At 57.3% G+C, this 56,850-nt stretch carries 56 protein-coding genes (2 of these 56 cut by a window edge); 22 read left to right on the top strand and 34 right to left on the bottom strand.

Annotation, left to right across the window (positions count from 1 at the left end; genetic code table 11):
• The 3 genes from Q0816_RS02975 to Q0816_RS02965 form a co-directional block, all read right to left on the bottom strand.
• Positions 1-217, bottom strand: partial view of a hypothetical protein gene (locus Q0816_RS02975; RefSeq protein WP_298847565.1) — the 5' portion only. Its footprint begins 116 nt before the window's first position; 217 of the gene's 333 nt are visible here — the first part of the coding sequence; it begins with the start codon at positions 215-217; its stop codon lies off the left edge, out of view.
• Between the two features lie 11 nt (positions 218-228).
• Complete coding sequence (locus Q0816_RS02970) at positions 229-789, bottom strand: hypothetical protein (RefSeq protein ID WP_298847563.1); 561 nt, start codon at positions 787-789, stop codon at positions 229-231.
• Between the two features lie 173 nt (positions 790-962).
• Positions 963-1,295 carry a hypothetical protein gene (locus Q0816_RS02965; protein WP_298847561.1) on the bottom strand — a complete coding sequence of 111 codons (333 nt, stop codon included), beginning with the start codon at positions 1,293-1,295 and terminating at the stop codon, positions 963-965.
• 88 nt (positions 1,296-1,383) lie between these two features.
• Between Q0816_RS02965 and purB the strand changes: the two genes are divergently transcribed.
• The 4 genes from purB (at position 1,384) to Q0816_RS02945 (ending at position 5,841) form a co-directional block, all read left to right on the top strand.
• Entirely contained in the window at positions 1,384-2,688 is a 1,305-nt protein-coding gene (gene purB / locus Q0816_RS02960) for an adenylosuccinate lyase (protein WP_298847559.1), read from the top strand.
• Positions 2,689-3,066: 378 nt separating this feature from the next.
• A complete protein-coding gene (locus tag Q0816_RS02955; RefSeq protein WP_298847558.1) occupies positions 3,067-3,609 on the top strand; it encodes a tetratricopeptide repeat protein in 543 nt (180 codons plus the stop codon).
• Between the two features lie 69 nt (positions 3,610-3,678).
• The gene (locus Q0816_RS02950) at positions 3,679-4,779 is read left to right on the top strand and encodes a FliG C-terminal domain-containing protein (RefSeq protein ID WP_298847556.1); all 1,101 of its coding nucleotides are present in this window, start codon (positions 3,679-3,681) and stop codon (positions 4,777-4,779) included.
• 138 nt (positions 4,780-4,917) lie between these two features.
• Positions 4,918-5,841 (top strand): lysophospholipid acyltransferase family protein, encoded by a 924-nt coding sequence (locus Q0816_RS02945; RefSeq protein WP_298847554.1) that lies wholly within the window; start codon positions 4,918-4,920, stop codon positions 5,839-5,841.
• Here Q0816_RS02945 and Q0816_RS02940 read toward each other — a convergent pair whose 3' ends face one another.
• The gene (locus tag Q0816_RS02940; protein WP_298847553.1) at positions 5,842-6,543 is read right to left on the bottom strand and encodes a thioredoxin family protein; all 702 of its coding nucleotides are present in this window, start codon (positions 6,541-6,543) and stop codon (positions 5,842-5,844) included. It lies immediately after the preceding gene.
• 226 nt (positions 6,544-6,769) lie between these two features.
• On the opposite strand from Q0816_RS02940, the gene acnA reads away from it, so the two are divergent.
• The 3 genes from acnA (at position 6,770) to Q0816_RS02925 (ending at position 11,924) form a co-directional block, all read left to right on the top strand.
• Positions 6,770-9,460 carry an aconitate hydratase AcnA gene (gene acnA / locus Q0816_RS02935; RefSeq protein ID WP_298847552.1) on the top strand — a complete coding sequence of 897 codons (2,691 nt, stop codon included), beginning with the start codon at positions 6,770-6,772 and terminating at the stop codon, positions 9,458-9,460.
• A gap of 120 nt (positions 9,461-9,580) precedes the next feature.
• Positions 9,581-11,083, top strand: a complete 1,503-nt coding sequence (locus tag Q0816_RS02930; RefSeq protein WP_298847550.1) for a BCCT family transporter — start codon at positions 9,581-9,583, stop codon at positions 11,081-11,083.
• Between the two features lie 139 nt (positions 11,084-11,222).
• Positions 11,223-11,924 (top strand): SDR family NAD(P)-dependent oxidoreductase, encoded by a 702-nt coding sequence (locus Q0816_RS02925; protein WP_298847548.1) that lies wholly within the window; start codon positions 11,223-11,225, stop codon positions 11,922-11,924.
• Positions 11,925-11,954: 30 nt separating this feature from the next.
• Here Q0816_RS02925 and Q0816_RS02920 read toward each other — a convergent pair whose 3' ends face one another.
• From Q0816_RS02920 to yajC, 10 genes are all read right to left on the bottom strand, one after another.
• Positions 11,955-12,494 carry a DsbE family thiol:disulfide interchange protein gene (locus Q0816_RS02920; protein ID WP_298847547.1) on the bottom strand — a complete coding sequence of 180 codons (540 nt, stop codon included), beginning with the start codon at positions 12,492-12,494 and terminating at the stop codon, positions 11,955-11,957.
• Positions 12,487-12,645 carry a heme exporter protein CcmD gene (gene ccmD, locus Q0816_RS02915; RefSeq protein ID WP_298847545.1) on the bottom strand — a complete coding sequence of 53 codons (159 nt, stop codon included), beginning with the start codon at positions 12,643-12,645 and terminating at the stop codon, positions 12,487-12,489. The genes Q0816_RS02920 and ccmD overlap by 8 nt, the downstream gene beginning before the upstream one ends.
• Entirely contained in the window at positions 12,642-13,415 is a 774-nt protein-coding gene (locus tag Q0816_RS02910; RefSeq protein WP_298847543.1) for a heme ABC transporter permease, read from the bottom strand. Before Q0816_RS02910 ends, ccmD begins: the two co-directional genes overlap by 4 nt.
• Positions 13,416-13,476: 61 nt before the next feature.
• Complete coding sequence (gene ccmB / locus Q0816_RS02905; RefSeq protein WP_298847542.1) at positions 13,477-14,133, bottom strand: heme exporter protein CcmB; 657 nt, start codon at positions 14,131-14,133, stop codon at positions 13,477-13,479.
• Positions 14,130-14,744 (bottom strand): heme ABC exporter ATP-binding protein CcmA, encoded by a 615-nt coding sequence (gene ccmA, locus Q0816_RS02900; RefSeq protein ID WP_298847540.1) that lies wholly within the window; start codon positions 14,742-14,744, stop codon positions 14,130-14,132. Before ccmA ends, ccmB begins: the two co-directional genes overlap by 4 nt.
• Before the next feature lie 144 nt (positions 14,745-14,888).
• Positions 14,889-15,242 (bottom strand): Mth938-like domain-containing protein, encoded by a 354-nt coding sequence (locus Q0816_RS02895; RefSeq protein WP_298847539.1) that lies wholly within the window; start codon positions 15,240-15,242, stop codon positions 14,889-14,891.
• A 12-nt stretch (positions 15,243-15,254) separates the two neighbouring features.
• Positions 15,255-16,007, bottom strand: a complete 753-nt coding sequence (locus Q0816_RS02890) for a sulfite exporter TauE/SafE family protein (RefSeq protein ID WP_298847538.1) — start codon at positions 16,005-16,007, stop codon at positions 15,255-15,257.
• Positions 16,000-16,968, bottom strand: a complete 969-nt coding sequence (gene secF, locus Q0816_RS02885) for a protein translocase subunit SecF (protein ID WP_298847537.1) — start codon at positions 16,966-16,968, stop codon at positions 16,000-16,002. The genes Q0816_RS02890 and secF overlap by 8 nt, the downstream gene beginning before the upstream one ends.
• Position 16,969: 1 nt before the next feature.
• On the bottom strand, positions 16,970-18,631 hold the full coding sequence (secD, locus tag Q0816_RS02880; protein ID WP_298847535.1) for a protein translocase subunit SecD: 1,662 nt from the start codon (positions 18,629-18,631) through the stop codon (positions 16,970-16,972).
• Between the two features lie 33 nt (positions 18,632-18,664).
• Positions 18,665-18,952: a preprotein translocase subunit YajC gene (yajC, locus tag Q0816_RS02875; protein ID WP_298847534.1), complete on the bottom strand. Its 288-nt coding sequence runs from the start codon at positions 18,950-18,952 to the stop codon at positions 18,665-18,667.
• Positions 18,953-19,153: 201 nt separating this feature from the next.
• Here yajC and Q0816_RS02870 point away from each other — a divergent pair, with 201 nt between their 5' ends.
• On the top strand, positions 19,154-20,818 hold the full coding sequence (locus tag Q0816_RS02870) for a mechanosensitive ion channel domain-containing protein (protein ID WP_298847532.1): 1,665 nt from the start codon (positions 19,154-19,156) through the stop codon (positions 20,816-20,818).
• 72 nt (positions 20,819-20,890) lie between these two features.
• On the top strand, positions 20,891-22,183 hold the full coding sequence (gene serS / locus Q0816_RS02865) for a serine--tRNA ligase (RefSeq protein WP_298847531.1): 1,293 nt from the start codon (positions 20,891-20,893) through the stop codon (positions 22,181-22,183).
• 58 nt (positions 22,184-22,241) lie between these two features.
• Here the strand turns inward: serS and Q0816_RS02860 are convergent, their stop codons facing one another.
• Positions 22,242-22,823 (bottom strand): helix-hairpin-helix domain-containing protein, encoded by a 582-nt coding sequence (locus Q0816_RS02860; protein WP_298847529.1) that lies wholly within the window; start codon positions 22,821-22,823, stop codon positions 22,242-22,244.
• 92 nt (positions 22,824-22,915) lie between these two features.
• Positions 22,916-23,899, bottom strand: coding sequence for a fatty acid desaturase (locus tag Q0816_RS02855; protein WP_298847528.1), 984 nt, complete (start codon positions 23,897-23,899; stop codon positions 22,916-22,918).
• Between the two features lie 503 nt (positions 23,900-24,402).
• Between Q0816_RS02855 and Q0816_RS02850 the strand changes: the two genes are divergently transcribed.
• The 3 genes from Q0816_RS02850 to Q0816_RS02840 are packed head-to-tail and all read left to right on the top strand — an operon-like array spanning position 24,403 to position 25,617.
• Complete coding sequence (locus Q0816_RS02850; RefSeq protein ID WP_298847526.1) at positions 24,403-24,738, top strand: hypothetical protein; 336 nt, start codon at positions 24,403-24,405, stop codon at positions 24,736-24,738.
• A complete protein-coding gene (locus Q0816_RS02845) occupies positions 24,714-25,172 on the top strand; it encodes a hypothetical protein (RefSeq protein ID WP_298847524.1) in 459 nt (152 codons plus the stop codon). Before Q0816_RS02850 ends, Q0816_RS02845 begins: the two co-directional genes overlap by 25 nt.
• A complete protein-coding gene (locus Q0816_RS02840; protein ID WP_298847522.1) occupies positions 25,165-25,617 on the top strand; it encodes a hypothetical protein in 453 nt (150 codons plus the stop codon). The genes Q0816_RS02845 and Q0816_RS02840 overlap by 8 nt, the downstream gene beginning before the upstream one ends.
• Before the next feature lie 27 nt (positions 25,618-25,644).
• On the opposite strand, the gene der is transcribed toward Q0816_RS02840, so the two are convergent.
• The 3 genes from der to Q0816_RS02825 are packed head-to-tail and all read right to left on the bottom strand — an operon-like array spanning position 25,645 to position 29,195.
• Positions 25,645-27,108: a ribosome biogenesis GTPase Der gene (gene der / locus Q0816_RS02835; RefSeq protein WP_298847520.1), complete on the bottom strand. Its 1,464-nt coding sequence runs from the start codon at positions 27,106-27,108 to the stop codon at positions 25,645-25,647.
• 48 nt (positions 27,109-27,156) lie between these two features.
• Complete coding sequence (locus tag Q0816_RS02830; protein WP_298847519.1) at positions 27,157-28,479, bottom strand: PQQ-like beta-propeller repeat protein; 1,323 nt, start codon at positions 28,477-28,479, stop codon at positions 27,157-27,159.
• Positions 28,480-28,523: 44 nt separating this feature from the next.
• A complete protein-coding gene (locus Q0816_RS02825) occupies positions 28,524-29,195 on the bottom strand; it encodes a hypothetical protein (RefSeq protein WP_298847517.1) in 672 nt (223 codons plus the stop codon).
• Positions 29,196-29,420: 225 nt separating this feature from the next.
• On the opposite strand from Q0816_RS02825, the gene Q0816_RS02820 reads away from it, so the two are divergent.
• Together Q0816_RS02820 and Q0816_RS02815 are read left to right on the top strand one after the other, a co-directional pair.
• Positions 29,421-30,647, top strand: coding sequence for an efflux RND transporter periplasmic adaptor subunit (locus tag Q0816_RS02820; protein WP_298847516.1), 1,227 nt, complete (start codon positions 29,421-29,423; stop codon positions 30,645-30,647).
• Entirely contained in the window at positions 30,644-34,432 is a 3,789-nt protein-coding gene (locus Q0816_RS02815; RefSeq protein WP_298847514.1) for an efflux RND transporter permease subunit, read from the top strand. Before Q0816_RS02820 ends, Q0816_RS02815 begins: the two co-directional genes overlap by 4 nt.
• Positions 34,433-34,477: 45 nt before the next feature.
• Here Q0816_RS02815 and Q0816_RS02810 read toward each other — a convergent pair whose 3' ends face one another.
• The 3 genes from Q0816_RS02810 to Q0816_RS02800 are packed head-to-tail and all read right to left on the bottom strand — an operon-like array spanning position 34,478 to position 38,211.
• Entirely contained in the window at positions 34,478-34,876 is a 399-nt protein-coding gene (locus Q0816_RS02810) for a DUF2147 domain-containing protein (protein WP_298847512.1), read from the bottom strand.
• A 58-nt stretch (positions 34,877-34,934) separates the two neighbouring features.
• A complete protein-coding gene (locus tag Q0816_RS02805; RefSeq protein ID WP_298847510.1) occupies positions 34,935-36,758 on the bottom strand; it encodes an ABC transporter ATP-binding protein/permease in 1,824 nt (607 codons plus the stop codon).
• 58 nt (positions 36,759-36,816) lie between these two features.
• Entirely contained in the window at positions 36,817-38,211 is a 1,395-nt protein-coding gene (locus Q0816_RS02800; RefSeq protein WP_298847507.1) for a LysM peptidoglycan-binding domain-containing protein, read from the bottom strand.
• 127 nt (positions 38,212-38,338) lie between these two features.
• On the opposite strand from Q0816_RS02800, the gene Q0816_RS02795 reads away from it, so the two are divergent.
• Positions 38,339-38,890: a TIGR00730 family Rossman fold protein gene (locus Q0816_RS02795; RefSeq protein WP_298847506.1), complete on the top strand. Its 552-nt coding sequence runs from the start codon at positions 38,339-38,341 to the stop codon at positions 38,888-38,890.
• Between the two features lie 43 nt (positions 38,891-38,933).
• Here the strand turns inward: Q0816_RS02795 and Q0816_RS02790 are convergent, their stop codons facing one another.
• The 3 genes from Q0816_RS02790 to Q0816_RS02780 form a co-directional block, all read right to left on the bottom strand.
• Positions 38,934-39,395: a host attachment family protein gene (locus Q0816_RS02790; RefSeq protein WP_298847505.1), complete on the bottom strand. Its 462-nt coding sequence runs from the start codon at positions 39,393-39,395 to the stop codon at positions 38,934-38,936.
• A gap of 219 nt (positions 39,396-39,614) precedes the next feature.
• Positions 39,615-40,493 (bottom strand): metallophosphoesterase, encoded by an 879-nt coding sequence (locus Q0816_RS02785; RefSeq protein WP_298847502.1) that lies wholly within the window; start codon positions 40,491-40,493, stop codon positions 39,615-39,617.
• Positions 40,494-40,497: 4 nt separating this feature from the next.
• Positions 40,498-41,097, bottom strand: a complete 600-nt coding sequence (locus Q0816_RS02780; RefSeq protein WP_298847501.1) for a superoxide dismutase — start codon at positions 41,095-41,097, stop codon at positions 40,498-40,500.
• A gap of 100 nt (positions 41,098-41,197) precedes the next feature.
• Between Q0816_RS02780 and Q0816_RS02775 the strand changes: the two genes are divergently transcribed.
• Entirely contained in the window at positions 41,198-41,959 is a 762-nt protein-coding gene (locus Q0816_RS02775; RefSeq protein ID WP_298847499.1) for an FkbM family methyltransferase, read from the top strand.
• A gap of 183 nt (positions 41,960-42,142) precedes the next feature.
• Complete coding sequence (locus Q0816_RS02770) at positions 42,143-42,454, top strand: hypothetical protein (protein WP_298847496.1); 312 nt, start codon at positions 42,143-42,145, stop codon at positions 42,452-42,454.
• 37 nt (positions 42,455-42,491) lie between these two features.
• Here the strand turns inward: Q0816_RS02770 and Q0816_RS02765 are convergent, their stop codons facing one another.
• The 4 genes from Q0816_RS02765 to Q0816_RS02750 all read right to left on the bottom strand — a co-directional run bounded on the left by Q0816_RS02765 (position 42,492) and on the right by Q0816_RS02750 (position 47,784).
• Complete coding sequence (locus Q0816_RS02765) at positions 42,492-43,058, bottom strand: sarcosine oxidase subunit gamma (RefSeq protein ID WP_298847493.1); 567 nt, start codon at positions 43,056-43,058, stop codon at positions 42,492-42,494.
• The gene (locus Q0816_RS02760) at positions 43,051-46,065 is read right to left on the bottom strand and encodes a sarcosine oxidase subunit alpha family protein (protein ID WP_298847490.1); all 3,015 of its coding nucleotides are present in this window, start codon (positions 46,063-46,065) and stop codon (positions 43,051-43,053) included. Before Q0816_RS02760 ends, Q0816_RS02765 begins: the two co-directional genes overlap by 8 nt.
• A gap of 67 nt (positions 46,066-46,132) precedes the next feature.
• Entirely contained in the window at positions 46,133-46,462 is a 330-nt protein-coding gene (locus tag Q0816_RS02755; RefSeq protein ID WP_298847487.1) for a sarcosine oxidase subunit delta, read from the bottom strand.
• 77 nt (positions 46,463-46,539) lie between these two features.
• Positions 46,540-47,784 carry a sarcosine oxidase subunit beta family protein gene (locus tag Q0816_RS02750; RefSeq protein ID WP_298847484.1) on the bottom strand — a complete coding sequence of 415 codons (1,245 nt, stop codon included), beginning with the start codon at positions 47,782-47,784 and terminating at the stop codon, positions 46,540-46,542.
• 176 nt (positions 47,785-47,960) lie between these two features.
• On the opposite strand from Q0816_RS02750, the gene ccmI reads away from it, so the two are divergent.
• Genes ccmI through Q0816_RS02735 form a run of 3 tightly spaced genes read left to right on the top strand, consistent with a single transcriptional unit; the run spans position 47,961 to position 49,893 of the window.
• Positions 47,961-49,181, top strand: a complete 1,221-nt coding sequence (gene ccmI / locus Q0816_RS02745) for a c-type cytochrome biogenesis protein CcmI (protein ID WP_298847481.1) — start codon at positions 47,961-47,963, stop codon at positions 49,179-49,181.
• Entirely contained in the window at positions 49,178-49,642 is a 465-nt protein-coding gene (gene ruvX, locus Q0816_RS02740; RefSeq protein ID WP_298847478.1) for a Holliday junction resolvase RuvX, read from the top strand. Before ccmI ends, ruvX begins: the two co-directional genes overlap by 4 nt.
• Before the next feature lie 17 nt (positions 49,643-49,659).
• Positions 49,660-49,893: a DUF1289 domain-containing protein gene (locus tag Q0816_RS02735; protein WP_298847475.1), complete on the top strand. Its 234-nt coding sequence runs from the start codon at positions 49,660-49,662 to the stop codon at positions 49,891-49,893.
• A 638-nt stretch (positions 49,894-50,531) separates the two neighbouring features.
• Here the strand turns inward: Q0816_RS02735 and Q0816_RS02730 are convergent.
• The 5 genes from Q0816_RS02730 to Q0816_RS02710 form a co-directional block, all read right to left on the bottom strand.
• Complete coding sequence (locus tag Q0816_RS02730; protein ID WP_298847472.1) at positions 50,532-51,260, bottom strand: STAS/SEC14 domain-containing protein; 729 nt, start codon at positions 51,258-51,260, stop codon at positions 50,532-50,534.
• A 36-nt stretch (positions 51,261-51,296) separates the two neighbouring features.
• Positions 51,297-52,079 carry a hypothetical protein gene (locus Q0816_RS02725; RefSeq protein WP_298847467.1) on the bottom strand — a complete coding sequence of 261 codons (783 nt, stop codon included), beginning with the start codon at positions 52,077-52,079 and terminating at the stop codon, positions 51,297-51,299.
• Complete coding sequence (locus tag Q0816_RS02720; protein ID WP_298847464.1) at positions 52,076-52,900, bottom strand: sulfite exporter TauE/SafE family protein; 825 nt, start codon at positions 52,898-52,900, stop codon at positions 52,076-52,078. The genes Q0816_RS02725 and Q0816_RS02720 overlap by 4 nt, the downstream gene beginning before the upstream one ends.
• Before the next feature lie 15 nt (positions 52,901-52,915).
• Positions 52,916-53,911 carry a tRNA dihydrouridine(20/20a) synthase DusA gene (dusA, locus tag Q0816_RS02715; RefSeq protein ID WP_298847462.1) on the bottom strand — a complete coding sequence of 332 codons (996 nt, stop codon included), beginning with the start codon at positions 53,909-53,911 and terminating at the stop codon, positions 52,916-52,918.
• A 125-nt stretch (positions 53,912-54,036) separates the two neighbouring features.
• Positions 54,037-54,660 (bottom strand): TetR/AcrR family transcriptional regulator, encoded by a 624-nt coding sequence (locus Q0816_RS02710; RefSeq protein WP_298847459.1) that lies wholly within the window; start codon positions 54,658-54,660, stop codon positions 54,037-54,039.
• Positions 54,661-54,801: 141 nt separating this feature from the next.
• Between Q0816_RS02710 and Q0816_RS02705 the strand changes: the two genes are divergently transcribed.
• Together Q0816_RS02705 and Q0816_RS02700 are read left to right on the top strand one after the other, a co-directional pair.
• Positions 54,802-55,266: a (2Fe-2S)-binding protein gene (locus Q0816_RS02705; protein ID WP_298847456.1), complete on the top strand. Its 465-nt coding sequence runs from the start codon at positions 54,802-54,804 to the stop codon at positions 55,264-55,266.
• A gap of 3 nt (positions 55,267-55,269) precedes the next feature.
• Positions 55,270-56,850: the 5' portion of a xanthine dehydrogenase family protein molybdopterin-binding subunit gene (locus tag Q0816_RS02700; RefSeq protein ID WP_298847453.1), read on the top strand. It continues 606 nt past the right edge of the window; the window shows 1,581 of its 2,187 coding nt (coding positions 1-1,581); it begins with the start codon at positions 55,270-55,272; the stop codon falls past the right edge of the window.

Raw genomic sequence — 56,850 nt, 5'->3', positions numbered from 1 at the left:
CTGGCCGATCAGGTCGGTTCGGTCGGTTCGGTCGGTTGACATCAACATCTACATCCACGTCGTGGTAATAATCGTTCCAGAGCATCGAGTCATAAAACGGGTCGTAGCCATACCCATACCCTACCCCTACCGAGACGCCGTCACAGGCTGACAGTGTAAAAGTCGCGGCCCCCAACCCCAGCACGAGGGAAATCCGCTTGATCTGTCTAAGGCTCATCGCACCCTCCCTCACTGAAGTGACCGGAACGACGCGAATACGGCGTTCAGATCTTCTGCATAGTCCGGATTTGCCCCGTCGCGCAGAATAGCAACGGCAATCGCAACACGGCCTCGGGGCAAATCAATGACGGTGGCCGTAAAGCTCACCCCTTTGCCATCCCGGCGTCCGGTTCCCCGGAAAACACGGGCCGGCAATCCTCCGATACGGGTGTCGCTGGTGCTGGCGATAGTCGGGTCCGCGACCAGAAACTTGTCGATATCTTGCAGATACCGGATACCGTCCTTAATGGTCGCTACCCCTGCCGGAGAGACAAAGCCCATCCAAACCGTGTCATCAGTTACTGGACGCAGCCCCATGACCCGTGCGACTGCGCGCGGATCTTGCGACTCGGTATCTTCGATCTCACGCGGGCCGCCGGTGCGCAGCAGCCAGAAATCGGGTACGTCAAAACGAAACAGCGCGCGCCCATCTTCGGTGTATGTCACCGGGGTGTCCGCCAGTGCAGAATGTGCCGCGCCCAGCCAGACAGCGGCGCAAGCAGCAAGTATTGGACCTGATAAAAAACGCATATCTTAATAACCTGATAATTCCTTCACCCGCAGCTTGAACCGTGAGTACGCGCCTTGTCCAGCACTGCGTTGCAAAGACCGAAAAATAGGCGTTCTCATTTCTGAGAAGTTCAAGCATGTCAATTGACTATAGCCGGTGTTTTAAGCAGCGTCGCCAAAGGTTCACCAGATGTTTATTGGGCATAGACCCCATCGGTATGGCCGCCCGCATCATCAACGAAGCGGACCGTGTCACCATTCTGCAAAACGTCGTAGCAAGCCCACAGATCAGAGGGTGGCCAAGTAGAACAATATTGATCTTGCTGGACAGCCCAGCGCCCCGCGCTTGGTCTGCCCGAGAAATACTGTGTGATCATGCTGGCATCAAAAGTCTGCCAGGCCCCTCCGCCGTATTCCAGTTTCTTGCCGGTCAACGCGGCAAGGATCCCCTCGCCGGATAGTTTCTGGAAGCCGTCTGCGGTTAAAATTCCCGGCCAAAGGGCGAAAATCAGGGCAAACCGTCTCATACCTGCTCTCACATCTTGTTCCCTCGCGCACACGGGGCTAAACCCCGCGCCAACGCCTCATCCCAATCACAAAAAGGTGCTGCCGCCAATGATTCCCCGTTATTCCCGCCCCGAGATGGTCGCCATCTGGTCGCCTCAGACCAAGTTCCGCATCTGGTACGAGATCGAGGCGCATGCCTGCGACGCCATGGCCGATCTGGGCGTGATCCCGCGCGAGAATGCGGAAGCTGTGTGGAAGGCCAAAGACGTGGAATTCGACGTAGCACGCATTGACGAGATTGAGGCTGTGACCAAGCACGACGTCATCGCCTTCCTAACCCATCTGGCAGAACATGTAGGCAGCGAAGAGGCACGGTTTGTGCATCAAGGCATGACCAGCTCGGACGTGCTGGATACTTGTTTCAACGTGCAACTGACGCGCGCTGCCGACCTTTTGGTCGCCGATCTCGAAGATCTTCTGGCCGCGCTCAAGCGCCGCGCGACTGAACACAAGGACACTGTTCGCATCGGCCGCAGCCACGGCATCCACGCCGAGCCCACCACCATGGGCCTGACCTTCGCGCGGTTCTACGCCGAGATGGACCGCAACCTGTCGCGGATGCGCGACGCAAGGGCTGAAATCGCAACCGGTGCGATCAGCGGCGCGGTCGGTACATTTGCCAATATCGACCCACGCGTCGAGGAACACGTCTGCGACCAGCTGGGCCTGGTGCCCGAACCTATCAGCACCCAAGTTATCCCGCGCGACCGCCACGCGGCGTTCTTCGCCACGCTGGGCGTCATCGCCAGCAGCATCGAAAACATCGCCATCGAAATCCGCCACATGCAGCGGACAGAGGTACTTGAGGGAGCCGAGTTTTTCTCGATGGGTCAAAAAGGCTCCTCGGCGATGCCGCACAAGAAGAACCCGGTGCTGACGGAAAACCTGACTGGTCTGGCGCGTATGGTGCGCGCGGCCGTGATACCGGCGATGGAGAACGTTGCGCTGTGGCACGAGCGCGATATCTCGCATTCCTCGGTGGAACGCATGATCGGGCCGGATGCCACAATCACACTGGATTTTGCGCTTTCTCGACTGACAGGCGTGATCGACAAGATGTTGATCTTCCCCGATAACATGCTTGAGAACATGAACAAATTCCCCGGCCTTGTCATGAGCCAGCGCGTTCTTCTGGCGTTGACCCAGGCAGGTGTCAGCCGCGAGGACGCTTATGCCATGGTACAGCGCAATGCGCTGAAGGTCTGGGAACACCGTACCGATTTCAAGGAAGAGTTGTTGGCGGACGCCGATGTGACTGCCGCACTCAGCCCAGAAGAGATCGAAGAAAAGTTCGACCTCGGCTATCACACCAAGCATGTCGACACTATCTTTGCCCGGGTGTTCGGCGAATAATACTTCGAATTCAACATGGAGGCTTGGGTCCGTTCTGTCACAGGCAGAGCGGGCCCGGTTTTTTTGCCAGATCAGCAAAAATACGTTACTCTCATGGTGCATATTCCGTGAAAGGAAACACGATGACCCGAACCGTTCTGGGCGCATTGGCCCTTGTTTTCGTAGCTTCTGCAGGTCTTGCGTGCAGTGGGCATTCCAAGCAGACACAGTCCTGCGCACCCGGCACATCCTGGGACTTAGAAACGCAAAGCTGCACGAAATCCGTCAACAGCTGACAAATTTCTTTCCTGCTTGTGAATAAAAGCGACCGTTCCACTGTTAGCTTTTTTGTAGATCACACTATGATTTTAAGAGCAGCCCCGAGAACGGAGTAGGAATATGCGCTTTTTGTTAGCTTCTGCCCTTGCTTTGCAAACCTTTGCCTTTGCCCCAGCGGTCCATGCCGCAGGCGGAGACAGCAGCAGCCCCCCCAAACCAACAAATACGACCAAGAAGTGCCTGTTTGGTCGGGTCTACGACGAAGCCAGAGGCCGGTGCGTCAAACCCAACAAGACCAACCTGACCGATGATCAACTGTATGATGCGGTCCGCGAATTGGCTTATGACGGTCAATACGGGCACGCGCAGGTCATCCTGCGGATCATGGATCCGGACGATGACCGTGTGCTGACCTATTGGGGCTTTACCTATCGCAAGATGGGCGAGTTGGAGCTGGCAAACGTCTTTTACCAGAACGCCATCAACGCTAATCCCGACAATCTTCTGGCACGCAGCTACATGGCACAGGGTTTTGTGACCGAAGGCAGAACTGATCTGGCAATCGAGCAATGGCGCGAAATCAAAACCCGTGGCGGCGAAGGGTCTTGGGCCGAGGCGTCTCTGCGTGAGGCTATCCGGACAGGGCTGACATATAACTACTAAGCTTCAGGGTAAATTAACCCGGCTCCCTTTAATCTGCCCGTAGTTCGGAAATTTTGGCACCACGGGCAGATGCAGGACACAAACGCATTGATACAAATGGCAGATGGGGCGTCATCCCCGCTTGTCGCAGGAGATGACAGCATATCGCGACTGGTCCCCCGTGATTTGACCAACAGGCAAAAAGCGGCAGTTGTTGTGCGCCTTTTGTTAAACGAAGGCGCTGAACTGCCGCTGGAGGAACTGCCAGACGACCTGCAGGAAACCTTGACCCATCAACTTGGGCAAATGGGCCTTGTAGATCGCGTTACATTGGGCGCGGTTGCACAGGAATTCAGCGATGCTCTGGACAATGTCGGGCTGGCTTTTCCACATGGGCTTGCCGGGGCATTGGACGCGGTGAACGGTAAAATCGCGCCTACAACAGCAGCACGCTTGCGCAAGGTTGCAGGGGTGCGTCAGATCGGCGACCCTTGGCAACGCCTGCGCGACATCCCGGTTGAGGATCTTGCCGCAATGGCTCAGGCGGAAAGCACCGAAGTGGCAGCTGTCATGCTTTCAAAAATGGATACCGCACAAGCAGCTCAAATGCTGGGACATATGCCTGGCCCGGTGGCGCGACGGATCACCTACGCAGTCTCGAAAACGGCAAACGTTACCCCCGAGGCGGTTGAACGTATCGGCTGGTCTCTGGCAGCACAGCTGGATCAGCGGCCGGCGCAGGCGTTCAACGAAGGTCCTGGTGCGAGGGTTGGGGCGATCCTGAATCAGTCCGCCGCCGCCACACGCGACAACCTGCTGAACGCACTGGATGAGGATGATGCAGATTTCGCCGACCTTGTGCGCCAGTCGATCTTTACCTTCGCCCATATCGCAAACCGCATCACTGCGCGTGACGTTCCTGCCATCCTGCGCGAAGTTGAACAACCCGTTTTGGTCACGGCACTGACCGGTGCAGTGACAGACGATGACAAGGCGTCTGTCGATTTTCTGTTGGCAAACATTTCATCCCGCATGGCAGACAACCTTCGCCAGGAAATAAGCGAGCGAGGTCGGGTCAAACAAGCAGAAGCCGAAGATGCCATGACACAGATCGTTGGCGCCATTCGCGCTTTGGTCGACGCCGGAACAATAGCTCTGATCGACGACGATGAAGCGGAGAATACGGCGTAAAGCAACTCAAGCGTACAATCCTGCCCTGCCGGTTACCCTACGCCGGCCAATATACCCTGCTTGTCTGGGCGCTTGAGGTTACTGGCATCGGGTTGTATGTCTGGCTCAGCAATTCGCAACACGCGGTGAGACACCTCCATGCCAGTCGAAAAGTCGGAGCTCAGCCGGTTTGAGCTTGGAAAATACTACGTCGCCAACCTGTTCCTGCAGGGGGTTATCGGCGTTATGCGTATGATTCCTTACGAGCGGCGTATTGCGACAATGGGGGCGATCGTCCGATCTCTGGCTCCAATTGTCGGGTTTCGCGGTCGTGTCCGTCGGAACCTGAAGCTCACCTGCCCCGATCTTCCCGAAGCCGAGGTCAGACAGATTTGCCGCGATGTTCCAGACAATGCCGGTCGGGCGATAATGGAACATTTCTCGCCGGAAGGTTTCACCGAGCGACAAAGCAAGGCACAGATTTCCGGGCCCGGCATCGCCGCCTTCGAAGCCGCACTTGCCGAAGGTCGTCCGGTCATGATGATCACCGCACATTTCGGTCACTATCTGGCCGCGCGCGTTGCCTTGCAAACCCACTGCGGTAAGCCGATCGGCTGTTTGTATCGGCGGATGGCCAACCCTTACTTCAACGACGCCTATGTCGAAGCCTTTTACAAAACGGGTGCCCCGATGTTTGAGCAGGGGCGGCGAGGGATGGTCGAAATGGTGCGCTCGTTGAAAAAAGGAGGGATTATTGCCATCGTGTCGGATCTTCACGCAATGGGGGGCGAAGAGCTGGTGTTCTTCGGCAAACCCGCCGTCACATCCGTTCTGAACGCTGAACTGGCCATCAAATACAAAGCCGAGCTGATACCATGTTATGCCGTACGTCAGCCCAACGGCATTGATTTTGAGATTATCCTGCATGATCCGGTGCCGCATACGGATCCAAAAACCATGACCCAGTTCACCAATGACGATCTGGAAAAGATGGTGCGACAGCATATGGGGCAATGGTTCTGGATCCATCGCCGTTGGAAACACTGGAACGGGTTGGGCATCAAGCCGGAAGAAATGCCCTGATCACTTGACCCGGGCCGCGGCAACGATTGGCCCATGATCTGCCCTTTGCACCAAAACAACCGCAGGCAGGTCCGAGCTAAGCTGAGCCGAAAACGTTTGTGGGGCAATTCCATCCCATTGCCCCGCAATTTGCCAGGTCTCAACCACATTGGCATAGTCCAGCTCGTGCCCGGCCAGTTCTCCGCGCCGGATCGAGGCGTGACGCATGGGCGAATACTGAACGATACGCACGTCATATGTTTCGTCTTCCGGCAACTCGACAGGTGTAACATCCACAGTCACTTCGTCAGCTGTTCGAATGGCCGTTACTGATGCTTCGGGGGCTGCCTTCGAATGCGCTTCGATCAAACGGTCCAGTTCCCGGGATTTCGCCCCGACAACGTCATGCTGCCCATTGATTACCATCTGCGGCGTATAGATCATGGACCGCCCGGCTTCGCGGGCATAGGCCCTTTGTCGCAGGGTATGATCGGGGTCGGCATATTCGTCTTTCCAACCGATGTAGTCCCAATAATCCACATGCAACGCCAACCCGATGACGTCATCTCGACTGGCCAGATCATGCATGATCCGATCCGCTGGTGGGCAGGACGAACATCCCTGTGATGTGAAAAGTTCGATCACCACGGGATCTTCCTCAGCCGCAGCATGAGCAACAAACAGGCAGGACGTCAGGGCGGTCACGACAATGGATCGGAACATGATAACTCTCGGGTTGAGCGGTTGGGTTTCAGAGATACCCGCTTTGAAGCTCAACGACCAATCAAGGTTTCTTGAGACCGGAATACATGTTCTCCACCTAAAATGTGTGCAACGGTATACAAAACTTGTTTCCCTGCCCTCGTTCAACCTTGAAACGCAGGCTTTGGTGATGCAGATAACACTTAGCAAATCCTAATATCCAAGTCATTTGAGAGGGAGGCCACAGATGCCCATCAAAGTCGGACAGGATACCGCCAAGACGCGCCGCAATCTGAGCGTAAACGGTAAATCCATTTCCTATTATTCAATCCCCGCCGCGCAAGAGGCGGGCTTAGGTGATTTCTCGAAGCTGCCTGCTGCACTGAAAGTGGTGCTGGAAAACATGTTGCGGTTCGAGGATGACGGGTTCTCGGTCTCGGTCGATGACATTAAGGCCTTTGCCGAATGGGGAACCAAGGGCGGTAAGAACCCGCGCGAGATCGCCTATCGCCCTGCCCGCGTGCTGATGCAGGACTTTACCGGTGTTCCGGCCGTTGTGGATCTGGCTGCGATGCGTGATGGCATCAAGGCGCTGGGTGGCGACGCGCAAAAGATCAATCCTCTGAACCCGGTTGATCTGGTCATCGATCACTCGGTCATGATCGACGAATTCGGCAACCCGCGCGCATTCCAGATGAACGTGGATCGCGAATACGAACGCAATATGGAACGTTATCAGTTCCTGAAATGGGGTCAGGGTGCATTCAACAACTTCCGCGTCGTCCCTCCCGGCACCGGTATCTGCCACCAGGTGAACCTTGAGTATCTGGCCCAGACCGTTTGGACCGATACAGACCAGAGCGGTGAAGAAGTCGCCTACCCCGACACTCTGGTTGGCACCGACAGCCACACCACCATGGTCAACGGTATGGCCGTTCTGGGCTGGGGCGTTGGCGGGATCGAGGCCGAGGCCGCAATGCTGGGCCAGCCGATCTCGATGCTGATCCCCGAGGTCGTGGGCTTTGAACTGACTGGTGATCTGGTCGAAGGCACCACCGGCACCGACCTTGTTCTGAAGGTCGTGGAAATGCTGCGCGAAAAGGGTGTTGTCGGTAAGTTTGTCGAGTTCTTCGGAAGCGGTCTGGACCGTCTTCCGCTGGCCGACCGCGCAACCATCGCCAACATGGCGCCTGAATACGGCGCAACATGTGGCTTCTTCCCGATCGACGGCGAAACGCTGCGCTACATGCGCAACACGGGGCGTGACGAAGATCGCATTGCTCTGGTTGAAGCCTATGCCAAGGAAAACGGCTTCTGGCGCGACGAGAACTACGCACCGATCTACACCGACACCCTGACGCTAGATATGGGCACCATCGTCCCAGCGATCTCGGGCCCGAAACGTCCACAGGACTATGTTGCACTGACCGATGCCAAGGCCGCTTTCACCAAGGAAATGGCCGAGACTTTCAAACGCCCGATGGGCAAGGACGTGGCGGTCAAGGGCGAGGATTTTACGCTAGATTCGGGCAAGGTCGTGATCGCCTCGATCACGTCCTGTACCAACACATCAAACCCTTATGTCATGATCGGCGCGGGACTTGTGGCACGCAAAGCAGCCGCTCTGGGTCTGAACCGGCAGCCTTGGGTTAAGACCTCGCTTGCACCTGGGTCGCAGGTTGTATCCGCCTACTTGGAGGCCGCAGGCCTGCAGGAGGACCTGGACAAGATCGGCTTCAACCTTGTGGGCTACGGCTGCACCACCTGTATCGGCAACTCGGGTCCGATCCAGAAAGAACTCTCTGAGGCGATTGCTGAAGGTGATCTGGTCGCCGCCGCGGTTCTGTCGGGCAACCGCAACTTCGAAGGCCGGATCAGTCCGGATGTACGCGCCAACTATCTCGCCTCGCCGCCGCTGGTTGTCGTGTACGCGCTGGCAGGCACTATGGATATCGACCTGACGTCCGAGCCCATCGGCACTGACAAGGACGGCAAAGATGTCTACATGAAAGACATCTGGCCGACGACACAGGAAGTCGCGGAACTGGTCGAACAGACCGTGACCCGCGAGGCGTTCCAGTCTAAATATGCCGACGTCTTCAAAGGCGATGAAAAATGGCAGGACGTCGAAGTTCCGCAGCAGGAAACCTATGACTGGCCGCCAACCTCGACCTATATCCAGAACCCGCCCTATTTCCAGGGCATGGGGGCCGAGCCGGGCACAATCTCGAACATCGATGGTGCCAAGGTTCTGCTGATCCTGGGTGATATGATCACGACCGACCACATCTCGCCAGCGGGTTCGTTCGCAACGACAACTCCGGCCGGTAAGTATCTGACCGACCGCCAAGTTCAGCCGCGCGAGTTTAACTCGTATGGCTCACGCCGGGGCAACCACGAGGTCATGATGCGCGGCACCTTCGCCAATATCCGCATCAAAAACGAGATGTTGGACGGTGTCGAAGGCGGTTACACCAAAGGCCCAGATGGCGAACAGACCTCGATCTACGATGCGTCGATGGCGTATCAGGCCAATGGCACGCCTCTGGTAGTGTTTGGTGGTGAACAATATGGCGCGGGCTCTTCGCGAGACTGGGCAGCCAAGGGCACTGCGCTGCTGGGCGTCAAGGCCGTGATCGCTGAAAGCTTCGAGCGTATCCACCGTTCAAATCTGGTTGGTATGGGCGTTATTCCGTTCGAGTTCACAAGGGGTGACACGCGCAAGTCACTGGGCTTAAAGGGCGATGAAACCGTCTCGATCCACGGTCTGGACACCATTCAGCCGCTGCAAGAGGTGCCCTGCACAATCGTCTATGGCGACGGAACTGAGAAGACTATCACCCTCAAGTGCCGCATCGATACCGCGCCCGAGATTGAATACATCGAAAACGGCGGCGTTCTGCACTATGTGCTGCGCAACCTTGCGAAGGCATCGTAACGCGATAGCAAAGCGAGAAGTTCAAAACCCCCGGCTAGCCACCGGGGGTTTTTTGTTTTCTGGTCATTCATTCGAAAACCTGAAACTGTTGGGTAAGATCATCCACGGGGACCATTCACCATGAAGAAACCCAACGCTCTGCTGGTTTGCTCCCTCAGCGTTATTGCAGTGATCGGAATATGGGGTGTCGTGGACATTCAAAGCCTGGTGACCTGGGCAAGTGGTATCGTCCAACAGACCTTCCACAGCCGCGGCTGGTTCGTGATGCTCGCTGCTTCAGGTATGTTGATCGGATGCCTGTTTTTGGCGTTTTCACCCTATGGCAATATTCGCCTTGGCCGGGATGGCGAAGAACCGGAGTTTTCTACGGCCACATGGATTTCGATGTTGTTTTCCGCCGGAATGGGCGTCGGCCTGTTGTTCTGGGCAGTTGCTGAACCCCTAACCCATTTCAATTTCATTTCTGGCATGGCACCGGATTTCATCGCCGCACAACAGGCAATGCTGGCAACGAACTTTCACTGGGGGCTGCATGCCTGGGCCATTTATGGCTCCACCGCGCTGACGATTGCCTATTTCAGCTTCCGGCGCGGCACCGGCATGATGGTCAGCGCGCCAATCAAAAGCCTGTTTCCCGGTGAACGCTGGGCAGAACGTGTCGGATGGCTTTCAGACTTCATGGCCATCGTCGCGATAGCCATCGGTGTTGGAGGTTCCATGGCTATGGGTGTGTTTCAAGTGGCAGATGGCATCGCTGTTCTGGGTGGAAGGGAAACGGTCGGAGCCCTTCTGATTGGCGTGGTCTTTCTGGCGATGGTCGCTGCGTATATCCCGGCACTCTTGATCGATCTGGGTCAAGGCATGGCGCGTTTGTCCAACGCAGCGATGCTGATTGCGATCGGCCTCGTCGCCTATACGGTGGTCCTCGGCCCGACTGAATATCTTCTGAACACCGTCGTTCAGGGGTTCGGCGACTATGTCACCAATGTCATTCCAAGAGGGTTTCAGACCTTTACGTTTTTCGGCGATGACGTCACCAGATGGTTCAGCGACTGGACTCTGACCTATATGGTCTGGTGGATCGCCTGGGGACCATTTGTGGGCGTCTTCGTCGCCCGCATCTCTCGCGGTCGAACAATACGAGAATTCGTGATTGGAGTACTATTCGCCCCTACGCTGTTTTCGATCCTCTGGTTCGGCGCTTTTGGCGGGATCGGGCTTTTTGAAACGCTCAACGGCGCGGGCGAACTCCTGGCTTATACTCAAACGAATATTGAGCGTGTGACCTTCGCCCTGCTCGACCGCTTACCGCTGCCTGTGATCACGACCCTCGCTACTGTAATGGCTGCGTTTTTGTTCATAGTGACCAGCGTCGTAAGTGCGGCATTTGTCTTGGGCACTTTTTCTACGGGTGGGGACGAGAATCCACCGCCTCGCGTTCGTCTGATCTGGGGGGCATTGCTTGGACTTCTGAGCGTTGCAATGATCCTTTCTGGATCAGTGGACTCGGTGAAAATCCTCATCTCGCTTGGAGCCTTGCCGTTTGTCTTTATTTCGGTCCTGCTGATGGTTTGCCTGTTCCGGGGACTTAGAGAGGAGGGGCAACGCAATGCTGATCGGTGATCTCACAGACACCCTGATGAACATTGTGACGTTCGCGTTCATTGCGGCAATGTTCTGGATACTGCTACGCAAATGACAGAATTCCAAGCGCGTTAAAATCAGCGTTGAATCCCGGACACTTTGCCGATCTTGTGTGCCCATGGATAAAGTTGCACTGATAACCGGTGGTGCCCGAGGTATTGGTCGGGCAATAGTCGAAGACCTTGGCCGCGATCACCATATCGCGTTCACATGGCTGGCCAGCGAACCCGCTTCAGATTTGCTGAAAGGCGACGTTCTGGCGATTCAGTCTGACCTGACCAAAGACAATCAACCGACCCAGGTTGTCGAACAGGTCATCGATCACTTCGGGCGGCTGGATGTGATCGTGAATAATGCAGGCCTTGTTCGCTCCACTCCTAAAGAAGAGTTTCGGGCCGAGGATCATCGGGCGATCCTCGATCTCAATCTTCTGACCCCTGCTGCACTGCTCTCTGCTGCATTGCCGCATCTGAAACGCGGCGCATCCATTGTCAGCATCTCATCCATGAACGCAACGTTGCCACCACGTGACGCTGTGACTTATGGGGCAAGTAAAGCCGCACTGAACCTTTGGACACGTGCAATGGCGAAAGAGCTTGGCCCGGACGGTATCCGTGTCAACGCCGTCGCACCCGGTGCCATCAACATCCCCGAAGCCCCTCGCCCGGATGATCTGACCTCTCTTTTCGTCAAAGAGACCGCTTTGGGCCGGATCGGAACACCTGAAGACATCGCCAGCGTCGTACGGTTTCTGGCCTCGGACGCGGCGGGATTTGTAACCGGAGAGGTTCTGGGCGTAACCGGCGGCTATCGTCTGTAGGCCCGCTTTGGTTTGGTAACCGGACCAGTCTTAACCGCCCGCAGCTTTTTCCAACGCAGGGCGCAGAGTATTTTCGATCACACGCTGCGTGATAGGGCCCGCAAAGCGCAGAATGATCGTTCCGTCACCGTCAATTACATAGGTTTCAGGTACGCCATAAAGGCCCCAATCCAATGCCATGCGACCCTGCTCATCACGGCCCATAGCGGCGTAAGGATCGCCAAGCTCGGTCAAAAACGCTTCGGCATTGTTCAGTTTGTCTTTGTAGTTGATGCCATAGACCGGGATACCTTCGGCAGCCAGGGCTTCCAAATTTGGATGCTCGGCGCGGCAAGGCGCACACCAGCTGGCCCAATAGTTGACCAGCTTGACCTCTCCATCGCGCAGCGTGGCATCGTCGAACAGTTTCTTTTCCGGGAACTCGCTCAGAACCACCGGCGGGGCCGGCTGACCTTCGCGGGCAGACGGCAACGCGTTGGGGTCTTCGCGGAACATACCGATCCCGGCCAAAACGGCAAACGCACCAAAAATCAATGGCGGCGCGATCATCAGAGGCGAAATCTTAGCCATTGCGCGACATCCTTTGTTCAACTCTTTCCATTTCTGCACGCACTTTGCGCCCGCGCATCACACTGAACACAATCAGAGCCACAAGCAGTACGATGGACACTGCATAAGACGACAGAACCGTATCACCATATTTTCCAAGATCGGGGATCATCCGCCCACCCTTTCTCGTGCCAGCAACGCTTTGATCCGGCGCGCACGAATTTCAGTTCCGGTGCGGTACAGCACCAGCGCAATGAATAGAAGAACAAAGCCGATGATGCAGATCAGCAGCGGGTAGAAGAAGATGTTGCTGACTTTTTCTTCGGTATCCGCGCCCGTCACGGCACCTGCGCGCATAACCGATGCACCCTGATGCAATCCCTGGTTCCAGAAGTTCACCGCATACCGGCTGAGGATCGCAAACACCGATCCCACCAGACACAGAACCGACGTCAAATCAGCCGCGGTGTCCGGGTCCTCAATAGCTTCCCAAAGCGCGACATATCCAAGGTAGAACAGGAACAGGATCAGAAACGAGGTCAGACGCGGATCCCAGGCCCACCAGGTGCCCCACATCGGCTGGCCCCAGATTGCCCCTGTCAGCAGCGCAATCAGGGTCATCACGATGCCTATGGGCGCAGCCGCCCGCGCCGCCAGCGCGCTGACATGGTGACGCCGCACCAGCCAGACTAGAGACGTTGCCAGCATCATAAGCCAGCAATTGATCGCCATCAGCGCCGCAGGAACGTGCAGGTAGATGATCTTGACCGTCGACCCTTGCTTGTAGTCGTCCGGCGTGAAGAAAAAGCCCCAGACCAGACCGACAACGATACAGGTGATCGAGACGATCCAGAAAAACGGCAGGACACGTTCACTGGTCGCAAGAAACTTGCGCGGATTGGCGTATTCCCAGAGGGCGTTGGCTTTGGCTGCGATTGACATGGGCCCTATCTAGTCCGAGTTGGGGTGGTTCTCAATTGACATCAGTCAAAGCTGGGACGGTTCACCGCAGATTGATACGTAGCACAGTTGCACTGGCGAAGGGCAACAATGCGATGGTCGCAGCGGTGATCCCTGCCAGCATCAATAAAGGCGTCTGCACTTCCATCCCCGTTGCCCCGCGTCGGGCGACCTCGGCCCCGAATATCAAGGTGGGGACATAGAGCGGCAGAACCAGTAGCGACAACAATAACCCGCCGCGCTTCAGGCCGACGGTCAGGGCAGCGCCGAACGTTCCGATCACGCTCATGGCCGGGGTTCCGATCAGCAGTGATATCACCAACCAGAAGAACCCCGGCACCGGCAGGTTCAGCAAGACCCCAAAAAAGGGAGCAGCCAGTACTAAAGGCAGGCCTGTGGTCAGCCAGTGGGCCAGCGCCTTGATGGTCACAACAGATTCCAATGGCAGCGGCGCGGTGGCCAGCAAATCCAGCGAACCGTCCTCCCAATCCAATGCCAGTAGGCGATCGAGGGACAGCAGGCATGCCAGCAAGGCCCCCAGCCAGAGCACGCCTGGCGCGATTGTGGACAGCAATGAGGATTGCGGCCCCACCGCAAAAGGTATCATCACAGTCACGATCAGGAAAAAGGCCAGACCCAATCCAAACCCGCCACCCGCGCGGAAAGCCAGTTTCAGGTCGCGCAACAAAAGGGCGATCACAGGAAACCTCCGTCGAAATCGTCGATGGGTTTTGGCCTAGCTTTGTTTGGGCCAACGTCCAGCACCTCTCCGTCCAGACCAAGATCGATATGGGTGGCAATCAGGGCCGACCCGCCTTGCCCCAGATGAGCGCGGACCGCATCAGCGAACATCTGCACTGCATTCTTATCCAGCGAGACGGTGGGTTCGTCCAACATCCAGATCGGCCTACCGGTAACCAGCATTCGCGCCAATCCCAGTCGGCGCTTTTGACCAGCCGACAGGTTTCCGGAATGGCGATCCGCCAACTCGTTCAGATCAAAGGTGTCCAATGCAGTTTGAATGCCGTTAGTGCCAAAAACCGAAGCCCAGAACGTCAGGTTTTCAGTCACCGTCAGCGTCGGTTTCAACCCGTCTGAATGAGAGGCATACGCAATCCGATCCTCGGCCCCTTCGATCTTGCCTTCCAACGGAGGCTGCAAACCGGCCAGTGTGCGCAGAAGGGTCGTTTTACCAATCCCGTTCGGTCCGCGCAGTATCAGAGCCTTGCCCGCCTTCAGCGAAAAGCTGAGGCCTTCCAGGACGGGAATGCCGCCACGAGTGATCGACAGATCTGTTACAGTCAAAGTCATGAAACCCGCTTAGCGGATTGTCATCAGAGGCAAAAGGCAAGATTTGCCGCAGTTTGGTTGCGGACGCACCGTTGGCTGAGTGCAGAGTGAGGGGCCAGCCCCTCACACACCCCGAGGTATTTTTAGCCAGATGAAGGGATCCAGTCAGACTGAAATCAGAGCGAGCGCAATACGGCGGCCTTCGGAGAGCAAGACATTATACGTGCGACAAGCAGCGGGAGAATTCATGATTTCGACGCCAACTCCGGCACTCTCCAGTTGGGTACGCAAAGACTGGGGAATGTGGGTCATATCTTTGCCCGTACCTATGAACAGAACGTCAATTTCATCAGCCAAATCCAGAAGCGGCTGTACGTCTTCATAGCCGCCCCAGTTTGTGGGTCCTGCGGGACCTGTCAGAACAGCGCCTTCGAATACCTCACCACCAATACGGAAAAAACCGGGGCCGTAGCCGTCGACCGGTTTTGCATCTGTATAGGTAATCTGATTCAGGCGCATTTTTTCCCTCCGTCAATCCAGGATCGGCAACCCTGACACCACTGCAATCAGAATGACCGAATAGGCCGCAGCACGATAGATCCGTTCGAGTTTCGGATCAAAAAGCGCTTTACCGATCAGTGTTGTGGTCAGATAGGGCAAGCCCAGCAGCAGGACTATCCAAAGGATCGACAAGTCCGCAGCGCCAGCAAACAGGATACTGAAAACAATGGCCACGTCCAGCAAGGCCAGAAAAATGATCGTATTGGCGCGGATCTTGCGCACATCCGTGGAGCTGGCAAGGTAGAATACGATTATTACCGGGCCGGTCAGACCGGTCATGCCGCCGATCACCCCGGCGCTGCCGCCGATAGCAAGCCGTCCGGGCATCCCTAGTCGCCCTTGCCAGCGCCAACCGGTGATGATGGCAAACAGGGTCACGCCGGTGATGCCGCAAGCGATCCAACGCAACACGACAGTATCGACCTGTGCCATGATCCAAAGGCCCAGCGGTACAGTCACAGCCGCTGCAATGCCCAGCGTGCTGATTTCCGTCTTGTCGCATTCACGCCAAGCCTGAGGGGCCAGCGCAAAGGTGGATACGATCCCGGTGGCCGCCATCAGAAAAACGACGTCCGCAATCGGCAAAAACTGAGTCGCCACCGGAACAAAGATCATCGCAGTGCCAAAACCAGTGAAGCCGCGGACAAGTCCCGCGGCTCCGATGGTAAGGACCAACCAACCCAGGCCTGGCAGGGACAGGGCCTGTTGTAATGCCTCAGGCATCAATGTTGGCAAACTGATTGCCCGCCGTCTTCGACGGTTTGGACCAGTCGCGCTTGACCCCCAGCCACAGCAGGATGGTCGAGGCCACGAAGACTGACGAATAGGTCCCCACGATTACGCCCCAGATCATCGCGAAGACAAAGCCACGGATGACATCTCCGCCCAGTACGTAGAGCGAAATCAGCGCCAGCAGCGTGGTGACCGAGGTCATGACCGTCCGGCTAAGGGTTTCATTGATCGAGATGTTTAGGACTTCTTTGAGGTCTTTTTTCTTGTACTTCCGCAGATTCTCTCTCACCCGGTCGAAGACAACCACTGTATCGTTCAGCGAATAGCCGACGATGGTCAGAAGCGCGGCGATAATAGCCAGATCAAAACGGATTTGCAGTTCCGAGAAGATGCCGATGGTCAGGATCACGTCATGCACAAGGGCCGCGACGGCACCCAAAGCAAACTGCCATTCGAACCGCAGCCAGATGTAGACCAAAACCGCGCCAATTGCCAAAGCAACCGCAATGATGGCCGTTTGGATCAGTTCACCCGAAACTTTGGGCCCCACCGATTCTACGGATACGAACTGAATATCGGGAACCACCTGTTGAAGCGCCGTTTCCACGGCTGTGATGGTCGCTGCTTCCACTGCCTCGGCATCTTCCTGTGCTTGAATACGGATCATCGCGACGTTTTCATCCTCACCGAAGGTCGGATCAAAAATCTCGGTTATAGTCACATCCCCAAGTTCCAGCGGGGAGATGGCGTCGCGATACACGCCCACGTCGATCTCAACCGCGCTTTGCGTCCGGATGGTCGTCCCGCCACGGAAATCGATGCCGAAATTTAGCCCTTGCAGCATGAACGAAGTGAACGCAATCACCATCATCAAACCGGAAATACCAAGCCAGACTTTCCAGCGGCTGAAGAAATCGAACGAGGTGTTCTGGGGTACGAGTTTCAGTCTCATGTCAAACCTCGATCATTTTCGGACGGCGGCGTTCGAACCACATGACAACCATCAGGCGCGTCACGAAGATCGCGGTAAAGACCGAGGTCAGAATGCCAAGGCCCAGAGTAATGGCGAAACCACGAACCGGGCCGCTGCCCATGGCAAACAGGATCACCGCAGTGATGAATGTCGTCACGTTTGCGTCCAGAATGGCTGAAAGTGCCTTTTCATAACCCAGCTCGATAGCACGTGCCGGGCCTCTGGCGGATTTCAATTCTTCGCGGATTCGTTCAAAGATCAGAACGTTGGCGTCCACTGCCATACCAACCGTCAGCACGATTCCCGCAATACCCGGCAGGGTCAGGGTTGCTCCGATCAGGGACAGCAGGCCAAATAGCAGGCCCACGTTGATGATCAGCGCGACGTTTGCAAAGAGTCCAAACAGACCATAACTGAGCGCCATGAATACCAGCACCGCGACAAAGGCCACGATGGTTGCAACTTTACCCGCGTCGATACTGTCCTGCCCCAGTTCGGGGCCGATGGTACGTTCTTCTAGGAATTCCAGCCCGGCAGGCAGTGCGCCTGCACGCAGCAGGACGGCCAGATTGGTGCTTTCCTCGACGGTGAAATTGCCGGTGATGATGCCCGAACCGCCCGGAATATGGCTTTGGATCACGGGGGCCGAAATCACCTCATCATCCAGAACGATGGCAAAGGGGGCGCCGACATTGTCGCGTGTATAATCCCCGAACTTGCGCGCACCAGACGTGTTGAAACGGAAGTTGACCGCAGGGCGGCCATTTTGATCGAACGCAGGCTGCGCATCGACCAGTTCCTCGCCGGTTACAACCGGAGCGGATTCGATTGTGTAGTAAACGCCGCTCTCGTCAATCGACGGCACGATTTCTTCACCAATGCCAACTGCGGCATCCGGATCAGTACCGCGTCCAGCGACTGGGTTGAACGTCAACTGCGCGGTAGTCCCGATGATGTCCTTCAACTCACCCGCACTGCCGATGCCCGGCACCTGAATCAGGATGCGATCCGCGCCCTGTCGCTGAATGGTGGGCTCACGTGTCCCCACTTCGTCGATCCGGCGGCGGATGATTTCAAGTGATTGACGCACCGTGCGGTCATCCGAGGCCAGTTTTTCCGCATCGGACAACTGAACCACGATCGTGTCGCCATCGGCACGGGCTTCAATATCCGTGGCCCCGACACCTGTTAGCGTCTGAACCTGACGGGCCAAGCCGCGCACAACCTCCAATGCCCGCGGCATGCCCTCGGGCTGGCTGATGCGAACGCGAATCTCATCAGGGGCCGAGTCCTGACGACGGATTGTTCCAACTGAGGAACGTTCATCGCGCAGGGCGTCGCGGATTTCCGGCCACATCGCCTCCATCCGGGATTCGTAGACATCCTGCACCTGAACTTCGGCTAACAGATGTGCGCCACCGCGCAGATCCAGGCCCAGATTGACCAGTGATGAGGGCAACCAATTCGGCCATTGCCCGGCTTCAGCCTGCATTTCGGGCGTGTCCACGCCCAGCTCAATCGCGGCCTTGGCGTCGTTTGATTGCTCGACCCGCGTGTAAAACGCGTTTGGCAGGGCCATGAGCAAGCCAGTCACACAGACCAACCAGATCAGAACCCGCTTCCAGGTATCAATTTGCAGCATTACCCTGCCTTTTCAAGGGATTGTAGGGCGAAGTTATTTCGCAGGTTCGGTTTTGTTCAGAACCTGAGCAATGGTCGATTTGACCACGCGCACCTTCACCCCTTCGGCGATCTCGACTTCGATCTCGTTGTCGCCTTCCTTGACTTTGGACACTTTGCCGATCAACCCGCCCTGCGTGACGACCTGATCACCCCGACGCACGGCTTCGACCATGGCCTGATGTTCTTTCATTTTCTTCTGCTGCGGACGGATCAGCAGAAAATACATGATCGCAAAGATCAGGATCAGCGGGAGAAATTGGGCGATTGCGCCACCATCCATGGGATATTCCTTTGTTCAGACCTTGCGGTACCGTTCCGCAAATTTGGCCGGAACCTATGCTTTGAAATGTCTGTTTGCAAGCAAAGGCGATGTTGTGACCCATCTGAACCTGATCCAGGCAATGTATGAACCGGAAAAGCGTTGCAGATATGCCCTATGAAGACGCGCGAACATGGCTATAGTCCGACGTCAGGAGGAACGATGTCTGAACCATACAAACCTTTCCAATCGTTGACGCTTTTGCTGTCTCTTCTGGCTGTTGTTTTATGCTTGGCGACGCCGTTGCTGTCACAGGAAACGCAAGATGAAACCGCTGAATCCCAGGCGGAAGAATTGGATGGTTTCAAGGCGCCGGTCATCATAGATGGCGATATGCTGTTTTTCCTGCGCGGCTCCAGCGCACTTCCTGCGCCGGAGCGGGCGGAAACTGTTCAGAACAGCATCATTGAGATCGCCGAAGCCTCGGAAAGCGAAAGCGTCGATATCACGTTTGAAGAAACAGAGCTTGGTATCCGCATCCGCGCTGATGGGGCCATTGTATCAATCGTGACCGTTGCAGACGCCGAGCTGGACCAGATGGAACTGGATGTTCTTGGCTTTCTTCATGGTCAGGCCATTGAAGAGGCCATCCTCGCCTATCGTGCCAACCGAACAGACGAAGCACGTGTTTCTGGTGCAATCGAAGCCATCGGCTGGACAGTGGGCTTCATTCTGGTCATCGCCGCGTTGCTGTGGCTATACCGTCGCATCAGGCGGCGCACGCTGGAGCTGGTGCAGAGCTATTTGAAAGATGTCGAAACGGCCACGGCCAAGCATGTACAGGCCGAGGCGATTGCAGCCCTGATCCGATACGGGTTGAATTTCGTGCTGCTCGTGTTGTTTTTCCTGGCCTGTTACTACTATTTGTCTTTCGTTCTTCTGTCCTTTGCAGACACGCGGTATTTCGCACAACTACTGCTGACTTACCTGACGGAACCTGTCCTCCTGATCTTCAGGGGCATCCTCAGCTATATACCCAACCTGATCATGCTGGGCCTGATTACATGGGTCGCGCTGTATATCATCAAGGGCATGCGCGTGTTTTTTGAAGCGGTCGAGGCCGGTTCGTTCGAACTTGGCGATTTCGAAAAGCACTGGGTCAATCCGACGTTCAACATCAGTCGTGTTGTCGTCATTCTGATCGCACTGGTCTTTGCCGTTCCATACATTCCCGGCTCGGATTCGGCCGCCTTTCAGGGTCTGACCCTACTGGTCGGCGCCATGCTGTCGCTGGGGGCGAACTCGGTAGTGTCCAACATGCTGGCGGGATTGTTCGTGATTTACCGCAGATCCACCTCAATCGGAGACCGCATTCAGATTGGTGACCATATCGGTGACGTGGTTCGGATAAAACTGATGGAAACGCACCTGAAGTCGATCAAGAACGAGTTGATTTCGATCCCGAATGCACAGTTGATGAATTCGGACGTGGTAAATTTCTCGAAGAAAACCGATGGCAGCGGGCTGTTGCTACACACTACGGTGGGCATCGGTTATGAGGAACCGCCCGAAAAGGTCGAGGCGATGTTGATCGAGTCTGCCAATCGCACCAAGGGCATCAAGGCCAAGCCTGAACCTTTCGTGCTGTGGACGGCACTGGCCGACTACGCGATCAACTATCAGATCAATGGCTACACCACCCGTGGCAGCATCATTCCGAAGATCCGCTCGGACCTGCACCGCAACATTGTAGCCGTTTTCAATGAGAACAATGTGCAGATCATGACGCCTTCTTACATAGGCGATCCACCCGAACCGAAAATCCCGGCAGAGGACTGGGATGGGTATCTGGCGCATGAAACCCACGAAGAGGCCGATAAGTCGTAACCGGTGCTACACCCCGCCCGACAGATGGTGCATAAGCGGTTTCAGTGATTCACGCATTTAAGGATCTGAGACATGCACGACATCCGCGCCATTCGCGAAAACCCTGACGCCTTTGACGCCGCCCTTGCGCGTCGTGGAGACGCGCCGGTGTCGTCAGATTTGCTAAGGCTGGACGAAAGCCGTCGTGCCAAGATTCTGGCCGCCGAAACCGCACAAGCAGAACAGAACAAAGCGTCCAAGGAAGTGGGGGCCGCCAAGGGCCGTGGCGACGAGGCCGAATTCGATCGCTTGCGGGCGCTGGTCGCTGAGAAGAAGGCCGAAGTGGCCCGGATGCAGACTGAGGCAAAGGATCTGGATGCCCTGTTGACTGACCAACTGGCCCGCATCGCCAATTTGCCCGCCGAGGACGTGCCGCAAGGCGCGGACGAAAACGACAATGTCGAAGTTAACCGTTGGGGCACCCCGCGCGCGTTCGCATTCGCCCCGAAAGAGCATTTCGATATTCCTGCTGTTGCGGCTGCTATGGATTTTGAAACCGCAGCCAAAACCAGCGGCAGCCGGTTCGTGAACCTGTCCAAGGGTGTGGCCCGCATCCATCGTGCGTTGGCCCAATTCATGCTGGACACGCATATCGACAAGAACGGTCTGACAGAAATGCAGACACCGGTTCTGGTCCGTGATGAGGCCATGTATGGCACCGATAAGCTGCCGAAATTCGGAGACGACAGCTATCAGACAACCAATGGCTGGTGGTTGATCCCGACGTCCGAAGTCACGCTGACCTATTCGGTGGCTGGCGACATTCTGGACGAAGCCGCCCTGCCGATCCGCATGAGCGCGCATACCGCCTGTTTCCGGTCCGAAGCGGGAAGCGCGGGCAAGGATACCTCGGGCATGCTGCGCCAGCACCAGTTTGAAAAGGTCGAGATGGTCTCGATCACCCATCCCGACGCGTCGGATGATGAGCAAAAGCGCATGTTGCGCTGTGCCGAAGATCTGCTTGAGCAGATGGGCATCCCTTACCGCACCGTTGTTCTGTGCACCGGAGACATGGGTTTTGGCGCGCGCCGCACCTTCGACATCGAAGCTTGGTTGCCGGGTCAGGGCACCTATCGCGAAATAAGCTCGGTTTCGACAACCGGTGCGTTTCAGGCCCGGCGCATGAATGCACGCTTCCGCCCGGAAGGCGGCGGTAAGCCTGAATACCTTCATACACTAAACGGATCGGGATTGGCGGTGGGGCGTTGCCTGATTTCGGTACTGGAGAATGGACAGAACGAAGACGGTACGGTTTCGCTGCCCGAAGTTCTGGGTCCCTATCTGGGCGGCAAGCTAACCCTGCACCTGGACGGCACATTGGCCTGACAAAACAAAACCGGCACCACCTGGCGCCGGTTCCGCAAGCAATGTAGGGCGAGGAAGGTTACTTCTTCGCCTTTTTCTTTTCTTTCTTTTTGCCGCTCTTCTTGGCGTCTTTCTTCTTATCGTCTTTTTTCTTGGCGTCTTTTTTGGATTTCTTGTCCTTCTTGGACTTGGCTTTCACCTTGTCCTTGGCCTTGGAAAACTTGGCTTCCATTTCTTTGCGTTTCTTGGCGGCTTTTTCAGCCTTGGCCTTGGCCTTCGCCTTTTTCTTGGCCGCAGCTTCGGCCTTTTCAGCAGCAGCTTTTTCTTCAGCCGCCTTGCGCGCAGCTTCTTCCGCCCGTTTCTCGGCTGCTGCAGCGGCCACTGTCTTACGCCGGGCTGCCTTACGTGTGGCTGGTTTGCGGCTAGCTGACTGGCGCGCAGGTGTCTTGCGGGGCGCAGGTTTCTTGACAGCGGGCGTCGCCGTACTGGCCTCTTTTGCGGCAGCAATCAAAATCGCCGCGCGCGCCTCACCGATCCGAGGGACCTTCACCAGATCTGCAGGAGCCGCCTTGGCCAGCGCTTCTGCGGTCTTGAAACCGTTGGCAGCAAGGGTCTTTGCAAACGCCTCTCCTACACCTTTTACGTCGGTCACTGCGGTCATTATGGGTCCTTTCTCTGTCTCCCTGCGCACTCGTATATACGCTGGATATACATATCTGCAAGCTGTGCAGCTACCTTCTTAAGTCCAACTGCTTAACTGTGCGCCAGACCTGCGGTTCGGTTGTGTTTCGGGAAGGGTACGAGGCGCTTTGCATCCTCATCCCAGAGCTTCAGGTTCAACGCCGCGACGGCCTCGGGGAATTTGATCCGGCGAGGGGTAAACTCGGGCGGCAGATTATAATGGCAGGCACGCAAACGATACGATGGGATGCGTGCATTGAAATGATGGATGTCATGCAGCGTGATGCAGGCAACGGCAGTGTCGAACCACCATCCGAAGTCCAGTGCAGACGACCCTTGCAGCGCCGCGATCTGCGGGTTCAGATCCGGACGGCGATCCCAATAGGTGTCTTCAAAATTGTGCTGCAGATACACGAGGAACACACCCAGCATTCCGCCCAAAAACGAAAACACCAGCCAGACCCAGATCCCTGTCATGCCAGCGATCAGGTACAACAGACCCAGAAACACAACGATCGACCCATTGTGTAGCAACACGCCGTTGATACCAAAACGCACTGTGTTCTTGGGCCAGCGATAGCGAATGAAATAAGTGAACAACGCACCGGCGGGCACCAAGATGAATGGATTGCGATACATCCTGTAGAACAAACGAGTCTTCCAGTTCGCTTCGTTCCATTCTCGCAAAGTCATCGTGTGAATTTCACCAGTCTCACGATGCTCGAGGTTGCCGATGCCCGCGTGGTGCAGATTGTGGTTCTGCTTCATCACCTCGAACGGCGCAAAAGTGAATGGGGATAGACCATGCCCCGCCCACTCGTTTTGGCGCCGTGTTTCAAACAGCGAGTGATGCCCGCAATCATGTTGCAACACATAAAGGCGCACCGCAGAAAAGGCGAAGACAATCCCGGCCGGTATCATGATGTACCATCGATCCACGAATATAATCGCCGACGCCAGTGATGCAAAATACACCGCAAAAGTGCCAAAATAGCTTAGCGCAGCCAATCTGTTGTCCTGAACTGCGTAGTGTCTTGTATATTCCCTCAGATCCATCCAGTCCGCTCCCCACGATGGTCCTGTTATTATCTGTTCAAAATCTAGGCGCGATTCGATCGCGTGCAAGCAGTGCATGCGCAGACAGATGCACACACATGAATGCTAGCGCGCAGAACAGGGGCTGTCACGCCCTCAGAGTGAAAACGCTGAAAATTGGCGCAGTTACGCACTTGCGAGTTAAACACCGACACAGGAAACGACGCCCCACTCTTGGGAAGGACGCGTCCGTGAAACAAGCCTTACAGTGTTTCGGAGCGTTTTCACGTCGTTCACATAACCCTAAGAGTTGACGCAAGGGAAACTTCTGATCAGAATGTGAGGCAGTTTTTAAGGCTCATTGATTGACTTTTTCGAGAAGTACATTGCGATTTTCGCCATTGATTTGCGTCTGGCTAGCGGGGTGTTCGTTTAACGGTTTTGGCACCTCAACTTCGGCTGTCTTCTTAAACGGAAATACAGTTGTACACGAGCTACAAGGTCGCGGGCTGCATGTCGCTACATTGCAAGGCACTGCAATCTTCAGTTTTGGCGCTTATCACGAAATTCTCGTGTTCACCGGGAATTGCAGAGATGATCAGACAGGGCGGACAGACCGACAGGCGCTGGTCAACGACCAACCCCTGGCAGCATCGGTAACTGACACCACAGGGCTGGAGATTGCCTTTGGTCGCAGGTGGAGCGGTCTGACCATTGGTCGCCATCAAGCCACTGTTTTGGTGGATATCCCGAAAAACGCCGAGATCGCACGCAGCCTGTACATGGATCTCGATGACCTGTCCTCGACCAGAGTTGATCAACTTGATGAAACCTCATGCAAGAAGGAGACGCGAACGTGAAAGGACTCTTACCGTTATTAGGATTATGCGGCCTATGTGGCTGCGGCGACCAGCTTTACGTCGCACACGACACAGTCGTCGGAGTCAATGCCGCGGTAAGCGCTAATCGCCAACAAGGTCAGGTTGTCATCGGCTTCGACCGCGATTTCGCAGCGCTTGTACCAGTGATGGAACCCGGCGGGACAGACTCTGAAGGCAACTTGCGAACAAAACGCGAAGCCATGGCGGTCTTCGGCTGCACCAGCATGACAACCAGCAGCATCTTTCTGACTGGCTATTCTGACGTCATTTCGACTGGCCAGGCCGCTGAGAAACTGGCTAAGGCGCTTGGAACCAAAGGAAAAAAAGAAGGCGCTGAGAAACTGCTCGCCTGTGCCGACGACAAAAAGAACGGAAATGAAAATCCCCCCGGCGAAGGAGATGACAATGGATAAATTCCCCAAAGTGCCATCCATTCTTGCCGCTATTGCGATCTGTGGCTCCGGCCTTGCCGGCTGCACCGAAGTTCAGGATCGCGCGCTGGTTTACGGCGAACGCAGCGGGGTGAACATCGCGTTGCGCTCGGATCCGGCCAAAGCACTTCCTGTCGAGGTAAACGCAGGCGTACAGCGCCGGGTTACAACCTTGGTCCCCCCTCAGAAACGGAACGACGCTGGCAGGCCAATTGACGAGGCAGTCAACATGATTTCAAGTTTTGACCTGAAGTACGACAACGCAGGCGGAAGCGAGGGTCTTTTTGCGGGCACAACGGCGATTGCATCGATCTTCACCACCGGAGCCGCGGCGGACGCGCTGGCCACCACGATTGATGAAGGCGGCACGCCCGAAGGTTTAGCAGACGCGATCGAGGCAAACCGGCTGTTTGTCAATAAGAACTAGACAGCGGGCGGGCACTGGTGGCGCAGCTTACCCGCGCCCTTTGAGATGTTTAGCCAAAGCACCGGCATTTTTCTTGCGCCGCCCTTTATAGGGGTTCTTGTCGCCCTGCCCGCGCAGGGTCAGGCGGATCGGTGTGCCCGGCATGTCGAAATCCTGGCGCAGACCATTGACCAGATAGCGGGTATAGCTTTCAGGCATCTTGTCGGGATGCGAGCACATCACCACAAACCCCGGTGGGCGGGTCTTGGCCTGAGTCATATAACGCAGCTTGATCCGGCGGCCCTGCGGGGCTGGCGGTGGGTGTTGCTCCAACATGGCGGTCAGCCAGCGGTTCAGCGCAGCAGTCGGCACCCGGCGATTCCAGATGTCATGGGCGCGCAGTATAGCAGCGCGCAGACGTTCCAACCCCCGGCCTGTCTTTGCCGAAACAGTGATCAGCGGTGCGCCGCGCAATTGCGGCAGCAAACGCTCGAAGGACTCTTTCAGATCGCGCAGCTTTTCCTGTTTGTCGTCTTCAATATCCCATTTGTTCACGGCAACCACAACGGCCCGGCCTTCACGTTCGGCCAGATCTGCGATACGCAGGTCTTGCTGTTCAAACGGGATGGCGGCGTCCAGCAACACAACGACGACTTCGGCAAATTTCACGGCGCGCAAACCGTCCGAGACCGAAAGCTTCTCCAGTTTTTCCTGTACTTTTGCCTTCTTGCGCATCCCTGCCGTGTCAAAGATCCGCATCGGAGTGCTTTCGCCATCCGGGTCGGCCCAGTCGATCCGCAGACTGATGGCATCTCGGGTAATTCCGGCCTCTGGCCCGGTCAGCAAACGGTCTTCGCCGACGATCTGGTTGATCAGCGTGGACTTGCCCGCATTCGGACGGCCCACCACGGCCACCTGCAACGGCTTGGCAGAGGTGATCAGGGGCATCTCGCCCTCGCCATCCTCATCCAGCTCGATATTCGTTTCAGGGGCCTCCTCGACCTGTTTTTCCTCTGCTGCATCGGCCAGAGGCATCAGCTGCGCATAAAGGTCAGTCATCCCTTCACCATGCTCGCCTGACAGGCGGACCGGTTCACCCAGACCCAGATTGTATGCCTCCAGAACACCCGCATCCGCAGCAATGCCTTCGGCCTTGTTGGCCGCAAGGATCACATGCTTGGAGCGTTTACGCAGGATTTCCGCGAACATCTCATCTGTGGGGGTCAGCCCCACGCGCGCGTCGATCATGAACAGGCAGACATCGGCCATGTCCACTGCGCGTTCGGTCAGACGGCGCATCCGGCCCTGAAGGCTGTCATCTGTCGCATCTTCAAGTCCTGCCGTATCGATCACGGTAAAGCGAAGATCGCCCAGCCGCGCTTCGCCTTCGCGCAGGTCACGCGTCACGCCGGGCTGGTCGTCGACCAAGGCCAGACGTTTGCCCACAAGGCGATTGAACAGGGTGGATTTGCCCACATTCGGGCGCCCCACGATGGCGAGGGTCAGCGACATGATTTCAACTTTCAAGACTCAAGAAGCGCCCTTTAGCGCATCTTGCCGTCAACGGAAAGCGTGTAGATCACCCTTGGAGGAAACGACATACAGCGTTTGCCCGGCTACAACCGGTGCCGTGGTCGCGCCTCCGGGGACTTCGACCTGATGAACCAGGGCTCCGTTGACCGGATTGAAGAACCGCAGATATCCATCATTGGATGCAATCACAATGCGACCACCTGCGAGGATCGGACCGTAATGCGCAAAGATGGGTCCGCGACGGCCCCGCTTGTCTTTGACAAAGCTCGGCAAGTCCTGCGCCCAGATGACCGAGCCGTCAGATGCGTTCAGGCGTACCAGCTGGCTGCGGTCACTGATCAGGAAAATGCTGTTGCCTGCTGGCCAGACAGTATCGATTGCGCCTTCATCAGCAGTCCAGCGACGCTCGCCCGTAGCAACGTCGAAGGCCACGGTCCGGCCAGAGTGGTTGCCGATATAGATGCTGCTTCCGACAACCATAGGACTGCCGGTCACGTCGACGATTTGCGCGGCAGCCCGTCCCCGGCGGCCGCCCGCGACCGACGCATTCCAACGGCGGATGCCGCCGCGGCGGAAGGTGGCGGCCACGTCACCCGAACCAAATGCAAACACCGCCAAGTCGGAAGCGATCACAGGCGCTGGCGCGCCAAGAACATTACCGACACTAGGAGTGCCTTCGATTTGCCAGGCGATTCGCCCATCGTTGGTGTTTATGGTCCAACCGGTTTCGTCTCCGGCCACAAGATACAGCAGGCCGTCATTAACCAGCGGTGCGCCACTGCCGGTTGCGTCCAGCCGCTTTTGCCAGCGTATGGCACCGGTCTTTGCATCCAGCGCAGTCAACCGCCCAAACCCGGACGACACATAAAGAACGCCGTTTGAATAGGCCATGCCCCCACCCGTGGCATCTCCGTCTCCGTCGCTCGGGGGGATCAGATCAGTATCCCAGGCCAACTGCCCCTGCGGAGTGACCGCCGATACGGTCGCCCTAGCGTCCAGCGTGTAAATCAAACCACCCGCGACCACCGGCTCGGCTGTGATGCGTTGCTTGCGCGAGTCACCCTGACCAATTGAGGCAGACCAGATTCGCTGTGGCGTCGCCCGCAGCGCAGCGTTTGTGGTTCGGTACGCAGCCGTTCCCGGGCTTTGCGTCCAGCTGGCATTTGCTTGCTGGCCTGGCAAGTTGATAGGCTGCGAACCGCTTTTTTCAACTGTTTCCAGATCAGATGCCGGGCGAATGTCTTCGCGCTCGCCAGGCAAAATGGCTTCGGGTTGTTCACAGGCGGCCAATGCGGTCAAAGCCAGCGCCGCAACCGGCAATCCCGCGCGGGAAAATAGTCTTGTTACCATGGTATTCCGAACTCGCCTGTCATTTAGTCTCTTGTTCTGCCTGATCAGCCCTGCTGCGCCACCAATGGCTCCGGTTCACCACCCAAAGCAACAATCAGCTGGGCCGCACGCTGCTGCAGATCAATGCTTACCTCGGCATCCTGACGCAGAGCCTGCAAACGATTCAGCGCCGTATCAACGTTACCTTCGGACACGTCAATCAGCGCCAGTTGTTCTTCAGCCAACAGACGCAAAGGTGCGCCCGGCGCTGCCAGTGCCTCGAACTGTTGTCGACGATCTGCACCGGACAAAGTGTCGCTTTGCAACAGCAGCGCCCTGAAGCTTGCAATAGCGCGATAAATTTCCGGCAGGTCGCCCTGAACGGCAGTTGCTTTCAGGCTGTTGACCGCATCTTCTCGCGATCCGGCCTCAACCTGCGACGCAGACAACAGCATGTTCAGAACAGCATCCCCACCCGGGGACGTCGGTTCAATATTTCGCAACCCGGAGGCACGCGCATCAGAATCGTTTTCCGACAGGGCCGCCAGAATCGAGTCACCCAGATCCTGCGCCTGCGCCGTATCGCGCGACTTGCGGTATTCATTGAACGCCGCTCCGCCCACAATCAGCACGACGGCGACGACACCGACCCAGCCCCAGCGTCGCAACAGCAGATACACCCGGTCACGGCGTACTTCTTCCGTGACCTCATCAATGAAACTGTCGGTATCGCTCATTCCTGCCCCCTGGGCTGTGTGTCTTGTATGGTGCGCCATGTCATACCCCGGCGCCAACGCCAAGCCAAGGGTCCGATTTTGCACATTTTCACCGCACGGCTTCACTCTTGCGAAAAAAACTAAACCGAACTATTCAGTTCAGTGTGGAAATTACATAGCCGACGCCCCATTTCATAGCGAGACCGCACCGCTTTTGTTGGCACAGAATTCTGGGAGAAATACTGTATGCGCTTGATTTCATTCATCAACGCCATTCTGGTGATTGTTGCGCTGTATTTTCTTGTTTTTGAGCGCGACAGTTTGTTTGCCTTTGCAGGGCGTGGAGACTCGGAAGAAGCGACGCAAAACGAGGCCACCGAAACTGACAATGCCGATATCGCGGCCGTGGGCGTCGTCGCGCTGCGCTCACAAGCGCGCGAAATCGACAGCGCGGTCCTGTTGCGCGGCCAGACCAAAGCAAACCGGCAGGTGGAAGTGCTGTCGGAAACCACCACGACTGTCATCTCTGAGCCCAAGCGCAAGGGTGCGTTTGTCGACGCCGGGGACATACTGTGCGAACTCGACCCCGGTACGCGCCCTGCCCAACTGGCCGAAGCCCTGGCTGGCAAGCTGGAGGCAGAAAGCCGCATCCCCGAAGCCGAAGCCCGTCTGCAAGAGGCTCATGCACTGGTGGCTGAGGCCGAAATCAACCTGACCGCTTCACGCAAACTGGCTGAAACCGGCTTTGCATCCGAAACCCGCCGGATTTCCAGCGAAGCGTCGATGAGCACTGCCAAAGCGGGCGTGAAATCTGCCGAAGCCGGGCTGGAAGCCACCCGGGCCGGGATCGAAGCCGCCGCCGCCGCTGTCGAAGCCGCGCAAAGAGAGGTTGGTCGCCTGACAATCACGGCCCCCTTCAAGGGCCTGCTGGAAAGCGATACCGCTGAACTGGGCAGTCTTATGCAGCCCGGATCACTGTGCGCGACTGTCATCCAGCTCGACCCGATCAAACTGGTCGGGTTCGTACCGGAAACCGAAGTCAATCGCGTTCAGGTGGGATCAGAGGCGTCAGCAACATTGGTTACCGGTAGGCAGCTTGGCGGGCGGGTTACATTCCTCAGCCGGTCAGCGGATGAAACAACGCGCACGTTCGAGGTGGAAATCACGGTGCCAAACCCTGATCTGACCATTCGCGACGGTCAGACCGCCACTATCCGTATCGCAGCAGAAGGGGCCAAAGCGCACCTGCTGCCGCAATCTGCGCTGACTTTAAGCAACGAAGGTCAATTGGGTGTACGCACGGTCGGCACTAGCAATGTGGTCGATTTCCAGCCGGTTCGCATTCTGCGTGACACCGCGGAAGGCGTCTGGATCGATGGCCTGCCAGAAACCACAGACGTTATTGTTGTAGGTCAGGAGTTCGTGACACGCGGCGTGACCGTTGCACCAACTTACCGGGAAGCTTCACAATGACCGGCGTCGTTGCCTGGGCCGCTGAACGGGCCCGAATGGTGCTGGCGTTTATCGCTATCTCACTGGTTGTCGGCGGGTTTGCCTATGTTTCGCTGCCAAAAGAAGGCGAGCCGGATATCGATATCCCGATGCTGTTCGTCTCGGTTCAGTTTCCGGGCATTTCAGCCGAAGACAGCGAAAGCCTGCTGATCAAGCCGATGGAAACCGAGATGGCCGATCTCGACGGGCTGGACACGATGACCGCTACTGCCGCCGAGAGCTACGCGGGCCTTCTGCTGGAGTTTGAGTTCGGTTGGGACAAATCCGCCACCATTGCAGATGTGCGCGATGCTATGAACAGTGCACAGGCCGAATTTCCCGACGGGGCCGAGCAATACACGATTGCCGAGGTCAATTTCTCGGAATTCCCCATTGTCATCGTCAACCTGACCGGCCCGGTGCCCGAGCGCACCATGGCGCGCGTGGCAAAAGACCTTCAGGACGAGCTTGAGGCGCTGGATGCCGTGCTTGAGGCCGGTATCGCCGGCAACCGCGACGAGATGCTTGAAGTCGTCATCGATCCGCTCCGGCTTGAGGCTTACAACGTCACCGCTGCCGAGCTGATCAATGTTGTGCGGAACAACAACCAGTTGATTGCCGCCGGTGAAGTCGAGACTGCGCAGGGGACGTTCTCGGTCAAGATCCCCTCGTCCTTCAAGACCGCGCAGGACGTCTACGGCCTGCCGGTCAAAGTAAATGGCGACCGCGTGGTTACTCTGGGTGAGTTGGCCCAGATCAACTATACTTTTGAGGACCGTGAAGGCACAGCCCGGTTCAACGGTGAATCCACCGTTGCGCTGCAGGTGGTCAAGCGCAAGGGCTACAATCTGATCGACACGGTCGCGTTGATCAAAGCCACCGTCGCCGAGGCTCAGACCAAATGGCCGACCGAGCTGCGGGCTGCGGTTGATGTAGGCACTTCAAACGACCAGAGCCGTATCGTCGGCTCGATGGTCAGCCAGCTTGAAGGCTCGGTTCTGACCGCCGTCGCACTGGTGATGATCGTTGTTCTGGCCTCTCTGGGGACACGAGCCGCGCTGCTGGTGGGTTTCGCGATACCGACATCGTTCCTGCTGTGTTTTGCCTTCCTGGCGATGATCGGGGTCACGATCTCGAACATGGTGATGTTCGGCCTGATCCTTGCCGTGGGGATGCTGGTCGACGGTGCCATCGTTGTGGTAGAATATGCCGACAAGCGCATAAAAGAAGGCGTCGGTCCGATGCACGCCTATGTCGAGGCAGCGCAGCGTATGTTCTGGCCCATCGTTTCCTCGACCGCGACGACGCTCTGCGCATTCCTGCCGATGCTGTTCTGGCCGGGTATCCCCGGCGAATTCATGAAGATGCTGCCCATCACGCTGATCTTTGTTCTGTCGGCCTCTCTGATCGTGGCGCTGATCTACCTACCGGTCATGGGTGGTGTCTCCGGGCGGCTCAGCCGTGTTTTTGATCGGTCTTCGGTCTGGCTGCGCGCGCGCACCCCATGGTGGGTGCGGGTGCTGATGGTGCCGCCGTCGCTGTACATGATCTTTCTGGGCGCAATGCAGACCCTGAACCCCACCTACCTGCTGCCGGGTGGTTCTGTTGCAGGGGCCCTGTTGTTCCTGTTCGGGGCTTTCGCCGGGTCCGTGACCCTGAGCGCGGCCAAGATCGAACGCGCCGAGGAAACCCGTGTTCATACCGCAGACGAACACACGCCGTTCGGCCATGTAGTGCGGTTCCTAGTCGGCAATCCGATCATGCCGATTGTATCGCTGGCAGCAGTTTTCTCTGCGGTGTTTTTCGTGGCCTTCGTCTGGTTCCCTCAGGAGTCCCGAGGCGTTGAATTCTTCGTGGAAAGCGAACCTGAACAGGCAACGGCTTACGTCCGCGCCCGTGGAAACCTGTCCTTGGCAGAAAAAGACGCCATGGTTCTTGAAGCCGAACAGATCATCGGCTCTCATCCCGCCGTCATCAATGTTTTTGCCTTCGCAGGCGAAGGCGGTCTGAATCAGAATAACGGCGGCGCGCAGGCCCCGGCAGATACAGTGGGCCAGGTTCAGTTCGAAATCATCCCTTGGGAGGATCGCCCCAACATCTCGGAATCTGCGCTGTGGGGGTTGTTCGAACGCCATTTCGTTGCGCCCGAATATGATGGCGACTTCGTTATTGATGAATTGAACGCCCAACTGGCGACAATCCCGGGCATCGTTGTCGAGATCCTGCCGTTGGAGCAAGGTCCTGCCTCGGCCAAACCGGTGCATCTGCGCATCAAGGGTGACGGCTGGGAAGAGCTGACCTCGGCAGCGGTCGCGGCGCGCGAGATATTTGATTCCACGCCGGGCCTGATCAAGACCGAAGACACCCTGCCCCTACCCGGCATCGACTGGCAGATCGACGTGGACGTTGCCAAGGCCGGTCGGTTCGGCGCGGACGTGGCGACCGTCGGTGCCATGGTCCAGTTGGTGACACGCGGCATCCTGCTGGGCGAAATGCGCCCGGACAGCAATGACGAAGAGATCGAGATCCGCGTCCGCCTGCCTGAAGAGGATCGCGTTCTGTCGACGCTGGACACACTCAAGGTCCGCACCCCGGACGGCCTGATTCCCCTGTCGAATTTCGTGACACGCAAACCCGTGGCCAAACTGGCTGAGATCAACCGGGTCGATCAACAGCGGTATTATGACGTGAAGGCGGATGTCGAACCAGGGCTGAGCAAGGTTGTGACCGAGGGTCCCGATGGGCAGCCCATTCGGCTGGCCATCATGCGCGAAGTGGCAGATCCCTATACCCCGACTGGCACGGTGCTGAACGGAGCGGGAGGAAAGTCATACGAACTGATTCAACTGACTGGTGCAGAAAGTGTCGATCAGCTGCGCAGCGCGATTGACGACGGGGATGCTCAGTTTGCGCTGATCAACCCGAACGAACGTATCGCGATACTGACTGAATGGCTGGACACCGGCCCGTTCGCCAATTCGATCAGCTGGGAATGGACTGGTGATCAGGAAGAGCAAGAGGAGTCCGGTGCCTTCCTCGTGAACGCGTTCATGGGTGCTTTGGGGCTGATGTTCGTGATCCTGCTGGCGCAGTTCAACTCGTTCTACAACTCGGTTCTGGTACTGCTGGCAGTCATTCTGTCGACCACCGGGGTTCTGATCGGCATGATCGTGATGGAACAACCCTTCTCGATCATCATGACCGGGACCGGCATCGTGGCGCTTGCGGGGATCGTGGTGAACAACAACATCGTTCTGATCGACACCTACCAGGAATACAGCGCCTATATGCCCCGGATCGAGGCGATCATCCGCACGGCGGAATCGCGTATCCGTCCGGTTTTGCTGACGACTCTGACGACGATGGCGGGCCTGACGCCAATGATGTTCGGCCTTTCGCTGGATTTCATCTATGGCGGCTATTCCATCGACAGCCCCACCGCCCTGTGGTGGAAACAGCTGGCCACCGCTGTGGTGTTTGGTCTGGGCATTGCGACTGTGCTGACCCTGATCGTGACCCCTTCGCTTCTGGCACTGCGTGTCTGGGTGACGACCTATGCAATTTGGCTCAGTCGTGTTCTGGCCCGTGTGACAGCAGGCCGCTCCAGCCAGGTCGCGCAGGACATGGCGATCGGACGTTCTGCCCGTCAGATACAAGCCACCGAGATTGTCTGGGATGATGAGCCGCAATCAGGATGGTCGATGCAGGACGACAGATCGGACCAACCCGATCACCCTGCTGGCCCGCCATTGAAAGCAGCTGAATAACATGAAAAGGACCGGTGTTGCCGGTCCTTTTTCACTTGGCTGTTATTAAAGTCGGGACCATGTCTGATGCGCGCATATCTCGTGCTCGCAGCCTTTGACCAACAGCTTGTCGCCCTGCAAAGTCATCTGCGGCACAGCATCCACGTTGATCAAAGGCACCCAGAACTCGCCTCCGCCGTATTTTCCGCCGCCTTCACCAGACACATCCCAAAACAGCTTTTTGCCGATATTCGGCGTTTGGACTTCCTTGCCTGACGCGTCATAGGCTGAAAGAATCTGGCCACAGAACTTATCCGCACAGGCCGAGATTTTGATGTGCGAGATCAGATTTTTGCGGTCAGGTTCAGTTTTCCACACCCCCACAATGGGGTCTGCAACCACTGCCGCCGGAAGTAGCAACGCAATGGCGACAGGCAGCATTCGTTTTTTCAATCTATCAATCACGGCAGTCTACCTTTTTGTACCGTGGCACCCTATCACGGTTCGCTGACGAAATGGAGGCTTAGGCAGCTTCACCGTCCGATTGCTGACGGTTCCATAATTGTGCATACCGCCCGGATCGCGCCAACAGCTCGTCATGCGTACCCTGTTCGATGATCTCACCGGCTTCCAGTACCACGATCCGGTTGGCCTCGGCGATCGTGCTGAGGCGGTGGGCGATGGTGATCACTGTCCGCCCTTCACCTGCGCGCGCCAGCGCATCCTTGATGTCCTGTTCGGTATCAGTGTCCAGGGCCGAGGTTGCCTCGTCCAGTAACAGGATCGGCGGGTTCTTCAGCAAGGTCCGCGCAATGCCAACCCGTTGTTTTTCACCCCCGGACAATTTCAGCCCTCGTTCACCTACCGTGGTCTCATACCCGTCTGGTAGCGAGGTGATGAAATCGTGGATCTGCGCTGCTCTGGCTGCGTTCTCAACCTCCTCCGGGGTGGCATCGTCGCGGCCATAAGCAATGTTGTACCGGATGCTATCGTTGAACAGCACTGTGTCCTGCGGCACGACACCGATAGCCGCATGCAGGCTGGCCTGCGTCACATCCCGCACATCTTGTCCGTCGATCTTCAGTGCCCCTTTGGTCACATCGTAAAAGCGAAACAAGAGACGCCCGATGGTGGATTTGCCGGAGCCCGTCGCCCCCACGATAGCCACAGTTTGCCCTGCCGGGACGGTCAACGACACACCCTTGAGGATTTCGCGCTCCGGGTCGTAACCGAAATGCACATTATCCAGCGTGAGTTCGCCACCATTCACCTTCAGGTTAGGGGCACAGGGCTTGTCGGTGACTTCCGCGGGCTGTTCGAGCAAATCAAACATCTGCCCCATATCGACCAGCGATTGCCGGATTTCCCGGTAAACCGTACCCAGAAAGTTCAGCGGAACGGTGATCTGGATCATGTAGGCATTGACCATAACAAAATCGCCCACCGTCAGCGTGCCGTTCTGAACCCCGATAGCGGCCAGAACCATCACTCCGATCAGACCGCACGTGATCAGAAAAGATTGACCGAAATTCAAAAACGCCAGGGAATAAGCGGTTTTCAGAGCTGCCCCGGCATAGGCTTTCATCGACACATCATACCGTTCAGCTTCGCGTGCTTCGGCGTTGAAATACTTGACGGTTTCGAAATTCAACAAGCTGTCGATGGCGCGCTGATTGGCTTCGGTGTCCTGATCATTCATCTCACGACGCAGCTTTACCCGCCATTCGGTCACTGCGAATGTAAACCAGATATAAAGCGCGATGGTGACCGCCACCACGACCAGATACCAGACGTCGAACAGCCACATCAGAATGATCGCCACCAGCAACAGTTCCAGGATCAGCGGCCCGATAGAGAACAGCAGAAACCGCAGCAGGAACTCGACGCCTTTGACCCCGCGCTCGATGATACGACTCAGCCCACCGGTGCGGCGCGACACGTGGTAGCGCATCGATAGCTGATGGATGTGTTGAAAGGTCTCAAGCGCCAGTGCCCGCAAAGCCCGTTGACCGACGGGGGCAAAGGCCGCGTCGCGCAACTGTTGAAAGCCCACGGTCATCAACCGCGCCACGCCATAGGCAACAGTCAGCCCAACGGCGCCCAGCGCTACCGGTGGCACGCCCTCACCCGCCAGCGCGTCAACCGCACCTTTGTACAGGATCGGTGTATAAACTGCGATCAGCTTGGCCAGAACCAGCATGCCCATGGCGATAATCACGCGGCGCTTTACCCATGGCTCATCCTGCGGCCAAAGATAAGGAGCCACATTGCGGATCGTCCGCAAGCCCGAGCTTCGTTCGTCACTCTGAGCCGTATCGTCCGAAGTCAAAGGAAGTGTTCGTCTCATCCGGTACCCTGTCTGCGGTCAGAGATAGACTCTGACCCGTATGGGCCAGAGGTGCTGATTATTCCGGTATTGTAAATATCTGCCCCGGATAAATCAGATCCGGATCGCGGATCAAGTCGCGATTGGCCTCGAACAATCGCACATACAGGACACCGTCGCCAAACCGGTCGCGCGAAATGGCCCACAGGGTATCGCCCTGTTGAACTGTTACAGAACGGATTGCTTGTGCATCCACCTGTGCATCAGTCTGTTCGGCTGCGACAGCTGCTTCCAAAACTTCGACCGGTTCACGCTTGAATGGAGTTTCGACCCGGCTAAGAACCGTCCCGTCCGTGTTCACTGCATCCACGCGCAGGGTGTAAATACCGGGATCGATCCCTTCCAGATCACTGCGCCACGATCCATCCTGTTGCGGAGCGAGATCGGCGACCAGGCGATTGTTCAGATACAGACGAACGGCAGCCCCATCTTGAACGCGCCCGGTCAACTGGACATCGCCGGTATCCGAGTATCCGATCGTGTCCAGTGCGATCTGTTCAGGGGGAGTATCCTGGACCACCGGGGGCTGCACCAGTTCAACACCCTCTTCGCCTGACCGCAACACTGCAATCTGCTGATCCGGTTCAGGTGTCTCTGTCGTCACGTCAGCTGTTTGAGGTTCCTCGGTTTCAGGTTCCCTGGTTTCGGGTTCAACCACATCAGGTTCTGCCGTCTGAACCTCTGCTCCGGTGTCGGGCTCAGCTTCTGCGTCCACAGTCGCGCTGGCGATCTGGTCTTCCGCATCCGCGGTCGTGTCCTGATCTACTGCGGGGCCTTCTTCGACGACGGGCGCCTGTTCGACAGGCTTGGGCAAAGCGGCAATCAGATAGTCGTCAGACTGCGTAGTCTGTGCCCCATCCGAGCTTTGCAGAACAAGCCCCTGAGCCGTATCGCTGAAAGGGATCGTAACGAACTCGGCAAACTTACCGCTGCTGTCCACGGTAAATGTGTGCACGACTTCTCCGTTGAGCAGAACATCGATCTGGCCACCGGGCTCTGCGTCGCCAGACAAAAGCGCCGTTCCGTCGGTTTCAACAAAAATCTGATCCAGAACTGGCGGGGCCGAGGCCGTTGGCGTAGCGTCTTCCGCTGTTACAACGGCAGAATTCGTGTCAGAGGCGTCTTCAACGACTTCGGGTGCGTCCTCGGCGGGCTCGGCTGCGGGTTCTTCAACGGCAGGCGCCACTGGTTCAGTCGGTTCTGGTTCCGCGACCTGCGCCTCTGGCGCTTCCACCGCCTGCACTTCAGGGTCCGGGGATTCGGCGGATGCGGTTTCCTGCGGAGCGCTTGGCTCCGGCGCTTTGGTGAAGGCGCCGGACAAATACAATCCACCCGCACCCAAAATCGCCACAAGACCTGCAATCACCCCCCAGATGAAATTGCCCGAACTTCCGCTTCCCGATTTGGCGTCCATTATTTCCCTTTCACTCCACCGGGCAAAAGCTTTGCGTTCAAAAGCTTTCCAGCGGACGGTTGAGCCAACCTATCAATCCCGCTATCACGGGTCAAAACCTCTGACACAACCCCGGAGCCCCCCTTTGATGTCTCAGAAATCCGTCTGTGTGTATTGCGGGTCACGCAATGGCGCCGAGAAGTCCTATTCTGAAACTGCAAGGCAGTTTGGCAGCCTGCTGGCGCAGGAAGGCTGGCGGCTGGTTTATGGGGCCGGAGATGTTGGTTTGATGGGGGAAGTCGCACGTGCCGCGCAAAATGCTGGTGGCGAGACCTTCGGCGTCATTCCCGTGCATCTGGTTCAGCGCGAAGTCGGCAAAACGGACCTGACCCATTTCGTGATCACCGAGACTATGCACGAGCGTAAGAAGGTCATGATAATGAACGCCGACGCGGTGGTGGTTCTGCCCGGTGGTCCCGGATCACTGGACGAGTTGTTCGAGGCATTGACCTGGCGGCAATTGGGCCTGCATGACAAACCCATCATCGTGGTCAATGTGAACGGTTACTGGGATGCGTTGCACTCACTGCTGGATCAGGTGATCGGGCAAGGTTTCGCGGATGAAACGTTGGCTGATTTCATCACCTGGGCCAAGGATGCCGAAACAGCCATGTCGATCTTGCGTGAAAAACTTATTTGAATCAGCTGGGTGAGACGGGCGGCTAAACCGCCCGTCAGATCAGTCAGGTCAGGCGGGCACGGGGCCGCAATCTGTTCTGCAGGACTTGCTCGACCTTGTGCAGGGGATGGTTGGTCAAGGTCTTGTTCACTTCGGCCACGACCTTCCCCAACACTTCACTATGCAGTCGGCGGCGCAGCAAACCCAGAACATGCGGGCTGGCCACCAGAACCAGCCGTTTGAACGCGCCGTTCATACCTTTGCGGTTCAGCAGATTCGCCAGATCCTGCACAAACAGGGATTTTGCATGGGCTTTCCAAGTGGGTTCTTCGACCGCGGATTTCTGTTTTGGTCCACCGTCATTGCGGCGACCTGCGCGGTCAGAAGGTCTCTCGGCCGGGGTTTCCTGTTCCTCGACTGCGACGACAACAAGATTGGGATCATCTGCATCGGTAATGTTTTCCATCACCAGAGCCTTTTCCCCATCTGCAACTATGACCCAAGTTCCCTGTGTAAGTTCGACCATTGCGATCTCCTGTTAAGGTTGTTCTCTGGGTATCCCTCGACCTGCCGGACATACGGATTGATTGACGCACTAGAGATGCGCAGCCCGGTCATTGTTTAAATTGGTGTGTGGTACTCTCCTCACGCTCCAAAGAGATGTGTATTGGAGAAACGCAAACAAGATGCGGTCGAATAGAAAGGGCGCGTATCAGCGGTTTTTCACCGCAGGATCATCAATCCTTTAGGCGGACATCTCGACGACAGTGATCTCAGGTATAACGCCTAGCCGAACCGGCAGGATCGAACATCCTATACCGCCCGAAACGACCAGATCCCGCCGCCCTTCCCGCACATGGCCATAGGCATACCGGTTGCCAAATTTCGACGGCACAATAGGCGACCAGCCAAAAAGGCGCACCTGACCCCCGTGCGTATGCCCTGACAGGGTCAAGGCCACCTGGTTGGGTACTTTGGGAAAAACGTCCGGTTCATGCGCCATCATCACAACCGGCGCATCATCTGTGATCTGCGCCAGCGTTTCTGGAAGATTGTCCAGACCCAGCGGTTTCCCTTTGCGCCAGATCGCAAGCTGATCTTCAAGCCCTGCCAGCCAAATCCCCACGGACTCGAGCTTGACGGCGGTATTGGACAGGACAGAGATACCATTCTGCTCCAGAATACCAACATAGCGGTTGGGCCCTGAACCCCGGCGCTGCGCTTGCCTGTCATCCCACCAATCGTGATTGCCCAGCACTGCAAAGACACCATTCTTTGCCTCTAGCCCAGCAAGAACCGGGGCCAACTCTTGCATTTCGACCGCGCCCGAAACGCCCTTGTGGCTGGCAAAGAAATCACCCAGCAACAAAATCAAATCCGGTGCCAGCGCGTTTGTGCGCCGCACCACCTGCTCGATGCGATCCAGCCCTACATAAGGCTCACCGACATGCAAATCGGCCAGCACCGCGATCCTGAGCGGTGGTGCTGTCCAGTCATCGCGACGAATATGCCATTTTCGCACGCGCAGCCGGACTGCGGGTTCAATGAAGAACCCGTAGGCTGACGTGACAAGACCTGCCAGCGTTACCGCCAGCAGGCCCTTTATGAACCGGCGTCGGTTCAATGCATTACATCCGCGATGCGACGTTTTCCCAGTTCACCAGATTGTCGAGGAAGTTCGACAGGTAAACCGGGCGCTTGTTGCGGAAATCGATGTAATAGCTGTGCTCCCAAACATCACAACCCAGCAGCGCGGTCTGCCCAAAGCACAGCGGGTTCACTCCGTTCTCGGTCTTGGTCACAGCCAGCGAGCCGTCTGCGTTTTTGACCAGCCATGCCCAGCCCGAGCCGAACTGACCGGCACCAGCAGCACTGAACTGCGATTTGAATTCGTCAACCGAACCAAAGCTTTCGGTCAGCGCTTTTTCCAGATCACCGGGCATGGCGTTGCCGTCGGGGCCCATCATCTCCCAGAACTGGTTGTGGTTCCATAGCTGGCTGATGTTGTTAAAGATACCGTTCTGCGCCACGGCGTTTGCGTCGTAGGTGCCGGTGATGATCTCTTCCAGCGACTTGCCGTCCCACTCGGTTCCGGCGATCAGCTTGTTGCCGTTGTCGACATAGGCCTTGTGGTGCAGGTCGTGGTGATATTCCAGTGTTTCGGCGGACATGCCCTTGGCTGCCAGCGCGTCATGTGCATAAGGAAGATCAGGAAGTTCAAAAGCCATGTCGGCCCCCTGTTTGAATGTAAGTTGCGGTTCCCAAGGTTAAATGCTTTGACCACGCCCGCAGGTCAAGGGGCGAGACAAGAAAACCCGGAGGCAGGCGATGCTGACACAGGTCCGCAAGATGTTCTACCGCGCCCGCGGATATTATGTGGGCAACCTGAACGGCGAGCCGTTTCGTCTGGATCCTTACCATTCGAAATTCTGGCGCAAAGCTTCGGCAGGCGCGTGGGAACCGGAAACTTTCGCGGTGCTGGACCAGCACCTGAGTGATGACAGCGACTATCTGGACATTGGGGCGTGGATTGGCCCTACGGTCTTGTATGGCGCGCGCAAGGCTCGCCATGTCTGGTGTTTCGAACCCGACCCGACTGCGTTCCTGCATTTGGCGTGGAACCTTGATCTGAACGGCATCCGCAATGTCTCGGCCTTTGGAGTGGCTTTGTCGGATAGGTTTAGCGTGGCCCGCATGGCCTCGGTCCGGGGTGAGCCCGGCGATTCCACCAGTTCCCTGCTGCACGATGGCGCGCACGGGTCGGATGCCCTGACGATTGCCTGGGATCAGTTCGCAGCAGCCAACGATCTGTCCCGCGTTTCACTGGTGAAGATGGATATCGAAGGGGCCGAGTTCATGGTTCTGCCCACTCTGTCCGACTGGCTGAAGGAATATCGCCCAGCTCTGCTTTTGTCGCTTCACGCCCCTTTGCTGCCGGACCATGCACGACGCGACGCCATCGACACCCTGATGGACAAGCTGAGTTTTTATTCGGACCTCAGGGATGACAAAATGCGGCCACTGAAGGTATCGAACCTGCTGACGCCTGACAGCCTGTCACAGTTCCGCACGATCCTCTTGCAAAGGTAGAACATCGGCAGGTTTTTTCTTCGTTCACGCGAGATCCCGCTTGCATCATTTGGGTGTATCAACTTGATTGCGGGCATCAGAAACTACGACCAATTGGATAAAATGATAAGACTTCTCCTGACGATTGCCGCCACAGTATTTGCACAAACCGCTACTGCAGAAACAGTTACCTAACACTGCAAGATGACAAAACAAGACGCCCATGGCTGGATTGCGTCAGAGTATGGCTTTCAGATAGACCCCGCCAAGGCTTCGGCGATGGCGGCAAACTCGCATCAAGATTGGGCCAAGGCAAAATTGAAAGACCGCGGTGCCAAGGGGTATCGTGTAATCTGGAACCTCGATCAAAAAATGGCCGCCGGTGGCAATGTTCGCGTTCGATACCAGGCAAACCTCAAAACGTCGGATAACACCGTCACCGTGCGCATGGCATTCTTGCAGGGCAATTTTGCGAACAAGCCCTATGGGGCCGGAACATGTTCCGTAGGAAAATAAGTAAAAGCCCCAGTAAGGCCGGGGCTTTTCATACGCCTCAGTAAACGCCAACCTCACTGCCCGGTTGCGCCGCAACCTTCAGCAGATTAAAGACGTAGTCCGCCGCCGAGCGGAAGCAGACCACGCGGAAGGTCTCGGCATCGTCCATCCAGAAGGCTCCTGCCACCTGCGCCAGGCGCGAGCGGCGGATTTGACCGGGTTGGAATGCCTCTGCGGACAACTCAACCGGAGCGACTTTGCCCAGCACTTCGCGCGCACTGGGACCAGAGACGCTGAACACCGCACGGGCGTCCGAGACATTGACCGCCAAAGCGTGCGTTCCGCTTAGTGCCCCGGCCATGTCGGCAAGTTTGGCCTCGACCTCGGCATAGGGCACCAGCACCAGCAACTCATCGGTCGACATCCAAGCCACGCCGGTGTCGCCTTTGACCAGTACTTCGCGCTGAGCGGGCACTTTCTGGCCGGTGGCGTCCTTGACCGCCTTAGCCAGCACTTTGTCGGATAAGTCGCCTCGCAAGGTGATCATACCTTGCAGGCCGCATTCCTCGACCATGGCGATGCCCGAGAAGCTTGCGTGATTCAGTGCGCTGATGGGTTCAGACATTCTGCTTCTCCCCGTCCTTGTCGAAGAAGATCGGGTCCACGATCTTGGCTTTGTAAATCTTGTCGTCAGTGCCCGGGAACTCGACGATCTCGCCCATGCGGTCGGGACCGTGCTTGATCAGGCCCATCGCGATACCCTTGCCCAGATTGGCCGAGTAATAGGTCGAGGTCACACGCCCGATCATGTTGCGCTGACCGTTGGCGTTGACCCCTTCGCCCACCGCGTAGGCACCATCTGGCAGAACCGATCCGTCCACAGTCTCAAGACCGACCAGTTTCCAGCGCTCAGGATCAGCCATATGGCTGCGCGAATGGGCCCGCTTACCGAGGTAGTCGTCTTTCTTTTTCGACAACGCCCAATGCAGCCCCAGATCCTGCGGGATCACTGTGCCGTCGGTCTCGTCGCCGATCATGATAAAGCCCTTCTCGGCCCGCAGGATGTGCAGACATTCGGTGCCATAGGGCATCACGCCGAACTCTTTGCCTGCCTCGATCAAAGCATCCCAGAACGCCTGGCCCTGAGACGCAGGGACGGCGATCTCATAGGACAACTCGCCCGAGAACGAGATGCGATAAGCACGGCAATCGAACGCGCCGATCTTGCCATCGCGCCATTCCATGAAGGGCAGCACCTCTTTGCTGACATCCATGCCGCCCAGTTTCTCCAGCACCTTGCGGGCGTTGGGGCCGACCACAGCGACTTGCGCATATTGCTCGGTCACGTTGGCGACGTAGACTTTCCAGTCCCACCATTCGGTTTGCAGCCATTCTTCCATATGGCCGTGGATACGCTCGGCCCCGCCAGTGGTGGTGTGGCACAGCCACGTGTCCTCATCGATACGGGCAACAACGCCGTCGTCGATCAGAAAGCCGTTCTCGGAACACATCAGGCCATAGCGGCATTTGCCGACCTTCAGCGTAGACATCATGTTGGTGTACATCATGTCGAGGAACTTGCCCGCATCCGGGCCTTTGACGATCAGTTTTCCCAGCGTCGAGGCATCCAGCAGGCCCAGATTCTCGCGGGTGTTCTTTACCTCACGATTTACCGCGTCATGAACGGATTCACCGGGACGGACATAGGCATATGTCCGGCGCCAGTGGCCGACCGGCTCCCAATCGGCGCCGTTCTTGTCGTGCCAGTTATGCATCGGCGTCCGACGGATCGGCTGGAATACATCGCCGCGCGCTTCGCCACCGATCGCACCCATTGAGATAGGGGTGTACGGCGGGCGGAAAGTGGTTGTACCGACCTTCGGAATTTCAGATTCTAATGCATCAGCAAGGATCGCCAAGCCGTTGATGTTGCTTAACTTACCCTGATCCGTCGCCATGCCTAGCGTGGTATAGCGTTTGGTGTGTTCAACGCTTTCATATCCCTCACGCGCTGCCAACTGAACGTCGGACACTTTGACGTCGTTCTGGAAGTCCAGCCACGATTTCATGCGCAGTTGGATATCTGCATTGGCGGGCATGAGCCAAACAGCTTCCATTGGCGCTTCGGCGGTGGTTTCACCAACCGGAGCTTTGGTGCGTTTGGGCGTGTGACCAACCGCTTTGCCCGCTGCTTTGCCTGCTGCGTCTGCATCTTTCAGAACATCCGCCAGAGCCAGCGGACCATTCGAGCTGCCAGCGGCAAGAACAAAGCCTTTACCATCGGCACCCAACGGTGGACGATCGGGATCGGGGCGGAAATGCGCGTGCGCCTCATCCCAGATCAGTTTGCCGCCGCAGTGCGACCACAAATGCACAACCGGAGACCAGCCACCCGACATTGCGACCGCATCGGCTTCGACTTCTTCGCGCGCACCGCCAACACCTTCTTGATTACAGATGGCAACTTTTTTGACGCGCTTGCCGCCTTTGACTTTGGCAATGGCTTTGCCCGGATCGACGCGGATACCCAATTGCCGCGCTTCTTCTGCCAAAGGCCCGGCCGTTGCCCGTGCGTCAACAATACGCAAAACATCCACACCCGCCTGTTTCAGTGTAATCGCAGTGCGGTATGCGTCATCATTGTTGGTAGCTACGATGACCCGATCCCCCGGAGTCACCCCCCAATTCACGACATAGTCACGCATGGCCGAAGCCAGCATCACACCTGGTACGTCGTTGCCAGCAAAGGACAAAGACCTTTCAATTGCGCCAGTTGCGGTTACTACTTGCTTGGCACGAATACGCCACAAGCGGTGGCGTGGGCCTTGCACGCCCGGCGTGTGGTCGCTCAAACGTTCGTAACCCAGCACATATCCGTGGTCGTAGATGCCGGCGCCCATGCAGCGTGAGCGCATGGTAACGTTGCCCATTGTTTCGAGTTCGGAAACCAATTGCTCCACGAACTTATCCACAGGCTCGCCATTGACGGTGCCGCCATCAACCGGAGCGCGACCACCCCAATGCGCCGTCTGCTCGATCAGCAGAACCTTGGCGCCCGATTGCGCTGCTGCCTTGGCTGCTTGCAGACCCGCCACACCGCCGCCGACCACCAGTACGTCGGTGAAGGCATAGAAATGCTCATAAGTATCCGCATCGCGGTTGTCTTTATCAGGGGCTTTGCCCAGACCGGCAGACCGACGGATGATCGGCTCGTAAACGTGTTTCCAGAACGGTTTCGGATGGATGAACGTCTTGTAATAGAAGCCAGCCGGCAGGAACCGTGCCAGTGCCGTGTTCACCGCTCCGATATCAAACTCAAGATTCGGCCAGTGGTTTTGCGAGGTCGCGGTAAGGCCGTTGAATACCTCTGTCGTAGTGGCGCGCTGGTTCGGCTCGAACCGGTTGCCCTGCCCCAGACCGACCAGAGCGTTCGGCTCTTCCGCGCCACTGGCGACAACGCCGCGAGGGCGGTGGTACTTGAACGACCGGCCCATCATCATCTGATCATTGGCCAAAAGGGCCGAGGCGAGCGTGTCGCCTTCGTAGCCCTGCATCGAGGTGCCGTTAAAGGTGAATGTAACCTTCTTCGACCGGTCAATCAGCCGGCCTTGTTTTGCGAGACGGGTGCTCATGGTGCGGACCTTTCGCAGATGGAAGCGTCATAGCCTCCGGCGGGAGTATTATTGAAAAGATGAAGCATCAGGAGAGGTTTCTCCAAGTCCATCCCGGACGTTTCGCTGTGATAGCGTCCTTGATTTCTTGCGGTGGCTCGGTGGTTTGGGCGGAATAGGTTCCGAAGACCTCGAGGGTTTGCGTGCAGCGCGCGGCGTGGAACCACTTGCCGCAACCATTGGCATGACGCCAGCGTTCGAAATGAACGCCTTTGGGGTTTTCACGCATGAACAAATAGTCATGGAATTCGTCTTCAGACGAGCCCGGGCCAAAACGCTTGAGATGCGCCTCGCCACCGGCAGCCAGTTCAGTTTCTTCAGCATCGACGCCACAGTATGGGCAATTCAGGATTAGCATGTTGTCATCCTTTTTGGCGGTCGGTCGGCTTGGTGGCCTACCTGAATTCTATTATTTGGCAACCTCGGGCAGACCCCTTAGTGCGCCACCCCGGCGGCGACGCTTTCGTCGATGAAGCGGCCTTCTTTGAAGCGGTCCAGCGAGAAGGCTTCGGTCAGCGGTGAATGGCCCGTGGCCATCAACTGCGCCATACCCCAGCCCGAGCCCGGAATGGCCTTGAAGCCGCCCGTACCCCAGCCGCCATTGATAAAGCAGCCCTGCAGCGGTGTTTTCGACAGAATCGGAGAGCGGTCGCCAGTCATGTCCACGATCCCGCCCCACTGTCGCAGCATCTTCAGGCGCGAGATCATCGGGAAGGTTTCGACAAGCGCACGAACAGTTTCCTCAATGTGGTGAAAAGACCCACGCTGGGTGTAGTTGTTGAACCCGTCGGTGCCGCCACCGATCACCATTTCGCCCTTGTCGGATTGCGACATATAGCCGTGTACGGTGTTGGCCATTACGACCACATCCATACAGGGCTTGATTGGCTCAGACACCAGAGCTTGTAGTGCAATCGCTTCGAGAGGCAGACGGAAGCCAGCCATCTCGGCCAATTGTCCTGAGTGCCCTGCCACCACAATGCCCAGCTTGTCACAGTCGATTGCGCCCTTGGTGGTATCGACGCCGACAACACGGCCGTCCCGGGATCGGACGCCGGTGACTTCGCATTGCTGGATGATATCCATGCCCATGGCCGAACAGGCCCGCGCGTAACCCCAAGCCACCGCGTCATGGCGCGCGGTACCGCCGCGTTCCTGCCACAGCGCCCCCAGAACCGGATAGCGCGGGCCGTCGAGATTGATGATCGGCACCAGTTCCTTGACACGCTCGGGCGTGATCCATTCGGTCTTCACGCCTTGTAGCGCGTTGGCATGGGACGTGCGCTGGTACCCGCGAATTTCGTGCTGGGTCTGGGCCAGCATCATCACACCGCGCGGGCTGAACATGATGTTATAGTTCAGGTCCTGGCTCAGGTCCTCATAAAGGCCGCGTGCTTTTTCGTAGATCGCCGCGGACGGGTCCTGCAGGTAGTTCGAACGGATGATGGTCGTGTTTCGCCCGGTGTTACCACCGCCCAGCCAGCCTTTTTCGATAACCGCGACATTCTGAATGCCGTAGTTCTTGCCAAGGTAATATGCGGTCGCCAGACCGTGTCCGCCAGCACCGACGATGATGGCGTCATAACGTTTCTTGGGCTCGGGCGAGCGCCAGGCGCGCTCCCATCCGGTGTGATAGCGCAGAGCTTCCCGCGCCACAGCAAAGGCTGAATAGTGTTTCATGTGCGAATCCATCCGGTTCGGTGATTGGGCGCAGATATGCCGTGTGACTGCATATTAGCCCTGCCGTGCAACGCCGCAATATCGCACTATTGCGACATGTCGCTCATTCGCGGCCATTTGTCCCTTTTGTCGGGCGTCTCACAGGTCTAAGTCAGTACAGCATCTTCGGAGGGGCCATGACGTTCTGGGTTCTGATTTTTCTTGTCGCGCTGCTAATCGCGGCTTTCCTGAGCTTTACACTGCTGCGCAATCGCCATGGCGGCGAACCTGCTGCGGCTTATGACCTTCGGGTGTATCGTGAACAGCTGGCCGGTGTGGACAAAGATCTGGCGCGCGGGGTCATTGGTGAGGCGGATGCCGAACGGGTTCGCACCGAAATTTCCCGCCGTATTCTGGCTGCCGATGACCAGATGAAAAAAGACGGCTCGGGTACCGGACCTTCTCGTGCCGTTTCGGCGGTGTCAATTTTGGCAATCTCGCTGATCCTGATCGGTGGCGCATTGGCAATGTACCATCGCAACGGGGCCGTCGGATTGCCCGATATGCCTCTGACGGCTCGATTGGAACTGGCTAAGGAAGTGCGCGCCAATCGCCCATCTCAAAGCGCCGCAGAAAAACTGGCGACCCCGCCTCAGCCCGCGCAACTGGACGAAAGCTATGCGTCTTTGCTGAAGCAGTTGCGTGAAACAGTTGCCGACCGGCCTGACGATCTGCAGGGGCAGATGTTGCTGGCGCAGCATGAGACGAATGCAGGCAACTTCAGGGATGGATATTCCGCACAGCAAAGAGTGATCGAACTGTCCGGCGACGCGGCCACAGCCGATACTTACGCGGATTTTGCTGAAATGATGATTCTGGCGGCGGGAGGCTACGTGTCCCCCGAGGCCGAGCAGGCCCTGATTGAAGCGCTGAATCGTGACCCTCGTCACGGCCCTGCGCGCTATTATTGGGGGCAAATGCTGGCCCAGATCGGGCGGCCGGATCTTGCCTATCGCATGTGGGTTCAAACATTGCAGGATGCCCCTTCAGGTGCGCCATGGGCCGGTGCAATTCGGGCTCAGATCGACGAATTGGCGTTTCGGGCAGGCGTTTTCAACGCGCCGGATCTGAGCACACCACCCGGTCCCAGTCAGGAAGACATGGCCGCCGCAGCAGAGCTGAGCGCCGAAGAACGGCAGATGATGATCCAGAGTATGGTGGATCAGTTGTCTGACCGTCTTGCAACTGAAGGTGGATCCCCTGAGGAATGGGCCCGCCTGATTGCAGCTTTGGGCGTCTTGGGTCAGGGCCAGCGCGCAATCGATATCCGAAATGAAGCCATGGATGTGTTCGCTGGCAACTCTGAGGCGCTGCAGGTCATCGATGCAGCAGCTCTTCAAGCCGGGATCGCTCAATGATTCATGACGTTTTCGAAGACTTTGCAGTTGCACTGCCCCCGATGACAGCCCTGATGGGGCTGGACCTTGGGGAAAAAACGATCGGAGTCGCGGTTTCCGACCGGATGCGGGGTGTCGCCAGCCCGTTGGAAACTGTGCGGCGCAAGAAATTCACGCTCGATTCCGCCCGCCTGATCGAAATTGTGACCAATCGCGAGATTGGCGGTATCGTGTTGGGTCTGCCCCGCAACATGGACGGCACCGAAGGGCCAAGATGCCAGTCAACGCGGGCATTTGCGCGAAATTTATCCCGCCTGACAGATCTGCCCATCGGGTTCTGGGATGAACGATTGAGCACGGTTGCGGCAGAAAAAGCACTTCTCGAGGCGGATACGACACGAAAACGTCGCGGACAGGTTATTGATCACGTTGCCGCAGGTTATATCTTGCAAGGAGCGCTGGACAGGCTGCGCTTTCTATAACGGGTCGGAGACCAATGATGACGAATATGGTTTGGAAAAGGAATGAGGTCGAAAGCCCTTGTGTCCAGATCTGTGTCGTTCACCCAAGCGAACGTATCTGCACCGGCTGTTATCGCACGATTGATGAAATCACCCGCTGGTCCAAGATGGACAGCAGCGAACGCGCCGAGATCATGGAAGACCTGCCTTCCCGAAAACCACGCCTCAGCAAACGTCGCGGTGGGCGTGCAGCCCGCATGAACGGTTCCTAAAAGATCAGCCATTCAGCTTCGAAGACACGCCCCGGCATTTTGCGGATCTATCTCGAATGGGCGTGTTGGACCCGTGCCCTCGCAATTCTGTCTGAAACAGAGCAACGATTTCGGACCGGCTGGTCTTTGCGTCACGAATCCTGTCAGGGACACGTTGGGTACGTTTCTTGCCCGTCTTGCCCGGCGCGAATTCAGGCGCTTTTCGCGCAGTAAATCTTTTCACCAAAAACTTGAATGTCATCGCAAACTTCCCGCTTCCAATAACTGTGTCGCCACGGGCCGATTTCGAGCTCCGAGGGGGGCCAGCTCTTGAACGTATTTGTTCAACGTGAGTGGAGGCCCGCAGCGACACGGCGTAGGTAAGGGCATTTCCGGTCAAATTTAGGGGGAAAACACGTGGTTTTTGATCCATTTTGACACTTAAGGCGGAAAACCCACGAAAACCCCCACAATTCCCTTACGTCACAATTTTAATCCGGGATCACGGCGAAACGGGTAGAAAGCGCGAGTTTCCGGGAAAGGCCACTCCGCTTTGACCGATTCGCGTTCAGATTGTTTGTTCTGACCCCCGAACAGAGCACAGAGGCCGCCCGCTGGCAGCTGAACGACTCAAGGCACGTGAGTTTGTGGCGAAGCCCTTATCCGGCAGCCAACCAGGTTTTGGCGTTTTCGATATCCTCGGAAGGAAAGAACTGTGTTCGGGTACCCAAGACATGACTGGCAACACGCTGGGCCATGTGCTGCCAGCTTTTGTCCCCAACGATGGCCGCGCGGTCCAGCTGCCCGATATGGCGGCTGGCCAGACGGAAATGCGCGGCAAGCGCCGACAAACCCTGCCAGCCGTCAAATTCCCTTAGGTCAACCAACAAGCGAAATCCGGACCGGCCCTGCAACAGGGTATCCAGATCGCGTTCCGCCTGCTTGTATTCCTCGGGGTCCAACTTGCCCAAAAGGCTGACCTGCACACATGAGCCTTTCAGATCGGTCACGTGAATGGATCCCAGCGACTCGCGCATCCAGCGCCGCGCCGCTTCAAGCTCGGCCAATTCGAATACCTGAACCGGACACGGCAGGATTGGGGCCGCCAGTCGGATACTGGTTTGCACCCAGCCCTGATCGGCAACGACGGCAATCCGGTCAAACCCGCGCCAGTGGCTCAGCCCAAGTTTTGTGTCAGACCAGGCGGCACCTATGTCATACCCCTTAAACTCCGGCTGTACGATGGCCAGCAAGCGCACCGAATCGTGCTCGGTCAGTGCGGCCTCGATCGCAGGAACCAAGGTGTCGGCGTAATCGGCGCTGGTGACCTGCCCTGACAATTCAACTTCAATCAGTGCACCATCAGAATTCAAATGGACCGTAATCATCGGTCAAAACCTCCAAAGCCAAACAATGACAGGAAGTTAGGCGGATTCGATCCATTCGGCTACTCCCCCGGCACATTCTGGGCGGAAATAGGCGATCATCCGTCCATCCGGTCCGGCGGTTGCTGTATCTGCCCAAGGTGCGACGCCGTGCAGACAGTGGCGGTGCAGCAGGTAAGCCTCGCCCGGCTTGGCTGGTAATTCGATCCGCGGACAGGTTTCAAAAGCCTCGCGACGGGCGGTTTGGTAGATATCCGTGATGTCGATTTCATGCAGGCGCTCGCGTGGCTTTCCCTCAAAGGCACGCCTGAACGCCGCACCCAAAATATGATGGCTGCCTTCCCACACCACCATGGGCGACGCGTCCGGGCTGGCCTCGGTCAGAGGAATGCCGACGATCCACGCGTGCGGTTCATCCACCCGGCGACGACGATCCGGCCCCGTCGGACGCAAACCGTCCACATGGGCAGCATCCCGGTTTCGGCGGTACCGCGCGGCGGCGTCGTTTTCCCCCCGGCGCGGGCGCGGATATCCCGGATGCATGACCGAGACCTGTCCTTTGTGAAGCGGTAGGTCTCCATAGTACGCGACAATGAATGACATGGCTGCTCCGGCCAGAGGATCTGATTGGCCGACCCTGCCTTGCGCATCATTGGGCAGCGCATCTACTCCGATGAACCACGTTCCGTCGCAATCCAACCATTCCGCATGGGCCGGGTTCGTCGTCGATGCCCGCGCGGCGGGTAACGCATGACTGACCCACGCTGCCAGCACCGGATCATAGGGGAATTTAACCCAGCCCTTGGCCCGAAAATCGGTCATAAACCAACGGCCTTGCGAAGCATGTTGAGGGCCACCAGCGTCAGGAACACGGCGAATACCCGCCTTAGGGGCTTTGGATCCATCGCGTGGGCCAGCTTCACCCCCCAGGGCGCGGTGATCATGGTCATCGCCACGACAATGCCAAAAGCCACAAGATTGACCGCCCCAATGGTTAGCGGCGGCCGATGTTCTGGTGCAATATCCAGGAACAAGAACCCGATGACCGAGGGCACAGCGATGATCACACCAAACCCCGCCGCGGTTGCGACGGCACGGTGGATCGGCGTGTTATAGAGGCTCATCAGTGGCACCCCAAAGCTGCCACCGCCAATCCCCATCAGAACCGAAAGGAACCCGACCGCAGGAGACAGGGTGGCCCGCCTGAACCCGCCAGGCATGACATCCCCCAGCCGCCATTCCGAACGCCCCAGCCCAAGGTAGGCTCCGATCACCATTCCCAGGATGCCGAACAGCGCTTGCAAGGCCTCTGTCCGCAACGCCGAGGCGGCCAGAACTCCGAAAATCGCACCGACGACGATACCCGGCCCCCAACCGCGCAGGATATCCCAATCTACTGCGCCCTTCTTATTATGAGCCAAAACGGAGCGGACCGAAGTCACGATGATCGTAGCCAGCGACGTTGCCAGACACAGCTGCATCAACTGTGGGCCACCGTAGCCAAGCGTTTGAAACGCATAGAAGAATGCGGGCACCAGAACGATGCCGCCACCCACTCCCAGCAATCCGGCAAGAACGCCAGCCAGCGCTCCGATCACAAGCAAAAGGCCCAGCATCTGGGCCAGCAACATCGTCTCGGGCATCGTTCCTCCCGCCGTTTACACCTCGGCCATGGGCGCTACGCGGTCCAACGCCTGCAGCATCACCTCAGAGCCTGCCCCATCCTGCACTGCCCCTTCAGACAAGGCGCGCCGCCATGCGCGTGCTCCCGGTCGTCCAGCAAACAGACCCAACATATGACGTGTGATCTGGTGCACCCGACCGCCATTGGCAAGATGCCGTTCCACATAGGGCACCATTTGGTGAACAATCGCAATCGGATCACGCGTTGATCCGGTGCCAAAGATGCGCCGATCCGCATCTGACAGAACGTCGCCCGGCTGATGATACGCGGCCCTACCGATCATCACACCGTCAAGGCCGGCTTTCAGATGTGCGGCTGCCTCGTCCAGAGAGTTGATACCGCCATTAATCGATATGTGGAGATCCGAAAACTCATCCTTCATCCGATGCACGAGGTCATAATCCAAGGGCGGAATATCGCGGTTTTCCTTAGGGCTCAGCCCCTGCAACCATGCCTTGCGCGCATGTATCGTTACCCTTTGACATCCCGCCGCGCGGATTTGTTCAAGAAACGTGGGCAGTACGCCCTCGGGCTCCTGCTCATCCACACCGATGCGACACTTGACGGTGACATCCAGATCAACCGCTGCACGCATGGCCGCCACACAATCAGCAACCCGGCCTGGATCTTTCATCAGGACCGCGCCGAAAGTGCCGGATTGCACCCGATCCGACGGGCAACCGCAGTTCAAATTAATCTCATCATAGCCGGCTTCAGCACCCAAACGCGCCGCCTGCGCCAGTTCCTTCGGGTCAGAGCCACCCAATTGCAAAGCAACCGGATGTTCCTCGGGAGAATAGTCCAACAAATGTAATGCCCCGCCACGCACAAGCGCTGGTGCAGTCACCATTTCGGTATACAGCAACGTTTCCGCGCTGAGCAGCCGATGAAAATAGCGACAGTGGCGATCTGTCCAATCCATCATCGGCGCCACGCTTAAACGCACCGCCTTATTTGCCTTGCCTGTCACAGCAACGCCTCCGTCCTGCTAAACCCTGAAATCCTGCCGCCTGCACGGACAGCAGAACCACCCGAATCAGACTGGAAAGCCCTAACACACTCCTCAGCGATCGTCCCGACGAAGCTCCAATCCAATCACTCGGTTCCCGGGTCCGGATCGATACCGTACCGGCTTATCATCATCTGAACACTGCTTTCGATCGTATCCGCCATCTCCGCTTCGCTGAGAACACCGCCGGTAAACAGCAACGGCCAAAAGGCGCGCGCCTTGATCAAACCGATGAATTCCCGCCCGGCCTGTTCAGGGTCATCGATCCGCAGTTGACCATCTTCTGCCGCGTCTTTGAGCATGGCGCTGAAGGTAGCGGTTTTATCCAGCTTGCCCTGAGCCTCAGCCGCGAGCGCCGGATTGCGCAAAGTTTCGCTGATCACCATTCGAGCCATCGCGATGACATCAGGCAGCATCAGAATACGCCCTTCGGCCCAGGCCAGTTCGGTCAGTTGCGCGTGAATATCGCGGCCCGTCTCATACCGTATTTCCAGCACTTCGGCAAAGCGGTCGGACAGTTCGATCACAATGGATCGAAACAGGTTTTCCTTGCTTTCAAAGTACTTATACAGCGTGCGCTTGGACACCTCGGCCCGGGTCGAGATACGATCCATGCTGGCCGAAGCAAAGCCCTTGTCCTGGAACTCGGCTACGGCAGCTTCGATAATCTGTGCGCGCTTGGACGCATTCTGTGCGCTGCATTCGTTCATGTCAGAGCTATAGACCTATTGACAGGCCTTGGTCAAACCCTAGGTAAACGCGGGAGTTTACAAGAGTAAAACAATATGCCATCAGTAAACCCGGCAGTTTACCAATTGCGGAAACCAGCGCCAACAGGAGACCCCCTTATAATGGCTCTTACATTGAACCTGAACGGCAACACCCACGAGGTTGACGCCGAACCCGGAACGCCCCTGCTTTGGGTGATCCGAGACGAACTGAAACTGACCGGCACCAAATTCGGCTGCGGCGTAGCGTCATGCGGGGCCTGCACCGTGCATTTGAATGGCGAACCCGTGCGCTCGTGCCAGACTTTTATCGAAGATATCGAAGACGCCGAGATCACGACCATCGAGGCTGTTGGAGATGACAAGATCGGTGCTGCCATACAGCAGGCCTGGGTCGAGCTGGATGTTGTCCAGTGCGGCTATTGCCAGTCAGGTCAGGTAATGTCGGCTGTCGGGCTGCTGTCCGAGAACCCGAAACCGTCGGTTCAAGAGATCGACGAGTACATGTCCGGCAATGCCTGCCGCTGCGCCACCTATCAACGCATCCGCGCCGGTATCCAGCGCGCGTCTGAAATTCTGGAGGCCTGATCCATGACCATCAACACCTCTCGCCGTGGGTTTCTGAAAAGCGCCGCCGCTGCCGCTGCCGTCCTGCTGGTCGGCACCCGTCCGGACGGAGCACTGGCCGCGGCCTCGTCCGAGACCGCTCAGTTCAATCCATTTGTGAAGATCGATGCCGATGGCACCGTGACCGCCATCGTCAAACACTTTGAAAAAGGTCAGGGCCCAGCGACCGGCCTGCCGACGCTGATTGCCGAAGAAATCGGCCTCACCATGGACCAGATCGAATACGAGTTCGCCCCCTCGGATCCGAACGTTTACAACAACCTGCTGTTTGGTCCTTTCCAGGGCACCGGTGGTTCGACGGCAATGGCCAACTCGTGGATGCAGTACCGTCAAGCAGGTGCTGCTGCGCGCGAAATGCTGATCAACGCCGCTGCGCAAAGCTGGGGCGTGGATGCATCCGCCATCACCATCGAAGACGGGATCGTCAAGGCGGGCGACAAGTCGGCTCCGATCGCTGAATTCGTAGCCGCTGCGTCGCAGTTGGAGGCTCCGGCTGAACCGCGCCTGAAAGACCCGTCCGAGTTCCGCCTGATCGGCAATGAAACAGTGCGCCGCAAAGATTCCGCGATCAAGGGCAACGGTCAGGCGATGTACGCCATGGACGTGCATCTGACCAACCAGATGATCGCGATGATCAAACGCCCCGAATCGAAAGGCGGCATCGCGCTTGGATTTGACGACAGCGCGTCGAAAGAGGTCAAAGGCTTTCTAAGCGCCGCTGTTCTGCCAAATCAAGCCGGGGTCGCAGTTTATGCCGAGAACACCTGGGCCGCGATTCAGGCGCGTGAAGCGCTTGAGGTCGAATGGGACATGTCCGGCGCTGAAACCCGTGACTCGGACCAGATCAAGGCGGAGATCATGGCCGCTCTGGACGCCGCACCCACGTATAACGTGAACAAGGCAGACGTTGCGGCTGTGTCGGCGGCCATCGAAGGGGCGGATAAGGTTATCGAAAAAACCTTCTACTTTCCGTTGCTTGCCCATGCACCGATGGAGCCGCTGAACTGCACCATCGAGCAGACAGCCGACGGTGACATCGTGCTCCATGATGGCGCGCAGATGCCAACTGGTCCGCATATGGCCTATCAGCAGATCTTCCAGCTACCGCCCGAAAAGATTCACATCAAAACGATGCTGGCAGGTGGCTCTTTCGGGCGCCGGGCAACCCCGGATGCCGATTATCAGGTCGAAGCTGCCTTGGCCTTTGTCGTTACCGACCGCGCTCGTCCGGTGAAACTGGTATGGACCCGCGAGGATGATATCCGCAGTGGGTATTATCGACCCGCGTTTGGTCACAAAGTCCGTGTCGGACTGGATACACAAGGCAGAATACTCGGATGGCAACATCAAGTCGCCGGTCAGTCGATCATGAAAGGCACGGCATTTGAGGCTTTTGCCGTCCATGACGGGGTCGATCACAGTTCCATCGAAGGTATTGCAGACAGCCCATACAATATTCCGGGCATCGCTCTGGGACTGACAGACACACCAAAAGCAACCTCGGTGCTGTGGTGGCGCTCGGTTGGCCATACCCACACGGCCTAC

The organism is uncultured Ruegeria sp. (genome assembly GCF_947497005.1).
In the GTDB taxonomy this organism is placed as follows: domain Bacteria; phylum Pseudomonadota; class Alphaproteobacteria; order Rhodobacterales; family Rhodobacteraceae; genus Ruegeria.
The sequence above is the reverse complement of the archived record's forward strand: the minus strand, read 5'-3'. Positions and strand labels throughout refer to the sequence as shown.

Bases quoted from the DNA above. Each gene is read 5' to 3' on its own strand.
- Q0816_RS02970 (WP_298847563.1), bottom strand. From the start codon at position 789: ATGCGTTTTTTATCAGGTCCAATACTTGCTGCTTGCGCCGCTGTCTGG.
- Q0816_RS02965 (WP_298847561.1), bottom strand. From the start codon at position 1,295: ATGAGACGGTTTGCCCTGATTTTCGCCCTTTGGCCGGGAATTTTAACC.
- purB (WP_298847559.1), top strand. From the start codon at position 1,384: ATGATTCCCCGTTATTCCCGCCCCGAGATGGTCGCCATCTGGTCGCCT.
- Q0816_RS02955 (WP_298847558.1), top strand. From the start codon at position 3,067: ATGCGCTTTTTGTTAGCTTCTGCCCTTGCTTTGCAAACCTTTGCCTTT.
- Q0816_RS02950 (WP_298847556.1), top strand. From the start codon at position 3,679: ATGCAGGACACAAACGCATTGATACAAATGGCAGATGGGGCGTCATCC.
- Q0816_RS02945 (WP_298847554.1), top strand. From the start codon at position 4,918: ATGCCAGTCGAAAAGTCGGAGCTCAGCCGGTTTGAGCTTGGAAAATAC.
- Q0816_RS02940 (WP_298847553.1), bottom strand. From the start codon at position 6,543: ATGTTCCGATCCATTGTCGTGACCGCCCTGACGTCCTGCCTGTTTGTT.
- acnA (WP_298847552.1), top strand. From the start codon at position 6,770: ATGCCCATCAAAGTCGGACAGGATACCGCCAAGACGCGCCGCAATCTG.
- Q0816_RS02930 (WP_298847550.1), top strand. From the start codon at position 9,581: ATGAAGAAACCCAACGCTCTGCTGGTTTGCTCCCTCAGCGTTATTGCA.
- Q0816_RS02925 (WP_298847548.1), top strand. From the start codon at position 11,223: ATGGATAAAGTTGCACTGATAACCGGTGGTGCCCGAGGTATTGGTCGG.
- Q0816_RS02920 (WP_298847547.1), bottom strand. From the start codon at position 12,494: ATGGCTAAGATTTCGCCTCTGATGATCGCGCCGCCATTGATTTTTGGT.
- ccmD (WP_298847545.1), bottom strand. From the start codon at position 12,645: ATGATCCCCGATCTTGGAAAATATGGTGATACGGTTCTGTCGTCTTAT.
- Q0816_RS02910 (WP_298847543.1), bottom strand. From the start codon at position 13,415: ATGTCAATCGCAGCCAAAGCCAACGCCCTCTGGGAATACGCCAATCCG.
- ccmA (WP_298847540.1), bottom strand. From the start codon at position 14,744: ATGACTTTGACTGTAACAGATCTGTCGATCACTCGTGGCGGCATTCCC.
- Q0816_RS02895 (WP_298847539.1), bottom strand. From the start codon at position 15,242: ATGCGCCTGAATCAGATTACCTATACAGATGCAAAACCGGTCGACGGC.
- Q0816_RS02890 (WP_298847538.1), bottom strand. From the start codon at position 16,007: ATGCCTGAGGCATTACAACAGGCCCTGTCCCTGCCAGGCCTGGGTTGG.
- secF (WP_298847537.1), bottom strand. From the start codon at position 16,968: ATGAGACTGAAACTCGTACCCCAGAACACCTCGTTCGATTTCTTCAGC.
- secD (WP_298847535.1), bottom strand. From the start codon at position 18,631: ATGCTGCAAATTGATACCTGGAAGCGGGTTCTGATCTGGTTGGTCTGT.
- yajC (WP_298847534.1), bottom strand. From the start codon at position 18,952: ATGGATGGTGGCGCAATCGCCCAATTTCTCCCGCTGATCCTGATCTTT.
- Q0816_RS02870 (WP_298847532.1), top strand. From the start codon at position 19,154: ATGTCTGAACCATACAAACCTTTCCAATCGTTGACGCTTTTGCTGTCT.
- serS (WP_298847531.1), top strand. From the start codon at position 20,891: ATGCACGACATCCGCGCCATTCGCGAAAACCCTGACGCCTTTGACGCC.
- Q0816_RS02860 (WP_298847529.1), bottom strand. From the start codon at position 22,823: ATGACCGCAGTGACCGACGTAAAAGGTGTAGGAGAGGCGTTTGCAAAG.
- Q0816_RS02855 (WP_298847528.1), bottom strand. From the start codon at position 23,899: ATGGATCTGAGGGAATATACAAGACACTACGCAGTTCAGGACAACAGA.
- Q0816_RS02845 (WP_298847524.1), top strand. From the start codon at position 24,714: ATGCAAGAAGGAGACGCGAACGTGAAAGGACTCTTACCGTTATTAGGA.
- Q0816_RS02840 (WP_298847522.1), top strand. From the start codon at position 25,165: ATGGATAAATTCCCCAAAGTGCCATCCATTCTTGCCGCTATTGCGATC.
- der (WP_298847520.1), bottom strand. From the start codon at position 27,108: ATGTCGCTGACCCTCGCCATCGTGGGGCGCCCGAATGTGGGCAAATCC.
- Q0816_RS02830 (WP_298847519.1), bottom strand. From the start codon at position 28,479: ATGGTAACAAGACTATTTTCCCGCGCGGGATTGCCGGTTGCGGCGCTG.
- Q0816_RS02825 (WP_298847517.1), bottom strand. From the start codon at position 29,195: ATGAGCGATACCGACAGTTTCATTGATGAGGTCACGGAAGAAGTACGC.
- Q0816_RS02820 (WP_298847516.1), top strand. From the start codon at position 29,421: ATGCGCTTGATTTCATTCATCAACGCCATTCTGGTGATTGTTGCGCTG.
- Q0816_RS02815 (WP_298847514.1), top strand. From the start codon at position 30,644: ATGACCGGCGTCGTTGCCTGGGCCGCTGAACGGGCCCGAATGGTGCTG.
- Q0816_RS02805 (WP_298847510.1), bottom strand. From the start codon at position 36,758: ATGAGACGAACACTTCCTTTGACTTCGGACGATACGGCTCAGAGTGAC.
- Q0816_RS02800 (WP_298847507.1), bottom strand. From the start codon at position 38,211: ATGGACGCCAAATCGGGAAGCGGAAGTTCGGGCAATTTCATCTGGGGG.
- Q0816_RS02795 (WP_298847506.1), top strand. From the start codon at position 38,339: ATGTCTCAGAAATCCGTCTGTGTGTATTGCGGGTCACGCAATGGCGCC.
- Q0816_RS02790 (WP_298847505.1), bottom strand. From the start codon at position 39,395: ATGGTCGAACTTACACAGGGAACTTGGGTCATAGTTGCAGATGGGGAA.
- Q0816_RS02780 (WP_298847501.1), bottom strand. From the start codon at position 41,097: ATGGCTTTTGAACTTCCTGATCTTCCTTATGCACATGACGCGCTGGCA.
- Q0816_RS02775 (WP_298847499.1), top strand. From the start codon at position 41,198: ATGCTGACACAGGTCCGCAAGATGTTCTACCGCGCCCGCGGATATTAT.
- Q0816_RS02770 (WP_298847496.1), top strand. From the start codon at position 42,143: ATGACAAAACAAGACGCCCATGGCTGGATTGCGTCAGAGTATGGCTTT.
- Q0816_RS02765 (WP_298847493.1), bottom strand. From the start codon at position 43,058: ATGTCTGAACCCATCAGCGCACTGAATCACGCAAGCTTCTCGGGCATC.
- Q0816_RS02760 (WP_298847490.1), bottom strand. From the start codon at position 46,065: ATGAGCACCCGTCTCGCAAAACAAGGCCGGCTGATTGACCGGTCGAAG.
- Q0816_RS02755 (WP_298847487.1), bottom strand. From the start codon at position 46,462: ATGCTAATCCTGAATTGCCCATACTGTGGCGTCGATGCTGAAGAAACT.
- Q0816_RS02750 (WP_298847484.1), bottom strand. From the start codon at position 47,784: ATGAAACACTATTCAGCCTTTGCTGTGGCGCGGGAAGCTCTGCGCTAT.
- ccmI (WP_298847481.1), top strand. From the start codon at position 47,961: ATGACGTTCTGGGTTCTGATTTTTCTTGTCGCGCTGCTAATCGCGGCT.
- ruvX (WP_298847478.1), top strand. From the start codon at position 49,178: ATGATTCATGACGTTTTCGAAGACTTTGCAGTTGCACTGCCCCCGATG.
- Q0816_RS02735 (WP_298847475.1), top strand. From the start codon at position 49,660: ATGACGAATATGGTTTGGAAAAGGAATGAGGTCGAAAGCCCTTGTGTC.
- Q0816_RS02730 (WP_298847472.1), bottom strand. From the start codon at position 51,260: ATGATTACGGTCCATTTGAATTCTGATGGTGCACTGATTGAAGTTGAA.
- Q0816_RS02725 (WP_298847467.1), bottom strand. From the start codon at position 52,079: ATGACCGATTTTCGGGCCAAGGGCTGGGTTAAATTCCCCTATGATCCG.
- Q0816_RS02720 (WP_298847464.1), bottom strand. From the start codon at position 52,900: ATGCCCGAGACGATGTTGCTGGCCCAGATGCTGGGCCTTTTGCTTGTG.
- Q0816_RS02710 (WP_298847459.1), bottom strand. From the start codon at position 54,660: ATGAACGAATGCAGCGCACAGAATGCGTCCAAGCGCGCACAGATTATC.
- Q0816_RS02705 (WP_298847456.1), top strand. From the start codon at position 54,802: ATGGCTCTTACATTGAACCTGAACGGCAACACCCACGAGGTTGACGCC.